Here is a 57,671-nt window from a genome sequence, read left to right on the forward strand (position 1 = left end):
TGGGCAACGGCGCGATGTTGCCGCCGAACCACAGCGTGAACAGATCCCTGACCTTTCCGTGGCGATCTTCGGGGGGCACGTATCCTATCGTGTGTTTTTCAATGAGCGGGGCGGACGTTGTTGCAGAGGTGGACATGACGAACTCCAAGGCAAGGATGAGTACGTGGACGTACTTCGGTAAGCGCCGACACGGACGGCGCATTTCTTGTTGAAGCGATCATGTGCAAAGGTTCGGGATAGATAAATTAGTAAGTTTGTTGCTACAGACCTTAAAAAAAGTATGCCGCGCGTGGCGGGGCTGTCCGGTATGTTCAAGTCTTGATCAAACAAGAATTTCAGGGCAACCCCGCTCTGTGGCGAGGGAGCTTGCTCCCGCTTGAGTGCGCAGCACTCACAAGATCGACGTCGCGCCCGATATTCCTGGGGCCGCTTCGCTGCCCAGCGGGAGCAAGCTCCCTCGCCACAATTGAGGTCGCCGCATTATCGGAGGTTTTCCATGGCCGCCTACAACCTGCGCCAGCTCAAATATTTCGTCACCACCGCCGATTGCGGCAGCGTTGCCGAGGCCTCGCGCAAGCTCTACATCGCCCAACCGTCGGTCTCCACCGCGATCAAGCATCTGGAAGAAAGCTTCGGCGTGCAGCTGTTTATCCGCCATCACGCCCAGGGCGTTTCCCTGACGCCGAGCGGTTCGCGGTTTTATCGCAAGGCGCTGGAGCTGTTGCGCGTTGCCCATGAGTTCGAGCAGAACGCCCTCGCCGATAACGACGTGGTGTCGGGACAGATCGATATCGGCTGTTTCGAAACGGTCGCGCCGCTGTACCTGCCACGGCTGATCGCCGGTTTCAAGGAGCGCTGGCCGGGAGTGGAAATCCGCATTCGCGACGGCGAGCAACAAGAGTTAGTGCAGGCGCTGACCGCTGGCAGCATCGACATGGCCATGCTGTTCGAACACGACCTCGACAGCACCATCGAAACCACGCCGCTGATGCCGCCGCAACAGCCTTACGCCTTGCTGCCGGCCAATCACCGCTTTGCGCAGCAAGCGAAAGTCTCGCTGCATGAGCTGGTGCTGGAACCGATGATTCTGCTCGACGTGGTGCCGAGTCGGACCTACTTCGTGAGCATCTTCGAAGAGCGCGGATTGACCCCGCACATCGTCTTCAGCTCTCCGTCGATCGAGATGGTGCGGGGCATGGTCGGGAGTGGCTTCGGTTTTTCGATTCTGGTGACCAAGCCGTTCAGCGACTACACCTACGACGGCCAGAAAGTCGTGTGTGTGCCGCTGGCGGAAAGCGTCACCGGTTCGGGATTGTCGGCCGCATGGCTGCGCCGGGTGCAGCTGACCAAACCGGTGCAGTTGTTTGTCGATCATTGTCGCGAGGAGCTGGCTCGGCTTTACCCCTGAGGAGTGCCGAGCCGGTCTTCAGCGGCTGATAGACGCCAGCATCCGTTGCAGCATTGCATCGCAGGCGTGCAGTTGATCGAGGCTGACGAACTCATCCGGTTTGTGGCCCTGATCCATACTGCCTGGGCCGCACACCACGGTGGGAATCCCCACCGCATCAAACAATCCGCCTTCAGTGCCGAACGCCACTGTGGTGAATTCCTTCGAGCCGCAGAACGCGGCAATCAGCTCGGCCGCCTGACTTTGCGCATCGGTGGCCAGGCCCGGATAGGCCGACAATTCGCTGAAGCGGATATCGGCGTGTTCACTGACCGCCCGCATGCGCGGCAGCAGCTGTTGTTCTGCGTAGGTTTTCAGCGTGGCGGCGACCAGAGCGGGGTCCTGTGAGGGCAGGGCGCGGATCTCGAAATCGAAGCGGCAGTCGGCGGGCACGATGTTCAAGGCCTTGCCGCCGCTGATCACGCCGGTTTGCACGGTGCTGTAAGGCGGATCGAAGCGCGGGTCGTGCTGCTCCGGCGCTTTCAGTTGTTGACCGAGACGGCCGAGTTCACCGATCAGTTCGGCGGCGTATTCGATGGCATTCACCCCCAGCGGCGCATAGGCGGAATGACACGGGTGGCCGTGCACATCGCAGCGCATCGCCAGTTTGCCCTTGTGGCCGAGCACCGGTTTCAGTTCGGTGGGTTCGCCAATGATGCACAGCAGCGGTTTGACCGGGCGTTGCTCCAGCACCTTGAGCAGCGAGCGCACACCTAGGCAGCCGACTTCTTCGTCGTAGGACAGGGCGATGTGCACCGGCATGCGCAATGCTGCGTTCACCAGCGCCGGTACCAGGGCGAGCACGCAAGCGATGTAGCCCTTCATGTCCGCCGTGCCGCGACCGAACAGTTTGCCGTCGCACTCGCTGAGTTCGAACGGCGGCAGTGTCCACGGCTGGCCATCGACCGGCACCACATCGGTGTGCCCGGACAGCACGATGCCCGCTTGATCCGCCGGGCCAATCGTGGCGAACAGGTTGGCCTTGCTGCGTTCATCGTTGTAGATCAGCGCGCACGGTACGTCGAAGCCGGCGAGGTAATCGCGCACAAATTCGATCAACTGCAAGTTGGATTCACGGCTGGTGGTATCAAAACCCACCAGCGCCTTGAGCAACTCGACGCTGCTGTTCATCGATCATCTCCGGCGACGCCGTAGCCCGGGGCCTTGGCCGGATCGAGGGCGCGATCGATGTAGTCCTGCAATTGCGGCTGGTAGGCATCCCAGAGTTTTTGCAACTGGCCGATCGGGTTCTCATCGGCCCAATCGACCCGCAGGTTGACGATCGGCCAGGTCTGCTCGCCGACCACCACCACGGCGGCCGAATGCACGGGACCGGCCTCACCACCGAGTGCCTGGGCCGCGTGCAGGGCTTTGAGCAGACGGTCGGTCAACTGACCTTCGCCGTCTTCAAAGGCACTGACCATGGCTTCGATCACCGAGCGCCCGGCGAGCATGTTGCCGGCCGCCACACATTGCTCGCCAGCCACCGCGTTGTGCACGCCGAGGGTTTGCGCGCCGCTGAAATGCGCGGTCTGGCCGAGGTGGTTGATGGCGGTGATCTGGCGGTACTGGCTGTAGCCGTTGCGGGTCAGCACCTTGTCCAGTGCATCGTCCGGCGCCAGGCCTTGCTCCATCAGCGCGAGTACTTCCGGGCCGAGCGACGGCAGGGTGATGTTCTGGCTCGATACTGCACCGACGCCGGGCAACAGCCACGGGCAGCGCGCACCGACGGCGATGCTGGAAGAACTGATGGCGACACCGAACTGGCCGGTTTCGGGGCAACGTGCGGCGATTGAAAAGGTCATTTACTTACTCCTTGTGTGTCTGAACTGGCCTCATCGCGAGCAGGCTCGCTCCCACATTTGAAATGCATTTCAAGCAGGGAAGATGAGGTGTCTATGCTGGCCTCATCGCTGGCAAGCCAGCTCCCACAGGTATTAGGGTGTTCACAAAGTCTGCGTCACACAGACCACTGTGGGAGCTGGCTTGCCAGCGATGGCCGCTACTCGGTCTGTCGACTTACTCGGGAATCACCGCAATCACATCAATCTCCATCAACCACTGCGGCTGGCCCAGCGCCGAGACCACCAGGCCGGTCGAAATCGGGAACACACCCTTGAGCCACTTGCCGACTTCGCCATACACCGCTTCGCGATAGCGCGGGTCGATCAGGTAAGTGGTGGTCTTGACTATGTGGCTCATGTCGCTGCCGGCTTCCTCCAGCAGTTGTTTGACGTTGCGCATGGCTTGTTCAGCCTGCGCACGCGGATCACCGAGGCCGATCAGGTTGCCGTCGAAATCGGTGCCGACCTGACCCCGCACATAAACGGTGTTGCCGGCGCGGACCGCCTGGCACAGGTCGTTATCCAGCGTCTGGTTCGGGTAGGTGTCTTTGGTGTTGAACATGCGGATACGAGTGTGGGTTGGCTTGCTCATGTGCAGCTCCTGAAGATGAGTTGCCCGGCGCAACCGGCGCCGGAGCGAAAGAGGGAAATCAAGCGTCGGCGGTGTCGGCGACTTTGCTGTGTGTCGGTGCATGCAACTCGGCTTCACGCTGCTCGGCATCTCGGTAGTCCAGGTACTTGCGCTGGGTGGCGATGTGATCAGCGACATGTTTGGCGTCATGCCACACGCCCCAGATAAACGACGAACCCCGGCGCGACTGCCACGGCAGACCGAGGAAATACACGCCCGGCTCACTCGACACACCGCGCTGATGGACAGGCTTGCCCTTGTCATCAAACGCCGCGACCTGCAGCCACGAATAGTCCACGGCAAACCCGGTGGCCCAGATGATCGAAGTGACACCGGCCTTGGCCAGATCCAGATCCACCAGCGGATTTTTCACGCATTCAGGATCCGGATAGGTCTCGCGCGCCTCCGGTTCTTCCGGCAGATCCAGACCATTACGCTCGATGTAGGCGTCGGCGGCATCCAGCAGCGCCAGATAGTTTTCGTCGCCGCGAGTGAGGTTGCCGAGCAGGTCCTGCTTGAACGTCACCACGCCGTTGTTGAACGACTCGGTCACGCCGACCAGGGTCATGCCGCGATGCGCCAGACCACGAAAATCGATGGTGCGCCCGCCGTGGGCACCGCTGACTGCAATGGTCACGTGCTCGCGGCCGGGTTTCATCGCCGCTTGATCCCACTCGCCAAGCACCCCCAGCCACCAGCAGAAATCACGGTTGCGATAGGCGCGAGGCGGGCGGTCATGGGCGCCCACGGAGAGGTAAACCTGCTTGCCGGAGCGTTGCAATTCATCGGCAATCTGCACGCCTGAAGAACCCGCACCGACCACCAGCACCGCGCCGTCAGGCAGTTGCTGCGGGTTGCGATAGTCAGCGGAGTGAATCTGCAGCAGACGCTGGTCTTTTGGTGCAATCGCCGGGATCACCGGTTTCTGAAACGGGCCGGTTGCAGCGACGACGCGGTTGGCCTCGATCACGCCTTCGGACGTCTCGACGGTGAAGCCCGGGCGACCGACATTGCGCACCACGCTTTTGACCTCGACGCCGGTGCGGATCGGTGCATTGAATTTCTTCGCATAGGCCTCGAAGTAATCAGCCACGCGTTCTTTCGCGGCGAAACCGTCGGGATCGACGTCATCGAATTCCAGCCCGGGAAAGCGGTCGTGCCACGCCGGGCCATTGGCGACCAGCGAGTCCCAACGGCCGGTGCGCCAGCGCTCGGCAATGCGATTGCGCTCCAGCACCAGGTGCGGCACACCCAGTTTGCTCAGGTGTTCGCTCATGGCCACGCCCGCTTGGCCGGCTCCCACGATCAGCGTGTCTGTTTTTATTATTTCAGTGGTCATCTCTACATCCTTCCTAGCAAGGCAGTTGGATTCGGGCGCTGTTGGCTTGTCCGTTTTGCTTGCGGTCAGACTAGGGAGGAGGGGGGTATCGGTAAAATATTATTAAGCTGGGATGTGAAGATAAAATTCTGATGCAGAGGGCTGAAAGCCTTTAAATACGGGGCTTTGATGAAAGCGTTGAGGCGCCGCCCCCTTTCATCAGACAACAATTTGTGGCGAGGGAGCTTGCTCCCGCTGGGGCGCGCAGCGGCCCCTTCTTAACAGATGGGGACTGCTGCGCAGTCCAGCGGGAGCAAGCTCCCTCGCCACAGAATCGCAGTCAGGTCTGGCTGGCTTGCTGTTACCGGTCAAGGAACGCCAACAGATCCTCATTCAACGCCTGCGCATGGGTCACCGCAAAACCATGCGGGGCGCCTGCGTAGACTTTAAGCTCGGCACCCTTGATCTGCGCCGCCGCCTGCTTGCCGGTGGTTTCAAACGGCACGATCTGGTCGCCGTCGCCATGGATCACCAGCGTCGGTACATCGATTTTGGCCAGGTCCGGACGGAAGTCGGTTTCCGAGAATGCGGTGACGCAATCCACCGTGCCTTTGAGCGAGGCCAGCAACGCGACATTCAGGGTTTGCGTGAGCACGCCGTCAGAGACGGTCTGGCCCTGATTGGTGCCATAGAACGGCGCCGCGAAATCGGCGATGAACTGCGCACGATCTTTCAGCAGGCCTGCCTTGATGCCGTCGAACACCGACGTGTCGACGCCCTCGGGGAAGTCGGCTTTCTTGCCGAACAGCGGTGTCACCGCGCCCAGCAATACCAGGCCGGCAACGCGCTCGCTGCCATGCCGGGCAATGTAGCGGCTGACATCGCCGCCACCCATGGAGAAGCCCACCAGTGTCACTTCACGCAGGTCCAGATGATTGATCAGTTGCGCGATGTCATCGGCGAAGGTGTCGTAGTCGTAACCGGTCCATGGCTGATCGGAACGGCCGAAACCACGGCGGTCGAAGGCAATGGTGCGGTAGCCACGGCTGCTCAGGTATTCCATCTGGTATTCCCACATGTCGGCATCCAGCGGCCAGCCGTGGCTGAACAGCACGGGCTTACCGCTGCCCCAGTCCTTGTAATAGATTTCGGTACCGTCTTGGGTCTTCAACGTGCTCATGGAAACTCCTGCGTTTGGGGTCATTCGTGGGCATAACAGCCGCCACTATCTGCGCAAAATCCGCTGACAACTTGTACGCAGGTGCTAAGTTTGCCCGCCCGCAGCGCAGCCAATTTTCATCAGGGGTTGTAAGATGCAACCGCACGAAACTGCCGTTTGCCGGAGACACCTGGAATGAAGCGTAAAAGTCTTGAGGGTAATGCCTGCCCCGTCGCCCGGACGCTGGATCTGATCGGCGACTGGTGGTCGTTGTTGATCGTGCGTGATGCGCTGGACGGCATTCGTCGGTTCAGTGATTTCCAGAAAAATCTGGATATCGCCAAGAACATGCTCAGCGCCCGCCTCAAAAGCTTGGTGGAGCAGGGGATCCTGCAAACGGTGCCTGCCGCCGACGGCGGAGCCTATAAGGAATATGTGCTGACGGAGCGCGGCAAAGCCTTGCAAACGGTGATCGTCGCGTTGTCGCAGTGGGGCGGCGAGTTCATGTACGCACCGGGCGAGCCGGGCTCGGTGATGGTCGATGCGAAGCATCGCCAGCCGATTCGCAAGCTGGAATTGATGGCTGCCGACGGCCGCTTGCTGGCACCGGAGGACGTCGCGACCCGCCTGGCTGTTGAGCACTGATTGGCAAAAGCAGAGCTAAGCGCAGCCGCGATGGCTGCGATTGTTCAATCCTCGATACAAACCCGACAAAAGGTTGAAACGATTGTTTGACGCCAAAATGATGGCCATCTAATATCGCGCCACTATTTTGATGTCACTTTCCGTCTCGAGGGATCGAACATGTACCCACCCGTCCTCGTGACGAGGTTGTGCGTAGCTTTGCTGTGCCTGTCTCCGCTCCAGAGTGCTTTCGCGGCACCCACCCCTGGTGAAACCGACCTCATTCGCGAACGACAGAATCGCTTGCTCGAAGAGCAGCAGCGACGCCTCGAAGAACTCAAGGATTTGCCCGGCAAGGAGGTCAAACCTGCGCAACCGGCAGCGCCGACCGATACCCGTTGCTTCCCGATCAAAGACATTGAGCTCAAGGGCGCCGACAGCCTTTCGGAGAGCGCCAGGACTCGTCTGCTCAAACCCTACATCGGTGAATGCCTCGGCGTGCCGCAGCTCAACGAGTTGCTTAAAGTCATCACCGACTACTACATCGAAAAAGGCCTGGTCACCAGCCGCGCCTATCTGCCGCAACAGGATTTGTCCGGCGGGCACCTGAAAGTGCTGGTGGTCGAAGGCAAACTCGAAGGCCTCAAGGGCGCCGAGAACAGCAAACTCTCGGATCGCGAACTGGCCATGGCGTTTCCCGGCAAGACTGGTGAACTGGTCAACCTGCGCGAGATCGAGCAAATGGTCGATCAGCTCAATCGCCTGCCGTCCAATCAGGCAAAAATGGAGCTGGCACCGGGGCAGAACGTCGGTGGCAGCGAAGTGCTGGTCACCAACACGCCACAGAAACCGTGGCGCGTTGGCCTGTCGCGCAACAACGATGGCCAGCGCAGCACTGGCGAACAGCAGTGGGGCACGACGTTCGATTGGGACAGCCCGTTGGGTCTGGCCGATCAGTTGAGCCTGCGCGGTGGTCACGATGCGATGACCGATCACCAGCACACCTCCAACAACGCCATGCTCAGCTACAACGTGCCGTGGGGCTGGTGGAACTTCAACTACACCTACAGCCAGAGCGAGTACCGCTCGCAAATCGCCGCCAACCTCTACAACTTCAAGCAGACCGGCGACAGCGAAAACCATCAGTTTCGCGCCGAACGCGTGATCCATCGCGACTCGGTCAGCAAGACGTCTCTCAGCGCCGGTCTGTCGTACCTGCGCACCAACAACTTCATCGAAGACAGCAAACTCAAACTGAGCAGCAACCGCATCAGCGAAGCGCAGTTCGGTTTCAACCACGGTCGCCGCGTCGGCAGTGCCTTCATCAACTTCGACGCCGGGATGCAGGAAGGCATCGGAGCCTTTGACGCGCAAGGCAGCCACGATCCGGGACCGGGCGAACCCGACGCACGCTACCGCAAATACACCGCGACCCTGAGCTACTTGCAGCCGTTCAAACTCTGGGGCGAATCGTTCAGCTTCAGCAGCCTGATGACCGGTCAGCGCAGTGAGGACGTGCTGTTCAGTTCGCAGCGCACCAGCCTCGGCGGCTCGTCGTCGATTCGTGGCTACAAGGACCAGTCACTGGCGGGCGACAGCGGTGGCTACTGGCGCAATGACTTGCGCTGGACGCGTCCGGTGACTGTCGAGTGGCTGCAACCGGTGTTCTCCGAATACGGCACCAGCCTGGGCTACGACCAGGGCGTGATACAGAACGGTCGCTACAACGGCGATCAGCACGGCCGCATGTCGAGCAACTCGCTGGACCTGTTCGCCCGTGGCCAGCACATGTCCGCCGGTGTGACATTTGCCCACTCTCTGGAACGACCGGATGCGCTCACCGAGCGCGAAGCACCGATCTATTTCCGCCTGGAATTCTTCCTCTAAAACTGCCCGCCCCGAGATTCTGACATGGACATTCGTCAACTGGCCTTTCTGGCTGGTCAGCCTGCTGCTGCCGAAAAAAACTGCGAGCACTTTCTGGGCATGCCCAAGCGCGGCCTGGCATTTCTCTTGGCGAACGTCATGTTCTGGCAACCGATGTGGGCGCAGGCCGACGGCATTGTCGTGGCCAACCCGAACACCTCGCTGGATCGCGCCGGCAATGGCGTGCCGATCATCAACATCGCCACGCCCAATGGCAGCGGGCTGTCGCACAACCAGTTCCACGATTACAACGTCGGTGCGCAGGGGCTGATCCTCAACAACGGCTCGACGCAGAATAATCTCACCCAGCTGGGCGGGCACATCATCGACAACCCGAACCTGAAAAACAGCGGTTCGGCGCAGACGATTCTCAACGAAGTCATCAGCGGCAATCCGAGCCAGCTACGCGGCTACACCGAAGTGGCGGGGCAGTCGGCACGCGTGATCGTCGCCAACCCTTATGGCATTACCTGCAACGGTTGCGGTTTCATCAACGCGCCACGGGTGACGTTGAGCACCGGCAAACCGGTGCTCGACAACGGTCGACTGGATCGTTTCCAGGTCGATCAGGGCAGCGTCGCCATCGAAGGTACCGGTCTTAACGCAACCAACGTCGACCGCTTCGAAATCATCACCCGCAGCGCAAAGATCAACGCACAGCTTCAGGCGCAGAATCTGACGATCGTCGCCGGGCGCAACGACGTAAACGCGCAGACTTTGAGCGCCACCGCCCGCGCCGATGACGGCAGCGCCAAACCGCAACTGGCCATCGACTCCTCGGCGCTGGGTGGCATGTACGCCGGGGCGATCAAACTGGTCGGCACCGAGGCCGGGGTCGGGGTGAAACTCGACGGCAAACTGATTGCCAGCGGCGGCGATATTCAGCTCGATGCCAATGGTCAACTGAGCCTGGCCGACACCTCGGCCACCGGCGCAGTCAACGTCAAAGCCGCCAGCCTCGAAACTCGCGGCCCGGTCTACGCCGGCACCGCACTGAACGTGCAGACCCAGGGCAACCTGAGCAACCGCCAGACCCTCGCCGCCCGCGACAGCATCAACCTCAGTGCCGGCGGCCAGTTGACGAACGCGGGTGCTATCGACGCGGGCGTCAATGCTGACGGCAGCCGCAACGCCAGCGGTGATCTGAGCCTGACTGCGCAGAGCCTCGACAACAGCGGAAAAAACCTGACCGCCAGCCGCAATCTGACGGTCAATACCGCGCAGACCCTGAACAACCAGAGCGGCGAAATTTCCAGCGGCGGCATGACTCATGTGACTGCCGGTACGGTGAATAACCGTAGCGGACAGATCCTCGGCGATCTGGGGCTGACCATCGACCTCCGTGGCGCTCTCGATAACCGTAACGGTGTGCTCGGTTCCGGCCAATCAGTCACTTTCAAAGGGGCCAGCCTGGATAACCGCGAGAGCGGTGTAGTGGTCAGCGACGGCGGTATGACTTTGCGCGTCAGCGGTTTGCTCGACAACCGCGACAAAGGTGAAATCACCGCCAAGGGTGCCATCGACGGGCAAATTGGCAGCCTTGACAATCGTGCCGGAAAAGTCATCGGCAAAAGCACTTTGGCACTGCGTGGCGATACCGCGGATAACCGTGGCGGCGTGATTCAGGCTGACCAGCAACTGGCGGTAAACGTCGACCGTGTGGACAACCGCGACAAAGGCGTGGTCAGCGGCAAGGCCGATATCGCCTATACAGGCACGCGTCTGGACAACCGCGGCGGTCTGGTCAGCGCAGTTGGCCCGGTCAGTTTGAACGCCAGTGAGGTACAAAACGCCGCGGGCCGAATCTCCAGTCAGAGTGACCTCAGCGCAACCATCGGCGTGTTGCAACAGCAGGGTGGTGCACTGGTCGCGCAGGGCAATCTGAACCTTACCGGCAAGGCTCTCGATAACCGCAATGGCGGTATGGTGGGCGCTAAAAAAGCGCTGACTTTGAATGTCGACGAAATCGACAATCGCAGCGGCGAAATCTCCAGCAGCCTGTTGCTGAACATTACGAGCCAGCGTCTGGATAACAGTGATGCAGGCAAAGTTCTCGCCGAGACTGACCTCGCTCTTGACGTTGCCAAATTGATCAACCAGAGCAAAGGCCTGATCAACGCCAAAGGCGTAGCGACTCTCACCGGTAGCATTCTGGACAATAGCGCGGGTCGTTTCGACAGCCTCAAAGGGCTGGTCATTACCCTCGACGATGCCTTGATCAACACGCAAGGGGTCATCAGCAGCGAAGGCACGCTGACGGCCAATGTCGGACGCATCGACAATAGCGCTGGCAGCCTGAGCAGCGCCGGCACTCTGAAGATCACCAGCCGTGGCGCCGTGATCAACCAGGCCGGTTCGATCAGCACCGACAGCACTTTGACCTTCAGCAGCGGTCGTCTGGACAACAGCCAGAAAGGCCTGCTGGTCGGCAAAGGCAACAGCCGGATCGATACCGCCGACCTCGACAACAGTCAGGGCGGGAAGATCACCAGTGAAGCTTCTCTGCAGCTCAAAGCCGCTCAGGTCAATAACGCCGCTGGCCGAATCGCCAGCCAGCAAGCGCTGGACGTGTCGGTCACCGGCCTCGATCAGCAAGGCGGCGAACTGTTCAGCAAGAGCAACCTGATTCTTGATCTGAACAACGGCCAGTTGAACAACCAGAAGGGGTTGATCAACGCTCCCGGCACGCTGTTGCTGAAAAATCTCAATGGCGTAAACAACCAGGGCGGTGAAATCTCCAGTCAGAAAGCGTTCGAGATTGCGGCTCATGACCTGGACAACAGCAACGGCAAGCTGATCAGTCAGCAGGGGCTGACGCTGCGTATTGCGCAGGCGTTGAACAACCTCAAAGGCAGTCTTTCCGGCACATCGCTGGACATCCATAGCGACAGCCTCGACAACCACGAAGGCCTGATCAGCAGTCGTGGCGATTTGCTGCTGACGACCGACAAGACCTTGGATAACCAGCTCGGTACAGTCATCGCCGACGCAAAACTCACGCTCACGGCAGACACGCTGGATAACCGTAGCGGCAGCATCGCCGGCAAGTCCGATGCCACGGTCAAGGCCGGAAAACTCGATAACCAGAAAGGTAAACTGGTCGCCACTGGCGCACTCCAGGTCGACGCGAATGTGCTCGATAACCGTCAGGCGGGTTTGCTCGGTGCGAGCAAAGACCTGACCTTGACGGTCGATGATCTGGACAACCGTGGCGGCGAAATCAGCACCAACGGCAATCTGCTGGTGACGGGCAAAAAGCTCGACAACAGCGACGCAGGCAAGATCTCCAGCGGCAGCGCGTTGACCCTGACCGTCAATGAACTGATCAATCGCAACAAAGGCCTGATCAACGCCAGCACACTACTGACTCTGCAAGGGCAGTCGTTGACCAACAGCGGCGGCGAATTGCTCAGCCAGCAAAACCTGCAACTGACCCTCAGTGGCGCATTCGATAACACCCAAGGCAAAGTCAGCAGCGAAGGCACTTTGGGCGTCAAGACAGCCCAACTGACCAACACTCAGGGCAGTCTTTCCAGTGCCGAGGATCTGACCCTCGGCAGCGCCGGCAGCGTCAATAACCAGGGCGGAAAAATCGTCACCGACGGTGCGCTCGTGCTCACCAGCGGCAGCCTCGATAACCGCCAGAAAGGCACGCTCAGTGGTAAAGGTGCGGTCACCGTCGTTACCGGTGCTTTCGATAACAGCACCGGTTCGCTGAGCAGCGCCAACACCCTCAACCTCGTCGCCGGTCAGGTCACCAACAACGATGCCGGCAGTATAGGCAGTCAGGCTGCGCTGACCGCATCGGTTGCGGGCCTCGATCAACAGGGCGGCAAGCTGTTCAGCAACTCCAGCCTGAGCCTCGATCTGAACAACGGCCAGTTGAACAACCAGAGCGGTCTGATCAACTCGCCAGGTGCGCTGCTGCTCAAGCAACTCAACGGCGTCAACAACCAGGGCGGCATCATTTCCAGCGGTGAAGCGTTCACCCTGGCCGCGCAATATCTGGACAACAGCAACGGCAAACTCTTGAGCAATCAGGGCCTGACCTTGCGCATCGCCAAGGCGCTGGACAACGTCAAAGGCCTGATCGGCGCTGAGTCGATCGATGTGCAGTCCGCGAGTCTTAATAACAGCGAGGGCAAACTGGTCAGCCGAGGTGATTTTGACCTGACTGTTGATGGCTTGCTGCGCAACGATGGCAAAGGCCTGATCAGCGCAGTGCAGTCGCTGCGCATGGGCAGCGCCGAACTGAACAACCGCGACGGTGGTTTGATCAACAGCCATGGCGACCTGGCGCTGACTGCCACGCACCTCGATTCCAGCAACGCTGGCGAAGTCTCCGCCAGTGGTGACTTCGATCTGAAATTGACCTCGCTGACCCAGAATGGCGGACGCCTGATGGGCGACAAATCCGTGACTGTAGATCTGGCCAATGGCGACCTCGACAATCAAAACGGTTTGCTCACCGCCAAAGGTCCACTGACCCTCAAGCGCCTGCGTGACCTCAACAACCAGAGCGGTGAAGTCTCCAGCAACCTCGGTTTTGACCTGATTGCTCAAGCGCTCAACAACACCTCCGGCAAAATCATCAGCGGTGAAAAACTGCTGGTGCGCGGCACCGGTCTGATTAACCAGAAAGGCCTGATCTCCGGCTGGCAAGGTCTGACGGTCAACGGTAATAGCCTGGACAACCGCGACGGCGGCACATTGTCCAGCAAGTCCTCTGACATAACGGTTGACCTTAAAGACGCGCTGCTCAATAGCGGCGCCGGTGCTGTAGTCGCTCAAGGCAATTTGAACATCAAGGCCGGCAGCCTCGACAACAGCAACAAAGGCAATCTCAGCAGTGGCGCGGGACAGACTTTGACCCTGAGCGGCACACTCAATAACAACCAAAACGGCCTGATTGCCAGTGGCGCGGCGCTGGATATCGTCAGCACGGCGTTGACCAATGCCGGCGGTGCCGTTAACGCCCAACAGGCAATCAATGTCACGGCTTCGCGCCTGGACAACAACGCTGGTCAGATTGCCGCTAACGGCGCGATCACCCTCGACCTGAGCGGCGACCTGAACAACAACGCGGGCAAACTGGCCGGTACTGGTGCGCTGCTGATCAAGGGCGTGACCGATCTGCGCAACCAGAATGGCCAGCTCGCCAGCCAGAGCACTCTGGACGTGCGCACCGGCTCGCTGGATAACAGCAACAAGGGCACTCTCGCCGCCAATGATCAGTTGCAAATCACCGCGACTGGCACTGTCAAAAACAATGCTGACGGCCTGATCTACAGCAAGAACGCCGATGTTCAGCTGAACGCGGCCAGCCTGCTCAACGGCAAAGGTTCGATCCAGAGCGATAAGGCACTGACGCTTGAAGTCACCGGCGACTTCGATAACCAGAGCGGTAAAGTCATCGCGCAAAACGGCAACGTCTTCATCAAGGCTGCCAACATCGACAACCGCGGCGGCACGCTCTCCAGCATCAAAGGTGCATTGGAGGCGCGCACGGTTGGCGTTCTGCGCAACGGTTTCGACCTGAACAACAACCGTCAGGGCGGCATCATTCAGGCACAGAGCCTGACGCTGTCGGCATTGGCGGGCATGAGCAACAACGGTGGACGGATCTCGGCACAAGCAGGCGACAGCAGCATTACCACTGCGGCGCTGGATAACGCCAATGGTGTGCTTTATGCGAAAGGACTGTTGGGCGTCATCGGCGCAAGTCTGGACAACACCAGCGGACAAATCGCCGCCAACCGCATTGACTTCGGCCTCAGTGGCGCGTTGAGCAACGGCGCGGGCGTGATCGAAAGCGATAGCCAACTGACCGTCAAAGCGGCCAGCGTCGACAACCAGAACGGTCGTCTGCGTTCGCTGGGCAATACCGGCAAGACTCTGTTCCAGATCGGTGGTTTGCTCGACAACCGCAATGGCGTGCTTGAAACCGCCAATACCGACATGACCCTTGCCGTTGGCGGTTTCCTCAACGCCGGCGGGCAACTCAACCACGTCGGACGCGGCAAGTTCGACATCTCCACCGCCAATGTCATCGGCGCTGGCGGCAGCATCGTCACGGGTGGGCTGCTGGAGCTCAACGCCGACAGCTGGAGCAACTCCAGCGTCATTCAGGCCGGTCGCCTGAACGTCAACGTCGGACAATTCAGCCAGACGTCCAGCGGCAAATTGTTGGCTTCCGACTCCTTGCAGATCCGTGGCGGCAACTGGACCAACGACGGCTTGATCGCCAGTGATGGCATCCTCGATATGCAGATCGGTGGAACCTATGCCGGCAGCGGCCGCTTGACCAGTCAGCGCGGCGCTTACCTTTCCGCCGCGCAGATGAACGTCGCGGCGGGCGGCAGTTTCGCGGTGGGCGCCGCGTCGACCGTCAATGTCGGCGGGCAGCTCACCAACGCCGGGCGCATGACCTCCAGCGAAGACCTGACGATCAACGCGGGCAGTGTTGCCAACTACGGCACCTTGGGCGCGGCGCAGAACCTCATCATCAATACGCCTTCGCTGCTCAATGATCGTGGGCTGATTTTCAGCGGCAACAACATGACCCTCGGCGTCAGCACGCTGACCAACCAGTACGGTGATTTCTACGGTCTGGGCGATGTGGTGATCGGCGGGTATGGCGGCGCGGCGCGAGCAGCGGGGGTGTACAACATTTCCGGCTCGATGGAGAGCGGGGGCGGGTTTACGCTCAGTGCCGACGTGTTTGAAAACCGCACCGAAGGGCCGACGGCGTCTGTTGAACGCAAACTCATTTCCGGGTTCATCGCGGCAACGTGTGGTGACTGCGTTGGCGGCACGTTTAACAACTTCCTTGCCAGCCGCGAGACTTATCAATTCTTCGACACCGATACCAGCGCCTCGGCGATGTTCAACGTCGGCAAGGATTTTACGTTCACCGGCGGCACGTTCCTCAACAGCAAAAGCACGGTAGCGGCGGGTGGCAACATCACCATCACCGCCGACAGCTTGAAGAACATTGGCGCCAAGAGCGGGACCGTCGAAGTCACGCGTCAGTACAACTTCGAAATGGGCACGGGCAGCACGGCGCAATTCATGGCCAACGTGATCATGCCGTACAACCAGCGCAACAACCCTGATTTCCCGTTTATGTACTACGTCATCGCGCCGGAGGGGCTGATCCGTAAAGCGATCGCCAAAACCGTGGGCAATGGCATCGTCATCGTCGACGCCGAGACCGGCGAAAACGTCGGTAGTCGCAAATATGGCCGGGCCATGTCTGGATTCAGCGCGGGCTTTGAGACGTCAACGCCGTCGATGTATGACCCGAATAATTTGCTGGCCTTACCGAGTGAACTGGCGCCTTACCAGAGCCGCGTTGCAGTCGAAAACGAGGTTAACAGCACCGGTGCAGTTGATACCAATAACTCGCGCAACGCTGTGATTCAGGCAGGCGGCAACGTCTCGATCAACGCAGCCAGGGAAGTAGTAAACAGTGTCGTCCGTGGGGACTACGCCCCAAGTGGCGGTACCAATAAAGTTGCTGATACCAAAGTCGGAAATACCGGCACCACAGTCGTTCACATTAACAGCCAACTGCCGCCTGACCTCGCTCAGCAACAAGTCAACCCGCTGAGCTTGCCGGGCTTCTCTCTGCCGACCGGTGAAAACGGTTTGTTCCGTTTGAGCAGCCAAGGCACCAGCAACGCTGCATCGTCTGGCAACACTCGCCCTGCGCCAACCTGGACTGTCGGCACTGAAGCGGTCAATGCTCAGGACCACATGGTCGTTGGCACCAGCGGCGGCCCGCGCAACTTGTTTATCGATTCTCCTGCTCAGGTATCCGACAGCACTCGCGCAGTGGATACGTTCCACCGGGACCCGAGTGTGGTCAAGGCTGTCGCCAGCACTGTCGATGTCAATGTGCTGCTGAGTTCCGCTGGCCCTGGCATGAAAGACCGAGGCAACGACGCCAAAGAGTCGATCGACACCCGTCCGGTCACGCGTGTCACTGGCCTGCCAGACACCACCGCGCCATCGAACCCGCACAAATACCTGATCGAAACCAACCCGGTACTCACCGACCTCAAGTCGTTCATGAGCTCCGACTACCTGCTGGAAAAACTCGGCTACAACCCCGACCAGAGCGCCAAGCGTCTGGGCGACGGTCTCTACGAACAGCGCCTGATCCAGCAAGCCGTGACCGCCCGCACCGGGCAGGCCTTCCTCGACGGCCAGACCTCCAACGAGGCCATGTTCAAGTATCTGATGAACAACGCCGTCGCCAGCAAGGACGCGCTCAACCTGTCGGTCGGTGTCGGACTGACATCGCAGCAAGTCGCCGCGCTGACCCACGACATCGTCTGGCTCGAAGAACACGAAGTGAACGGCGAAAAAGTCCTGGTGCCAGTGGTGTATCTGGCGCAAGCCAATGGCCGCCTCGGCCCGACCGGTGCGTTGATCGCCGGTAACGATGTGACGCTGATTGCCGGTGAAAACCTTGAGAACGTCGGCACGCTCAAGGCCACCAACAACCTGTCCGCCACGGCGGGCAAGGATCTGGTCAACAGCGGTTCGATCGAGGCGGGCAACCGTCTGGATCTGCTGGCGACCAACAGCATCGTCAACAAGGCCGGCGGCATCATTGCCGGCAAGGACGTGAGCCTGACCACGCGTACCGGCGATGTGATCAACGAGCGGACCATCACTTCGATGGACGACCAGTACGGCTCCGTCACCCGGCATCAGGACTTTGCCGACAACGCAGCGCGGATCGAGGCGGCCAATGACCTGACCGTCAAAGCGGCCAACGACATCAACATCGTCGGCGGCGTGCTGAAAAGTGGTCAGGACATGGTGTTGAACGCGGGGCGCGACGTCAACGTGTCGTCTGTGCAAGTCAACAACAGCGTTTCGTTGGGTTCAAGGTCGAGCAAAAGCGACATCACCCAACTGGCGGCTGAAATCGATGCCGGGCGTGATTTCAAGGTTGAGGCCAAGCGCGATATCAATGTGATTGCCAGTGAGATTGATGCCAAGCGTGATGTGGTGATGAAAGCTACCGAGAATCTGGTCATCACCTCGGCGGCGGATGAAGAACACTCCAAATCCAGGAACAAAAAAGAGAAGCGCCAAGAGGATCATGTCAGTCAGGTCATGTCCGGTATTACGGCGGGCGGCGACGTCAAGCTGGATGCGGGTAAAGACCTCAGTGTGATCTCCAGTCGGGTTACTGCTGGCGATGAAGCCTATCTCGTTGCGGGAGACCGTCTAGAACTCCTGGCCGCGCAAGATACGGACTACTCGCTCTATGACATGAAGAAAAAAGGCAGCTTCGGCAAGTTGAAGATGCAGCACGATGAGGTGACCGACACCAAGTACGTCGGCACGGAAATCAAGACCGGCGGCAATCTCTCGTTGGTCAGCAAAGGTGACCAGCTCTATCAAGTGGCGAAGCTCGACAGCGGCAAGGACATCGTTCTCGACAGTGGCGGCTCCATCACCTTTGAAGGGGTGAAGGATCTGCATGATGAGAACCATACCAAGACCAACAACAACGCTGGATGGGCATCCTCGAAAGGGCGCGGTAACACCGACGAAACCCTGCGTCAAACCCAGATGATCGCCAAGGGCAACATTGTTATCAAGGCAGTCGATGGCCTGAAAATCGACATTAAGGAAGTTAATCAGCAATCCGTAAGCCAGACCATCGACGCTATGGTCAAGGCTGATCCGCAACTGGCTTGGCTGAAGGATGCTGAGGCTCGCGGTGATGTCGATTGGCGGCGGGTGAAGGAAATCCATGAGTCGTTCAAGTATGAAAACTCAGGAGTCGGCCCTGCTGCGCAAATAGCAATCGCGATCATGATGTCTTTTGTCATGGGACCAGCTGGTCTGGGCTTGGTGGGCGGTGGCTTCGGTGGTGCAGTGGCCACAAGCCTGGCAACTACGGGTGTTACCAGTACGATTAGCAATAAGGGGGATTTGGGCGCTGCATTTAAGGAGACCTTCAGCGCCAACAGCCTGAAGAACGCTGCCATTGCAGGATTTACGGCGGACTTCCTCAATTACGCTGATGCGAATTGGTTTGCGGCTGGAGGCAGCAAAACTGCAAATATTCTGACCAGTAGCAACTTTACCGACGTCGCCATCCGTACGACTGGTCGCGCGATTATCTCCAGTGGTGTTTCCACCACTATTGGTGGCGGTAGCTTTGGCTCCAACTTTGGAGCGGCGTTAATGGGTGAGGCAAGCAGCGTCGCCATGGCAACCGGATTCAATTTTGTTGGCGATAACACAATCAAATTCCCGGAAGGCGGCGTAGTAAAAGTTGTAGCGCATGCGTTGATGGGTGGCTTGCTTTCCCAGGCAACGGGTGGGGATTTTGCGACAGGTGCGGCGGCAGCCGGTTTGAACGAAGCGGCGATGAAAGCGTTGGTGACGTTCGCCGGTGGCAACGACGAATTGCACTTGATGTTGTCGCAGTTGACAGGGCTCCTTGCCGCCGCGGCGGTGGATGGAGATCTCCAGCAGGGGGCAAATATTGCGAAGAACGCCACCCAATTCAACTGGCTGCTACATAAAGAGGTTGCAGAGGCGGATAGAGCTAGAGCAGCGTGTGGATCGGGAAATGGAGCGCAGGCGTGTCGGGACAATATTACCCGGGCAATAGCAGAATTGGATGCCGCTAGACTTCGTGATATGGAGGAGTTTGGGCGTAAGATTCAGCTACAAGCACTACAAGAAGGATGGACGCTCGAGCAATTCAAAGAAGCCAAGGCCAGTTATTTTTCAGGTATTGATCGAAAAGAGCTTACAACTGTTTACCCCCCATCGACGGACCCCGGGTTTCTGGCCAGAGAAGGGGGGATTGCCGTTCGTGACGGAGCGGTTGTTTTGCCAGATGAGGCAGTCAAGTCAGCGCAATCTTGGTGGAAGGCTGTCTCATCACCTTTCGACACGATTGGTGCAATCGCAAGTGGTATTGGTGGGTTAGCGTTGGGGTTTAAGGACTGGATTACCAGTCCGATCCCGTCGCATACGCTGGAAAAACAGTTCGATAAAGTAGCGACCGCCTCCGCCCAACAGTTGGGTGGCATAGTTTTTGACGCAGTGACCGGGTTTGCTACTGCTTATATTGGTGGGAAAGCTGTTCAGTGGATTGGTGGGAAGTGGGTTGACGCAAAAAGTGCACCGGGGACGGGAGGAACCAAGGCTGTAACCGAGCTGGAGAAGGAGGGGGCAGCCGGAACGCCAAATGCAGGTCAGTCAACCCTTCCATCGTGGTATCGCGAAGAGAGTTCGGCAGGCGCCTCCTTTGTTAAAAAAGGCGAACTGCCAGACGGGTACCGCTATGTACTGAATACCAGAACAGGTAATGCCGAAGTTTTAGCTCCAGACGGCCAGTTGTTTTTCAATACTGGGAATGGATTGAAGCCGAAGGTGGGCGGTAATCTTGCTGAATTGGCGGATGCTGAGCGGCGGATTGATGGTGCAAAAGCTAGCGTGGATGCGCCCAAGGGTGGGTTTGGGCCTACTTATCGGCCAGCAGATAGCGACCAATTTGAAAAGATTCTGACTTCGTATTACGGTAGGGATAAAACTGGCAGCAGGGTCGGTAACGGCGGATTGGCTGACGCTGTGCGTTATGAGAAAGCTACAGGCGACATGTTGTCTCCTGCTGGGCATGAGCAAAAAGCCATCGAGGTCAGTAATAGACTAAGTGATCTAGTTCGAAATGCTGACAATCAACCACCCGGCAAATACCCTTACAGTCAGCGGGATATTGATTTTGCTAAACTGCTAATAAAGGATATCGACAATGCTCTTAGCCGATGAGTGCTTCAGAAAGTTTGTACTGTGGTTGGTCTCTTTACCCTTCTTTTCTGCTGAGGCTCTGGAGGCTTCATTGAAAGAGTTAGGCGGGGTGGGTGGTATTATTGAGAACTCATACTACATATCCGCGTACGAGTTTTTAGGTTGCACTTTGGTGCAAAAAAATTCATTTGAACACATATTGGAGTTTCTTCGGGGTTTCGAGTTGGAATTGAGTGAGAATCCTGAGTATCGGTACTATTTTGTTGAGTCTATAGTCGACCATTCTCTGGTTCGTGGTGATGATCTCGAGACGTTAATAAGTGCGGCGCCTGACAACTACAAAACATTTTTGCGTAGACGGTTTTTGCCAAGGTAAGACTGGTTCGTTGGTGCAAAAGCAACTGGTGGCGCTGCCGGAAAGGTAGATGATCTAGCTGCTAGTGGCTTAAGTTCAGCGTCAAGCCTTCCAAGTGGAACAGGTCTTGTGGTTTCAAGGTCGGCTCAAGTGCAGACGACATCACTGCTATAAATTCACAGTTTGGCGGTTCGGTTTCATTCAGGATAAATGGGGACAGACCCTGAGGGATCCCCGATTTTTCTTACAGAAAATCAAGAAGTTGGAATATTGAAGAGACCTGCATGAGTCGGAAACTTGGTTTGCACCACACAAATACAAGAAACCGACCCCATGCAGGCCATCCGATTTTTACACAGAGCGCTCGCTCAAGCACTGCCCTCTATCCATTCTCGCCGCCTGACATCACTGATGAGTTGTGTCAGTTCGTTACTGCATGGACGTCGCCTGACGCTGACCGCTCTTGGTCGTTTCATGACGGGGCGCGCTTACCCCAAGCATTCGATCAAGCGCGTAGATCGGTTGCTGGGTAATCAACACTTGAGATCAGAGCGTCCATTGTTCTATTGGGTAATGCTTCGGGCATTGCTGGGTTCGTTGAAGCATCCTTTGATCCTGGTCGACTGGTCTCGAATTGACGCTTCAGGCACAGCCTTTTTGCTAAGAGCATCGATCCCTCTGGCGGGCCGCTCATTTCCTGTTTATGAAAGCGTTCACGAGCGCGAGAGCTGTCCCAAGTATCAAAACCGCCTACTCAAAACGCTGGCCGAATTTCTACCTGATAACTGCGTCCCGATTTTGGTCACCGACGCGGGTTTTCGGCGACCGTGGATGAAGGCTGTCGCCGCGCAGAGCTGGTTTTACGTCGCGCGGATAAGGAATCGCGAACTTTATCGTCGGGATCAAACTGACTGGCAACCGGTGAAGAAGCAAATTGGGACAGACCACGTTTAATCTAATTGGCTGAAATAATACGTAAAATTTTGTCGTCATTTTAGCCTTGCGACCCGCTAAGCTTTCAGTTCGATCAAGGTAAATGGGGACTAATCCAGAGCTGTATGAGGTGGACTTGGACGCAGTGAGGGCGCTTAAATGAGAGCGGTAATAGATAAAATTGTAACGGTTGTAGAACTAGATAATGGTGTCGTTTTTGAACGCTTTGTTAGTTGGGATGGAAGGCGCACTGGTTTTGAGGATGTCAAAAAATATATTCACGATTCAAAAGGGCGTGGCGTAGTAAGACGTCAGCAGTATTTGGTGCTGGATAACGGTGTGGAGGTTGATGTTTCAATACATGAAGCACTGCATATACTTCCTGATAGAACTGGGGTTTTAGGGGGATAAATGGGGACAGACCACGTTTAGAAAGCACTTTGAAACGTGGTCTGTCCCCGTATCCTCGTTCTGTCAATATTTTCGATAATGGTGGTGTAATTCGTCCAACCAAGAAAAAAGGAATCTGAGATGTTGCACGAAGAGCGCGTTACGTATGAAACCCTTAAATCATGGGCGCTGGAGTGCTATTACGAGGGATGCCGAGATCATGCGGTGACGAAGGGGTCGCCTCATGAGCAGATCCTGGGTTATGTCGATTATCAATTTGAAAACGTATTTGAACGCCCGGTAGAGAACTTCATGTGGCGGGTAATTTTGGTGGTTCTATCTGGTGGATGGCATCACGATTGGTGTTCCCGCACGCGCCAATTGCTTGAAGAGCAAATAACCAAAAATGGAATTGATAATATTTTGGCCGGAGTGCCTGCCGGTGAATTAGAGTCGTTTCGACATGACCTGAAAATTCTAAAGTTCATCTGAAGGGGTAAAAGGGCTGGGCTGGTAATTTTTAACAGTGCGTTGCCCCCTCCACCCCGCGTGGCGTTAGAGATTAGGGTGGAACTACGAAAACGCTATAGTTGACACCTGTGCAAACTGCAGTGTTACTTGGCGGGAGAAAAAGTGATGTCGCTGGATAGATACTGGCAGGCTGGTTTCGGACGAATGAATAAATGGGGGCAGACCACGTTTAGAAAGCACTCCGAAACCGTGGTCTGTCCCCGTTTTTCTATTGTCTGTCCCCGTTTTTCTAAAAATACTCGGGAGCGGGTTCAACAAGATGCGACGGATCTGTGCGGAGCAGTGTGCCGCGACACAAATGCACTGCGAGAAAATCTCAATAACCAAGGATATGACTCAAAACTCGTAGATGAGACAATTCAGAAAACCGTGGATCGAAATCGTGCAGCGGGAGTTATTAAATAATGAAGTTATGGTCTGACTGTATTCAATCTCTTGGGCAGGATGAGCATGGGCCGGTTGTTATAGATCTCTGGAGGAAAGTTCAAGAACCGCCAACTGTTTCCGAAACGCCGGACAGCTATAATGATCCGGATGGGAAAACAGTATTTTATAAGTTTATAAGATCCGGGTTGGAGTTTGGGTTTTGCTCAGGGAAATTAAATCATATCCATTTTTTTGTGCAGCCTCACGAGGGTTATTCGGCGTACAGTGCAGATGTGCTTGATCGCGTGGCTCAAGCTTGGGTAGCTCAAGATGTCGTGAGAGAATTAGGTCCTGCCGACAAGGGTGGGCCAGCCAAGGTCGATATGTTGATTGGCCTGATTCACCAGTGGAGTAAATATGAGCTACCTACGCATGACTTGCGGATGGAGTTTTCTGAAAATGGTCGATTGTGGAAAGTGACCTTGGTGGCGAAGTCTTAAAGTTGAATTTATGGAGCGAGGGCTGAAAAGGGGGGCGGGTTTATTTTTTATGGGAGATAAAGGAGACTGACCACGTTTAAAAGCACCCCGATAACGTGGCGAGGTGTGCTGACGGCATACGATAAGGTTTGGCCTGATGCTGATCTGTACAGATACTATGACGCGAGTAGTGATGCTTGGGAGAATAAATGGGGACAGACCACGTTTAGAAAGTACTCCGAAAACGTGGTCTGTCCCCGTTTTCCCCGAAAACGTAGTCTGTCCTCTTTCTACAAGTTAGAATACGTGCATGGGTGCCGAAATGAACGATGTTCTTAAAGAATTTGACATGCTTTGCGATAAATCTATGGCCGCGTTTGGCGAAGAGTTCGATATTTCGTATGAGATGTCAATGGTGAGAATTTTGGAATTTGTTAAGTCCAGCATTGAGCGGAGGGAGTTGTTTGTATCGCGATTTGAGGAGGTATTGATGTCTAATAACTCCCCGTTTGAAGTTGTGGCTTTCTGTATGCGGGAGTTGCAATGGCCTGAAATAAAAGAATTTGTAGTTTCGAAAATGAATCCCTCACAAGATCCGCGGAGTGAAGCACTGCGAGGTGTGCTGACGGCATACGATGAGGTTTGGCCTGATGCTGATCTGTACAGGTATTATGACGCGGGTAATGATGCTTGCGAACATTTGAGTATTAAAGTATTAGATCGTTAAAGTATTGTGTAAATGGGGGCAGGCCACGTTTAGATAAAGGGGGCGGGCCACGGATTTGAAGTTTATTCAAGAAAACGTGGCCTGTGCCCGTTTTCTTCACAAATGTTTATTCCAAATTTTGAGAATGTGTTGATTCCATTTTATTCAATTCCATTTAAGAGGTGGTGTCGTGACTAGGCAAGATATTAAAAGTGGGTGTATTTGTCTAGATAATCATATCGAGATTGGAAAAGATTTAACGTTAACTGCGCTTATTGAACAGGGTGTTAAGTTTGATGGTGAAATAGATATGGGTAATGGCTGGATGCTGTTTTCCAGTTGGAATCATTGCATTTTAGGTCGCCAAGTTAATGTGAACTTCAGTTTTTTCAAAGGTTGTCTGAAAAAATTTGGGTTCGCGTTGATAAGTGGTGATGGGCGTGATCTCGAAGGACTAAAGATCAAGCACGACGCCCTATTAAATGAATGGTTTGGTATTCCTCAGAAAAAAATGAAATTCTAATAGCTTATGATTTTGTATGGGGAGATGTATCGTCGCAATTGGATCCAAGAGGTGGGTCGTGTAGCGTTGAATTCTTTTGGAGTTGAGGGGGTGGCGCGAAAGGGGGGTGTGTTTTATTTCTTGATTGAAAAATAAATCTGCCGCGTTTTTATGTGTCGACTCTCTTTAAAATTTAGAATGCTAATGTTTTGAGGTTGTGAGAATGGTAAATCTTATCGAGCGTGTAAGGAAAGTGATAGTGCATGCTGATGGAAAAATCTCTGAGAGTTTTTATGACTGGCAGGGTCGTGGAACTGATTTTGAAGTTCGAAAAGCTCAAGTTCAACACGTTAGTGTGAGCAAGGTTGTAGAGATAAGAACATATTTAGTTTCGGATAGCGACTCGGAAGTTTTGTTCCGTGCTGCAGGTGTTCCTTGCATATTGCCGGATAGGACTGGCGTCTTGGTGGTATTTAACGATGAGCCATCAAAGTTTGATTGTCCTGATGCGCCTTGGTTCTTTGGCTTTCCTCATAATGCGGCAATTTATAATGTTGATGGCTCTTTACGTTATCAACTTGAAAATCCTCATGGCGAAGGCAGCTACATAGGTGCCGTCCATCAAGATGTAACGCAAGATGCCCAGCCCGCATTAGGGGTCTTGGTCAACGAAATAGGAAAAAATCCAGAGTTTTTATGTCTGGTTGATCCTGAAAGCTCGAAGTTGATTTCTACGTGGAAGTGGATTCGTTATTAACCGAAGGGGGCGAATTACATTCAGCCAGTATTGTAAAAAGCGCCCTTCGTTTAACCCATTTCATTTCGGCGCAAACAGTGACTTCAGCAACGAAATGTCGCAGTAACGCTACTCGCGCTCTTTGACGTCCCAACGGTGACCATTTATGATGCGCCATCATTTTGGCATCGCTTTGCCGTGGGTCGTTTAAACGTGCCTTCCTGCGTTCTCCGCACGTCAACCTAGCCTCAATAATTCCCGTTATCGGCCTACGCCGTCATTTCAGGTGCTCAACAACGTGTCTGTTCCGAAAATCTCCGTCGTCATTCCCACGTACAACGTTGAGTCCTACATCGCTGAAACGCTCGATTCGCTGATCAACCAGGCCGTGCCGTTGCATGAAATCATCCTGATCAACGACGGCTCGACCGACGGCACACTTGGCGTCATTGAGGAAGGCTTTGGTCATCGTGCGGAAGTCAAAGTGGTGACCCAGGATAATCAGGGTGTGGGTGCAGCACGGCGCAACGGCCTGGCGCTGGCGAGCGGGGAGTATGTGTTCTTCTGCGATCCGGACGATGTCGTCAGCCCTGAGCTGTTCAGTACGTTGGTGGAGCAGGTTCAGGCCAACGCGGCGCTGGAGTTGTTCTATTTTTCCAAGCGTTCGTACACTGAAGTGGACGGCAAGAAGCAGTTCTTGCGACGTAACACCGCCGCCAGTCGCAATGGCTGGTTCGATGCCGGACGCGACTTGCTGGAGGACCTGATTCTGTCCGGCAAGTATCACGCGGCGACGTGGCAGTACATTTTCAAGCGTTCGGTGTGCGAGCGTTTCGCGGTGCGGCTGGAAGGGCGCGCTCACGAAGATCATGTGTTCAGCATGAACATTTATCTGCACAGCCACGCCACGTTTGCCACCGCGGCGGACTATTACTTTCAACGGGTCAGGAGCGGCTCGCTGACGCAAAGCCATAAGGATGTCGAGTACGTGATGGGCAGTTATGCCGCGTATCGCGACACCCTGGCAGCGTTGAAGAAACATGTCGGCTCGTTCAATGCCGGACGTGAAGTGGCGCTTAATTTCATGGAGCGCAATGTCGATGCACTGATCACCAAGTGCATCAAGTACGGTGTGCCGTTGCCGCAGCAGATCACTTCGATGACTCGGCAAGACAGCCGCGATTGCGGGGTGGTGGTGCATCCTCGCTGGACACTGCTGTTTCCGCGCATTGCTCACGGGGTGCGCAAATTGCGTTTCACGTTGAAGCAGCTGCGCAGGAGTCGAAAAGGCTCCGTTCAGGGTTAGTTTTTCACTCGCTGAAAAGTGCAAAAAGGGGCGAATTCATATCGATGAATTCGCCCCTTTTTATTGCGCCTGTACACGGTTTTCAACGAAACGCCGGCACCACATGCTTGATAAACAACTCTAACGACTTCTTCTTTTCCTCATGCGGCAAGCTGTTATCACACCAAAAACTGAACTCATCCACCCCCAGTTCCTGGTAGTACTTGATCCGCGGAATAATCTCTTCCGGCGTGCCAATCATCGCCGTTTTGTGCAGGCTCTCCAGTTCAAACTCCGGACGCCCGGCAAACTTCTCTTCCGGGCTCGGCGCGAGGAAGCCGTTGACCGGCGTCTCCTTGTTACCAAACCACGCATCGAAGGTGCGGTAGAAACGGGAGATGGCTTTCGCGCCGATTTTCCAGCCATCCGGATCATCAGCCGTGTGCACATGCGTATGACGCAGCACCATCAATTGCGGGCGCGGCACGTCGGGGTTGTTGTCCAGCGCCGTCTGGAATTTGTTCTTCAGGTCGAGGACTTCTTCGTCGCCCTTCATCAGCGGCGTGACCATCACGTTGCAGCCGTTGGCCACGGCGAAGTTGTGCGAATCCGGGTCGCGGGCGGCGATCCACATTGGCGGATTCGGCTTCTGAATCGGCTTCGGCACACTGGTGGAAGTGGGGAATTTCCAGATATCGCCGTCGTGGGCGTAGTCGCCTTGCCACAGGGCGCGAACCACCGGGACCATTTCCCGCAGCGCCTGGCCGCCGGATGAGGCAGGCATGCCGCCGGCCATGCGATCGAATTCAACTTGGTAGGCGCCGCGGGCGAGGCCGACTTCCATGCGGCCGTTGCTGATGACGTCGAGCAACGCGCATTCGCCCGCGACCCGCAGCGGATGCCAGAACGGCGCGATGATGGTGCCGGCGCCGAGGTGGATGATGGTGGTTTTCGCGGCGAGGTAGGCGAGCAGCGGCATCGGGCTCGGCGAGATTGTGTATTCCATGGCGTGGTGTTCGCCGATCCACACGGTGCTGAAACCGCCGGCCTCGGCCATCAGGGTCAGTTCGGTGAGGTCTTCGAACAGTTGGCGGTGGCTGACGCTTTCGTCCCAGCGTTCCATGTGGATGAACAGGGAAAATTTCATGACGCTTCCTCGGATCTTTTGTTGTTGAGGCGAAACCTGTAAGGGCGACCTGCTTGTGATGGCGGCGTGTCAGAAAACACATCGGCGGCTGATACACCGTTTTCGCGAGCAGGCTCGCTCCTACATGGGATGTGTTTGCCTGAGGTCAGGCCAGGACGGGCAGGGCGCCCATCTTGCCGTGGCAGTACACCAGCGGCCCGGCGATCTGTTCGGGAACGATGAGGTTCTTCACCGCGCCGACCATGATGGCGTGGTCGCCGCCTTCATATTCGCGCCACAACTCACACTCGATGATAGCTGTTGCATTGGCCAGGATCGGATTGCCCAACTCGCTCAGCGTCCACTCGATACCTTGCGCCTTGTCCTTGCCTTTACGGGCGAAGGCGTAGGCTTCGCTCTGCTGGCTGCCGGACAGGACATGAATCGCAAAACGCTTGTTCTTGATCAGGACAGGATAGGAGTCGGAACTGTAATTGGGGCAGAACAGCACCAGGGCCGGGTCCATCGACAGCGAACTGAAAGCGCTGGCGGTCAGGCCGACGATCTGTCCGTCGTCATCCAGGGTGGTGATCACGGTGACGCCGGACGGGAACGAACCCATGACTTGTTTATAGATGGCCGCATCGATCATTGGACGATCCTCGGGTATTGTGACGCTGTTTTTATGTGTTTGTTGGTCTGATGGTATACCACTATTTTATCTTTGCAAGGGCTTTTAAGCTGAACCGATAAACGTACCGCGTTCGTCGGAAACTCAGTGTTTATGGGGCTTTCGGCTGGCAGGAACGCCGCGGCATCAGCGAGGATGGCGTATCAGATGGCGTCGTAAACTACGGATCAGTCTTGTGAAATGTTTGGAATACCATAATATGGTCGGCATCTAAGGGGCGGCCCGAAAGTCCCCCCGGTTTGGCTTCATACAACGATAAGAACAGACAAACTCGAGTTCATGCATATGTCCCAGATGTCCCGGCAAGATCCGTTGATCGAGAATCACACGGTCGACTACGTCCCACTCGCGGAACGCCACGGGAAGGCCCGCGACCTTTTCACTCTTTGGTTCAGCACCAACATTGCGCCACTGCCCATCGTCACCGGCGCCATGGTGGTTCAGGTGTTCCATCTCGATTTGTTCTGGGGGCTGCTGGCGATTGCGCTGGGGCACATGATCGGTGGTGTGGTGATCGCTCTGGCCTCGGCGCAAGGCCCGCGCATGGGCATTCCGCAAATGGTCCAGAGCCGTGGCCAGTTCGGGCGTTATGGCGCGCTGCTGATCGTGTTCTTTGCGGCGATCATCTATATCGGTTTCTTCATTTCCAACATCGTGCTGGCGGGTAAATCCATCGTCGGCATTGCGCCGTCGGTGCCCGCGCCGTTGAGCATCTTGATCGGCGCGCTGGCCGCTACGGCGATCGGCGTGATCGGCTACAACTTCATCCATACGCTGAATCGCATCGGCACCTGGGTGATGGGCAGTGCGTTGCTGGCCGGGTTCATCTACATCTTCGCCCATGACTTGCCGGCTGACTTTCTGACTCGCGGCAGTTTCAACCTGTCCGGCTGGCTGGAGACGGTGTCGTTGGGGATCATCTGGCAGATCAGCTTCTCGCCGTACGTGTCCGATTATTCGCGTTACCTGCCGGCGGATATCGGCATTGCCAAGCCGTTCTGGGCGACCTATCTGGGCGCGACGCTGGGGACGATTCTGTCGTTCAGCTTCGGCGCAGTGGCCGTGCTGGCCACTCCGGAAGGCACCGAAGCGATGGTTGCGGTCAAGCAGTCGACGGGGTGGTTGGGGCCGATTCTGATGGTGCTGTTCCTGCTGAATATCATCAGCCACAACGCGCTGAATCTGTATGGCGCGGTGCTGTCGATCATCACCTCGATCCAGACCTTCGCCAGCCAATGGACGCCGAGCATCAAGGTGCGCGTGATGCTGTCGAGCGTGGTGCTGGCCGGTTGCTGTGTGGTGGCGCTCGGGGCGTCGGCGGATTTCATTTCCGAGTTCATCGGATTGATTCTTGCGCTGTTGCTGGTCTTGGTGCCGTGGGCGTCGATCAACCTGATCGACTTTTACCTGATCAAGCGCGGCGACTACGACATCACCTCGATCTTCAGTGCCGACGGCGGGATTTACGGGCGCTTCAATCTGCACGCGATCGTTGCCTATTTCATCGGCATCATCGTGCAGCTGCCGTTCGCCAATACCTCGCTGTACGTCGGGCCTTACGCCAACCTGGTCGATGGTGCGGATCTGTCGTGGCTGGTCGGCCTGGTGGTGACCGTTCCGCTGTATTACTGCCTGGCAACTCGCGGCCAGACCGAGCAAAGCAGGGCTGCACGGTTGGGTTACACAGACTGAATCATTCAGCCAGTAAAACTGTGGCGAGGGAGCTTGCTCCCGCTGGGCCGCGAAGCGGACCTTGCTCTTCGCGCCCCAAAAGCAGGGGCCTGCTGCGCAGTCCAGCGGGAGCAAGCTCCCTCGCCACAATGAATCTTCGCTCACACTGTCACCTGGCTACACAGCATCAGAGCCATGCCGACCTCTCTTCCGCATTCCGGCGGTCATTCAAAATGGCCACATCGATCCCCTTTTGGCCAATCCCCCACTGTGATCCGTGTGCGCGGTCAGCAAGAATCAAAGCCATAACGAGATGCCAGACCTTTTTGCCCTCGGCTACCTTTAACGCCGCTGCCGTGTACAGAACATAAAAACCATCGAACTCACGCCGCTTTTTGGGGAAACAACCATGGTCACGATGAAACGTATTCTGGGTGCCACCGTGTGTGGGCTGACGCTGCTGGCCAGCGCCGTGCACGCCGAGCAACGCGAACTGCGGGTGTACAACTGGGCGGATTACATCCTGCCGTCCGTGCCCAAGGATTTCGCCGCGAAAACCAACATCAAAGTGACCTGGGATACCTTCGACACCAATGAATCCCTGGAAGCCAAACTGCTGACCGGCAACTCCGGTTACGACCTGGTGGTGCCGTCGAACCAATTCCTCGATACGCAGATCAAGGCCGGTGTGTTCCAGAAACTCGACAAGTCCAAGTTGCCGAACTGGAGTCACCAGGATCCGGAGCTGCTGAAGCTGCTGGACAAGAACGACCCCGGCAACCAGTACGGCGTGCCCTACATGGTCGGTACCGTGCTGATCGGCTTCAACCCGGCCAAGGTCAAGGCTGCACTGGGCGACAACGCGCCGGTGGACAGTTGGGATCTGGTGTTCAAACCGGAAAACATGGAGAAGCTCAAATCCTGCGGCGTGGCGATGCTCGATTCGCCATCGGAGATCTTGCCGCTGGCCCTGCATTATCTCGGCCTCGACCCGAACAGCCAAAACCCTGCCGACTATGAAAAAGCCAAGGCGTTGATGCTCAAGGTTCGTCCGTACGTGACCTACTTCAACTCGGCCAAATACATGACTGACATCGCCAATGGCGATATCTGCGTGGCCATCGGTTACTCCGGCAGCTTCTACCAGTTCGGCAACCGCGCCAAAGAAGCGGGCAACGGCGTGGTGGTCGACTGGCGCTTGCCGAAGGAAGGCGCGCCGATCTGGTTCGACACCTTCGCCATTCCGAAAAGCGCGAAGAACGTCGCCGAGGCCCATGAATTCCTCAACAACCTGCTCGATCCGAAAGTCATCGCGCCGATCAGCGACTTCCTCGGTTATCCGAATGCGAACAAGGATTCGATGCCGTTGATCAACAAGGAAATCACCGGCAATCCGAACCTGACACCGACGCCCGAAGCGCTGAAAAACCTTTACGTCGTCCAGCCTTTGCCGCAGAAGCTTGAGCGCGTACGCACCCGAGTCTGGACCAGTATCAAATCCGATAAATAGAGGCTCGGTCCTGCATGGGCAATCGCGGTTGCCCATGCGCAGGAGCATCTGGCGGTGATTCAGATTCTTTGCATCTGCCAGATGTGATTGACCGATTGGTAGTCTTGCAAAAGCGAGCGTTCAAGGAAACCGATCAGTTCGTCCCGACCATTCCAGATCACCATCAGATGTAAATTGGGATCGTAGTAATAAAGTTGCCCGTTAGATCCGAACAACCATGAGCTTTTAGTGCTGACAATGGCGATGGCATGAGAGGCGGTGGTTTTGGCTTTGACACCGAGCAAGTAATAACGAGGTGTGTCCTCGAGTTTTCTAAGCTCTGTGGTCAGCGTGTCCAGGGTGGCGGGAGTTTTCTCATCGATAACCTTCAATCGACGAAGCTCCTGCAGTTTGACCTTGTCCGTGGTTTTGTTGGCGAGTGACTCAGTGATTGGTTTCTGCTGCCGAAGAAAATCCACCTCTTCGGCCGCAAAGGTGGCAGCCATGATCTTGTAGGCTGAAAGGTCTTTTTTCAGCAGTTCAATATCCTGCTCTTCCGGTGGTAACCGCTTAAGGGCGTCGGTGCGCTCAGCGATACTTTGTCCGAATTGTTCGATTTCCTGCTTTCTTCTCACGCGTTGTGCTTGCTCATCCTTCAGTTGCTGCAGCAGCGCGCTACTGCTCAGAACCGCTTGCTCCTTGAGATGCCGGACATAAAATGCGCTTTTTTCTTCGGCCAGTGAAGCTTGCTGGCACCACTGTATTGCCGTCTCGGGACTGTCCATCATTTGCGTGAGCCATTCCGAGGTCAACGATAAACAGATGTCAGGTTGGTAGGTATTGGCCGGATGCTTTTTCATGTTTTCAACTTCCCTGTGCGTGAGCACGATCAGCAACCATGTCGGGGGAACAGCAGCGTTTAACTGTAGCTCACAGCCGGTACGCAGGGGCTTCATGCCTGATCATTTCGGGTTTTGTCGGACCCCGTCGGTTTTCTCGCCGTCCTTGCTGATAAACAAGCTCAGCAGCACCGACCCCAGAATCACCCCGCCCACCACCGCCAGCGACCACTCCACCGGCATGTGGAACCACGGCATCAGCGTCATCTTGCCGCCAATGAACACCAGCACAATCGCCAATCCGTACTTGAGCAAATGAAAGCGGTCAGCCATGTCCGCCAGCAGGAAGTACAGCGCCCGCAGGCCCATGATTGCGAAGATGTTCGAGGTGAACACGATAAACGGATCGGTGGTCACGGCGAAGATCGCCGGGATACTGTCAACCGCGAACATCAGGTCGCTGGCCTCGATCAGCACCAGCACCAGAAACATCGGCGTGGCCCAGCGCACGCCGTTCTGCATCACGAAAAACCGCTCGCCATGAAAGCCGCTGGTAATCCGTAAATGCCCGCGCACCCAGCGCAGTAACGGGTTGTTGTCCAGATCCGGTTGCTGATCGGCAAACACCAGCATCTTGATCCCGGTGATGATCAGGAACACGCCGAAGGCATACAGCAGCCATTCGAACTGCGACACCAGCCACACGCCGGCGAAAATCATCACCGCACGCATCGCGATTGCGCCGAGCACGCCGTACAGCAGAACTCGGCGCTGTAACTCCGGTGGCACGGCGAAGTAGCTGAAGATCATCACAAAGATGAACATGTTGTCGATCGACAGTGACTGCTCGATCAGATAGCCGGTGAGGAACTCCAGAGTCTTTTGCCGGGCAATTTCGCCGCCGAACTCGCCGTTCAGATACCACCAGAGCAGGCCCGCAAACGACAGTGCCAACAAGCACCAGGCAATGACCCAGGACAAGGCTTCGCGCACTGACACCCGATGCGCCTTGCGTCCTCCGAACACGAACAGGTCCAATGCCAGCATGGCCAGAACGAAAACGATGAAGGCGCCCCACATCCACGGTTCGCCGATATTGATGTGCGTGGCTGGCATGTTCGCGCTCCCTGTCTGGTTTGATGAGGGTCTGACGAAGCCATGCTAGCGACGGGTTTGCGTCAAAGAAAAATCGTTTATTTCTGGGGCAGAGTTCGTTAAAAACGAAGTGTCGGCCCCTGCAGTATTCCGACCCTTCCTCGATTACCGGTGCGCGCCCCTGGCGCAACCCTTACGGAGCGGTACTTTCAGCGATGACCGATGACACTCTGGAACCTCAAGCGGTGTGCAGTCCGATCACCAGCAGCGCGATTTTTATCGTCGCGACACTCAATGCCGGTACCGAAGCGAGCGACACCGTAAAAGGCTGGTGCGCTGATCTCGCCGGGCTGGTGCGATCGGTGGGCAAACGCGTACCGGCAGGCAATCTGTCCTGCGTTTGCGGTTTTTCCTCGAATGCCTGGGATCGTCTTTTCGGCAGCCCGCGTCCGGCGTCACTCCACGGATTTCGTGATTTTGGCGGGGCAGGGCGCCACGCCCCCGCGACCCCCGGTGACTTGCTGCTGCACATCCGTGCCGATCAAATGGATCTGTGTTTCGAACTGGCGACGCAGATCATGGCAGCGCTGGGCGATGCCGTGACCGTGGTCGATGAGGTTCAGGGATTCCGCTATTTCGACATGCGCAGCATCATCGGTTTTGTCGACGGCACGGAAAACCCGGTCGGGCGCAAAGCCGTGAATTTCACCATCGTCGGCGATGAGGATCCGGACTTCAGCGGCGGCAGTTACGTGCTGGTGCAGAAGTATCTGCACAACATGAACGCGTGGAACCAATTGAGCGTCGAGGCGCAGGAACGCGTGATCGGGCGCAAGAAATTGTCCGATATCGAACTGGACGATTCGGTCAAACCGAGCAACTCCCACAGTGCGCTGACGACGATCACCACAGCAGACGGCGAGGAGGTGAAAATCCTCCGTGACAACATGCCGTTCGGCCGGCCTGGGGCCGGGGAGTTCGGTACGTTCTTTATCGGCTATGCGCGTTCGCCAGAGCCGATGGAGCAGATGCTGGAAAACATGTTTGTCGGCAAACCGCCGGGCAACTACGACAAGCTGCTGGACTTCAGCACCGCGGTGACCGGTAGCCTGTACTTTGTGCCGTCCGCCGACTTGCTGGAAGCGCTGGCCGATCGCTGATCAGCGGAAAAACTCCCCCGGTGTCTCACCAAACTGCTGACGAAACGCCGCGATGAACGCCGACGTCGAGTCGTAACCGCAGCCCAGCGCGACGTCGGTGACGCGTTCGCCTTTCTCCAGTGGCGTCAGCGCACCGAGCAGGCGCAAACGCTGGCGCCAGGCGCGAAAGGTCAGGCCGGTATCGCGCAGAAACAGGCGCGTGAGGGTCTTTTCGGTGACACCGAATTTGTCGCTCCAGTGGCTCAGCGTGGTCTGTTGTTCCGGGTGTTGCTCCAGGCTCTGATAGATCTGCCGCAAACGGGCGTCCTGGGGCAGCGGCAGCATCAGGTCGATGTGTGGCGCGTCGGCCAGTTGATCGAGGATAACCTGGGCGAGGCGCCCGTGAGCACCGCGCTCATCGTATTCCACCGGCACCTGGCTGAAGGCGCGGATCAGTTCCCTGAGCAGATCGCTGACGCCGAGCACATGACAGCGCTCGATCTCCCGCGAGGCGACACTGCAATCGATGTACAGGCTGCGCATCTCGGTGTGCGGCGAACTGAATACGCGATGCGGTACGCCGGCCGGAATCCACACCGCACGCTCCGGCGGCGCGACGAAACGTCCGGCGCTGGTCTGCACCTCCAGTACGCCTTGAATCGCATAAGACAATTGCACCCACGGATGGCTGTGACGCCGGGTCAGTGCGCGATTGGGCAGCGATTCGGTACGACCGTACAGAGGACGCGGCAGGCTGGGCAGCCCGGGAATGCTGCGTCGAACGCTTTTGTCCTGTCCTTTAGGCGGCATCTGTCGGCTCTTCGGCGTTAGTCGGTAATTGCCTGTCACGTTAAAGTCGCTGGCACGCCCTGGCAACCCCGGATGAACAGATCATGACGCGCCCAAGATTCCTTCCCGATAATTTCACCCTGACGCTGATCGGCGTTGTGCTGCTGGCAAGCTTTCTGCCGGCCAGCGGTCAGGTCGCGGTCGGCTTTGGCTGGCTGACCAATATCGCCATCGCGCTGCTGTTTTTCCTGCACGGCGCCAAGCTTTCCCGCGAGTCGATCATCGCCGGTGCCGGCCACTGGCGCCTGCATCTGCTGGTGTTCAGCCTGACCTTCGTGCTGTTCCCGCTGCTGGGGCTGGCGCTGAAACCGCTGCTGTCGCCGCTGATCGGTGACAAGCTATACATGGGCATGCTTTACCTGTGCGCATTGCCCGCCACCGTGCAGTCGGCGATTGCCTTTACCTCGCTGGCGCGGGGTAATATTCCGGCGGCGATTTGCAGCGCAGCAGCGTCCAGCCTGTTCGGGATTTTCCTCACGCCGTTGCTGGTGACGTTGCTGCTCAACGTGCATGGCGACGGCGGCTCGACTCTCGATGCAATCCTGAAAATCAGCGTGCAACTGCTGCTGCCATTCATTGCCGGGCAAATCGCCCGGCGCTGGATCGGCGCGTGGGTAGGGCGCAACAAGAACTGGCTGAAGTTTGTCGATCAGGGCTCGATTCTGCTGGTGGTGTACGGCGCGTTCAGCGAAGCGGTCAACGAAGGCATCTGGCATCAGATTCCGCTCTTCGAACTGCTCGGGCTGGTGGTGGTCTGCTGCATCTTGCTCGCGCTGGTATTGCTGGCGTCGACGCTGTTGGGCAAAGCGTTCGGCTTCAGTCAGGAAGACCGCATCACCATATTGTTCTGCGGCTCGAAAAAGAGCCTGGCGACCGGCGTGCCGATGGCGCAGGTGTTGTTCGCCGGCAGCACCATTGGTGTGTTGATCCTGCCATTGATGCTGTTCCATCAGATTCAATTGATGGTCTGCGCGGTGCTTGCGCAGCGCTATGCGAAACGTCCGGAGTCGGTGCCTGAGTTGATGGCACAAGTCGATCCGTAACGCTAACCTGTTGGAACTGCCGCAGGCTGCTCAAGGTTTGTGAGGTGTCGGGTTTATGCATCCGTTTTCGATTCAACATATTGATCACATCGTGCTGCGCGTCGCCGACCTGCAGCGCAGCATCGACTTTTACGCCAAGGTGTTCGGCGCCGACGTGGTCAAACGCAATGATCCGCTGGGTCTGGTGCATTTGCGCGCCGGGTCGTCGCTGATCGATCTCGTCGACCTGGCGGGCGAACTTGGCCGCAAGGGCGGCGGGGCGGCCGGTGCCGAGCGACGCAATGTCGATCACTTCTGTCTGCGCATCGAACCTTTCGATGAAGCGGCGCTGACCGCGCACTTGCAGTCCCACGGTCTCAGTGTCGAAAAAGCCGCCACCCGCTTCGGTGCCGAGGGCAACGGCCTGTCGCTGTACTGCTTCGATCCGGACGGCAATCAGGTCGAGCTCAAAGGCCCGTCCGTGGCTTAGGCCCGTTTTGCCATCAACAGCACTGAAGCCGCCGCCGACAACAATCCCGCGCAGCAACGATTGAACAGGCGTTTGCCGCGCGGTTCGGCGAACCAGCGGCGCATGTGCAGGCCCATCCACGCGTAAGCGCTGATGGCGATCCATTCCAGCAGCAGAAACAGCACGCCGAGCACGGCGAATTGCGCCGGCACCGGCCGGGCAGGGTCAACGAACTGCGGCAGGAACGCGGTGAACAGCAGGATCGCTTTCGGATTACCCGCTGCGACGAGGAACTCCTGCCGGGCCAATGCGAAGAAGCCGACTGCCGCCCCCTTCTTCAATTGTTCAGCCTCAGGATTGGCCCGCCACAATTGCCAGGCCAGGTACAACAGATACGCCGCGCCAATGATCTTGATCGCATGGAACAGCCATTCCGAGGTTTGCAGCACCACCGACAACCCGGCGCCGGCGAGGGCGATCATCCCGGCGAACGCCAGAATCCGCCCGATCCCCGCCGAGCAGGCGCGACGAAAGCCATAGCGGGTCGCGTTGCTGACCGACAGCAGGTTGTTGGGGCCGGGGGCCATGTTCAGGGCGAAACAGGCCGGAAGAAACAACGAAAGCGTGGCGAGATCCATGTTGCGGGCTCCGGTGACGGGAAGCGCATTTTTATCACGGCCTCACGCTGGCCTGACCCATACAGTCATGCGCCGCTGTCGCGGTACAGCGGCTGGCAGCGTTGGTCTTCGGGTAGAACTTTCCGCATGCAAGACGACTCTGTATGGGGCAGAGGGGTTGGTCTGGGCGAATAAAGCTATCTATCCGGTCAACAAGGGCGTATGCCCTGTAAGATCCGCCCTTCTGTTGCGAACCCCGCATGGCCCCAGGCGGCCCCACCAAGAGCGATATACATGCAAGCAAAGGCCCGTGAAGTTTATGTGCCACCAGTGCTGCAAGACCTGCGAGCCGGCACCGCCGAGCTGCACATTGCGCTGGAAAAACGCCTTCCATTTTTCTCCGATACCCTCGATACACCGGCCTTCCTGCGCCTGATGCAAGCCTATTACGGTTTCTATTTGCCGCTGGAAAGCACCTTGCAGCGCAGTGGGGCAGTCCCCGACGATTTCGACCTGACGCCACGCCTCAAGAGTCAAACCCTGCGCAGCGACCTGCAAGCGCTGGGCGTTACCCCGCCAATCCTGGAAAATCTGCCGATCTGCGCGCAACTGCCGGTGATTGATTCGAGCGCGGCCTGCCTGGGTGTGCTGTACGTGCTCGAAGGTGCAACGCTCGGCGGGCAGATCCTGCGCCGGGAAATCTCCGCACGGCTCGGCCTGGAAGCCGACAACGGTGCGGCTTTTCTCGACATCTACGGCGCCGCCACCGGTCGCCGCTGGCGAGATTTCATCGAATACCTGGGCAATCGCCCGATGGCCGCCGTCGAGCGCGAAGCCGTCGTGCACGCTGCACAAACCACATTCAGCTGTTTCGAGCACTGGCTCGAACGCCGGGAGGTACTGGCATGACCCCGCAAGACAAAGAAGCGTTTGAAGAACTGCTGGCCAACTGTGCCGACGAGCCGATCCGTTTTCCCGGCGCGATCCAGCCGCATGGCTTGCTATTGACCCTGAGCGAGCCTGCACTTGAGATCATTCAGGTCAGCGCCAACGTCGACACCTTGCTGGGTCAGGCTCCGCAAGCGTTGATTGGCCAACCGCTGCAAAGCCTGCTTGGCGATGTGCATACCAGCCAGGTCCGCGAAGCTTTGCAGCAACCGGCCTTTTTCGATGCGCCGCCGCTGCATTTCCATCTCAACGGCACCGCGTTCGAAGGCTTGCTGCACCGGCATCAGGGTGTATTGATTCTGGAACTGGAGATCCACGTCGAGAACTTCCAGCCGCGTAATGTCGCCGGCAACCAGACGAATCTGGGGCGGATGCTCCAGCGTCTGCAAGCGGCCAAGTCGCTGCAGGCGCTGTACGACATCAGCGTCAAGGAAATCCAGGCCATGACCGGTTACGACCGGGTGCTGATCTATCGTTTCGAGGAGGAGGGCCACGGTCAGGTCATCGCCGAAGCGTCCGACCCGTCGATGGAAGTGTTCAATGGCTTGTTCTTCCCGGCCTCGGACATTCCCGAGCAGGCGCGCGAGTTGTACCGCACCAATTGGCTGCGGATCATCCCCAACGCCGACTACCAACCGGTGCCGCTAGTGCCGAAGCTGCGTCCGGACACGCAAACGCCGCTGGACCTGAGCTTCGCAACCCTGCGCAGCGTGTCGCCGATCCACTGCCAGTACATGAAGAACATGGGTGTGTTGTCGTCGATGAGCATTTCCCTGCTCAAGGGCGACAAGCTCTGGGGCCTGATCAGTTGCGGCAATCGTCAGCCGCTGCATGTGCCGCATGAACTGCGCACCGCGTGCCAAACCATCGGCCAGGTGCTGTCGCTGCAGATCAGCGCGATGGAGGCGCTGGAAGTCAGCCGTCAGCGCGAGGAAAAAGTCGAGGCACTGGCGCTGCTCAATCAGGCGATGATCGATTCGCCGCAGAACGTCTTCGATGGTTTGGCCAATCAGCCGCAAGTGCTCATGGCGCTGGCCAATGCCGGCGGTATCGCGATCATCGAAGACAAGCAGTTGCACCGTTACGGCAACTGCCCGGAACCGGATGAAATCCGTGCGTTGCACAAATGGTTGCAGGAAATCGGCGAGCCGGTTTTCGCCAGTCACCACTTGGCCAGTGTGTTTCCACCGGCCGCGCAGTATCAGCAAGTGGCCAGCGGTGTACTTGCCATGAGCCTGCCGAAACCGGTGGACAACGGCGTGCTGTGGTTCCGTCCGGAAGTGAAGGAAAACATCAACTGGAGCGGCGATCCGCGCAAGCCGCTGGATCTGGAAAATTCCGATGCCGGGCTGCGTCTGCGCCCGCGCACCTCGTTCGAAATCTGGAAAGTCGAGATGGCCGGGATCTCCACCAAGTGGAGCCATGGCGACTTGTTCGCGGCCAATGATTTGCGCCGCTCGGCGCTGGAAAACGACCTCGCGCGTCAGGTGCGTCGAGAGCAGGAAGCGGTGCGCGCCCGTGACGAACTGGTCGCCGTGGTATCCCACGATTTGCGCAATCCTATGACCGTCATCTCAATGCTCTGCGGCATGATGCAGAAGGCCTTCAGCTCCGATGGTCCGCACACTTCGCGGCGAATCTCCACGGCCATCGACACCATGCAACAGGCTGCCGGGCGCATGAATACGCTGCTGGAAGATTTGCTCGACACCTCGAAAATTGACGCCGGACGCTACAGCATCACGCCGCAGAAGCTCGACGTCAGCCAGATGTTCGAGGAGGCGCAGGCGCTGCTCGCACCACTGGCGGTGGATAAGGACATCAGCATTTCCTTCGCGGCTGATCCGGACCTGCGCATCCATGCCGACCCGGAACGGCTGTTTCAGGTGCTGTCGAATCTGGTCGGCAACGCCATCAAGTTCACTCCGCGCCTGGGCACGGTCGGTGTATCTGCCCAGTGCGTCGGCAACGAAATCGTCTTCACCGTGCGCGACAGTGGTGAAGGCATTTCCAAGGAAAACTTGCTACATGTGTTCGACCGTTACTGGACGATGAAGGAAGGCAACCCGACCGGCACTGGCCTCGGCCTATACATCACCCAAGGCATCGTTGAGGCCCATGGCGGACATATCGTCGCCGAAAGCGAGCTGGGGCAGGGCAGCGAATTCCGCTTTACCGTGCCGCGCCTGGACTGATCACCAGAACCACCACACCCCCTTGTGGAGCTGCCGGAGGCTGCGATCTTTTGATCTTGTTCTTAAAACAAAATCAAAAGATCGTCCGATCGCGGCCCGAGCCTTCGGCAGCTCCAAGGAAAGGGATTTATTGTCAGGGCGATTTTCTTCAATACCCGGGGGTGAGGCGCTGGTTAGGGTGAGCGCCTTGTTCCTGGTTTTGAAGAAGGTGTGCGATGAGTCTGATTGTTTCGATGGCGGCGTTTGCCCTGGCCGCGTCCATCACCCCCGGGCCGGTCAACATTGTGGCGCTGAGTTCCGGTGCGCAATTCGGTTTTCGTGCCAGTCAGCGGCATGTCGCCGGGGCGACGCTGGGGTTTGTGCTGCTGTTGGTGCTGATGGGACTGGGACTGCATGAAGTGCTCAAACTCTGGCCCTTCATGACACGGGTGGTGCAACTGGCGGGGGTGGCATTTCTGCTGTTCATGGCCTGGAAGCTCGCCAGCGATGACGGGCAACTGAACACCGGCGATTCGGCACGGGCGCCTTCGATGCTCTATGGCGCGGTGATGCAATGGCTGAACCCCAAAGCCTGGCTGGCCTGCGTGGCCGGAATGGGCGCGTTTGTCGCTGATGGCGAGGCGCGGCTGGTGTGGCAGTTTGCGGCGGTGTATCTGGTGATCTGCTACGTGTCGGTGGGTTGCTGGGTATATGCCGGGACGTTCTTGCGCGGGTATCTGGGGAATCCCGCAGGCATGCGCCTGTTCAATCGGAGCATGGCGCTGTTGTTGGCGTTGAGCGCAATCTACCTGTTATTCACTTGACCTTGTGGGATTGAGCCTGCTCGCGAATGCGTTGATTCAGTCGGTACATCCAGTGACTGACACACAGCATTCGCGAGCAGGCTCGCTCCCACAGGGGATGTTTTTTCAGCTTACGATTCAGTCGCCATCGCTACCGGGCGTTGCCGCCGCAAGTTAGTTGAACGGCTGCTGAAAAGCGCCACCCTCAATGTGATAGACCTTCGGTTCGTCCGAAAAATAGTTCTCCAGGCCCAGCATGAAGATTTGATGATCTTCACTCGCTTCGAAGCCCGGCGTGTGATCCTCGAGCGATTGCCAGCGCACGATCAGATTGAACACCTCGGGCGTTTCGATCCCCTGCGCGAGCAAGTGGCCGCCGTAACCCTTGGCGCGGCTGAGCAAGGGTTCGACCTTGGCAAATGCCTTCCGGAAAGCTTCAGTTTGCCCTTTGTGAACGGGTAGCAGCGCAATCTCGTAAATCATGGTGTTGTCCTCGAAGTGAGTTCAGCGATCGGCGAGCCGGGATGACGGCGCAACAGCAATCGCGATTTTCCCTTGAATCCCATTGTTGGGCGTTTCCAGCCGGGCATGGGCAAGCCCGATGTCGGCCAGCGAATACACCGCACCCACGTGCGGCCGTAACTGCCCGCGGTCGATCAAAGCGCTGAGCTCATCGAGCTTGCCGCGATTCTGCCGGGTGAATACGAAGTGGTAGCTGGCGTTTTTGCCCCAGGCTTGAATCAGATTCTGTGGCTGGGCAAGGTCCACGATCGAAACGACACGCCCCAGTTGAGCGAGCGCGTCGGGGCTGCGTGACAAGGTGTTGCCGCCGATGGTGTCGAACACCACATCGACGCCGCGACCGTCGGTTTCCCGCAGGATCGCGTCAACGTAATCCTCCTTTTCGTAGTCGATCAGCACATCGGCGCCCATCTGCCGTGCGAACTCGGCATTGGCTTCACGCACGGTGGTGAAGACCTTCGCGCCGATGGCTTTTGCCAACTGGATCGCGACATGACCGACGCCACCCGCACCGCCGTGCACCAGAATGCTTTCACCGACCCTGAGTGCCGCCCGCACGACGAGTGCTTCCCACGCCGTTCCGCCAACCAGACTCAGGCTTGCCGCTTCAAGGTGGCTCAGCGCAGCAGGTTTTTTCCCGACAATGCTTTCGGCCGCAACGTGGTATTCGGCGTAGCTGCCTGCCCCGTCAAATATTTGCGGGGTGTACCAGACCTCGTCGCCCGGCGCGAAAGCCGTCACCCCGGGGCCGATGGCTTCGACGACACCGGAGACGTCGTGCCCGGTGATGGCGGGGAGGGGCAACAGGTCGGCGTAGTCGCCTCGACGGACCTGATAATCCAGCGGATTGATGGAGGTGGCGTGAACCCGGACCAGCACTTCTCCCGCTTGTGGAACTGGTGTGGGGACGTCGCAAAGTTTGAACGATTCCGCGCCGCCAAATGATGTAAGGACCATCGCTTTCATTGCATTTCCTCGTTTCGGTAAAAAGGGATATCGGGAAATCTCGATATCATGGGGCAAAAAATTACAGCTCGCTGCCGATGATCTCGGCCAGCGCACTGATCGCTGCTTCGTTGCGTTTGTAGTAGGTCCACTGCCCGATGCGCCTGACTTCGACCAGGCCGGCGCGTTGCAGCGTCGCCAGATAATCGGACACCGTCGACTGCGACAGCCCGACGCCTTCCTGAATACTGCTGACGCAAACGCCCACTGTGTGCACGTCACCTTCATCCTGGGGAGGAAAGTGTTTCTCGGGGTCCTTCAAGCCTTTGAGGATTTCCAGGCGTGTACGGTTCGAGAGGGCTTTGAATATTTCGAGTAGTTCCATGCCGCGAAGATATCGAAATTTACCGATATGTCAATATTTCAATGCGAGGGTCATGCGCATTATGCTGTCATCTGACGCTGTGGGTTTCAGATGAAGTGTCAGCCGCGATACTGGCCCGGCGTCGCCGCGAGATGCTGTTTGAACGCTCGCTGAAAATGCGCCTGATCGGCAAACCCGGCTTCCAGCGCCACATCGGCGATCAACTGACCACTGCGCAAACGCCCACGGGCGAACTGGATGCGCTGGTTCACCAGAAACGCGTGCGGGGTCAAGCCGTAATGCTGTTTGAACGCACGAATCAGGTACGACGGCGACAGCTGCGCCGCGAGGCAGATGTCATCCAGGCTCAGCAGATCCGTGCAATGTTCGCGGATGTAATCGGCGGCGCGTTCAAGCTTGAAATTCGGCTCGCGCAACGGATGCTCTGCCGGGTTCAGGCGCAATTGCAGATCGCTGAAAAACTCCACTGCCGCGCTTTGTTTGCGCAAGACATCCTGTTGCTCATCGACCAATACGTCGTAAAGCGCGATCAGGTCGCGAAACAATCCAGGGTCCTGCAGATGCGTGGCGGAAAACCGGCGAAACTCAAGCTCGGCACTGAAGCCCAGTTGATGTTGCAGGTCCGTCAGCCATGGCGTTTCGACGTACAGCATCAGGTACGACCATGGCTGATCATTGATCGGATTGCACGCATGCACATCACCCGGATTCATCAGCACCACCGTGCCCGCCGCGACTTCGAACTGCGATTGTTCATGCACATAGGTGCTGCGCCCGGCGGTGATCGCGCCAATCGAAAAATGCGCATGGGAATGCCGGGCGTAACACACCTCGCGACCATCGGCGATCGCCCGCGCCTCGATGAAGGGCAGGGCGTCGTCGCGCCAGAAGCGCGGGGCTTTCTCAGGGTTTTTCGCGGCAGCGTGTTTCATCAACGTCATTCCCGGCAGGCCAGCGCCCGAGTGTATTAGCTCTGGCCGGCAAAGGCCCGCTCCAGTTCGGCAATGTCGAGTTTTTTCATCTGGAACATGGCCTGCATCGCGCGCTGGGATTTACTGGTGTCCGGGTCCTGCATCATCTGCATAAACGCCACCGGCACGATCTGCCACGACACCCCGAACTTGTCCTTGAGCCAGCCACATTGCTGGGCTTCGACGGGACCACCCTCGGACAGATTGCCCCAGAAGTGGTCAACCTCTTCCTGATTCTGGCAATTGACCTGAAACGAAATGGCCTCGCTGAACTTGAACATCGGCCCGCCATTGAGCCCGGTGAACGTCTGGCCGTCGAGTTCGAAACTGACGGTCATCACCGCACCTTCCGGCTTGCCGTGAAATTCCTGGCCAACCTTGCTGTAGTGGGTCAGGCCGGTGATTTTCGAATGGTCGAAGATCGCGCAGTAGAACTTCGCGGCGGCTTCGGCCTGATCGTCGAACCACAGGCACGGTGTGAGTTTTTGAAAGCGTTGCATGGCAGTCATCCTCGGCAGGTTAGACACGCAGGATTAACAGCGTAGTCAGTCCTTGGTCGACTGGCGGTGCCGTAGATCGACAAATTGGCGCGGCTCAGAAATCCCAGCGCGTGGTCAGTTGCAGGCTGCGCGGTTCGCCGTAGAACCCGGTGCCGAAGTTGCCGAGGCCGGTGTAGTAGGTTTTGTCGAACAGGTTCTTGATGTTGAGCGTGGTGCTCAGGTGGTCGTTGAAGCGATAGCGGGCCATCGCGTCGACCAGGTAGTAACTGTCCTGAGTGATGCGCACGTTCTCGCCAGCGTTGGGTTCGAACACGTTGCCGAAAAACTCTTTCTGCCAACTGACGCCGCCGCCCAGCGTCAGGTTCTGCCAGGCACCGGGCAGTCGATAGCTGCTGAATAGCCGGACCAATTGCTCTGGCGCGGTGGTTTGCAGGATCGAGGCGTACACCGGGTCGCCGTGGGCATCGCGGGTGTGGTTATAGGCGTAGCCGGCGGAGAGATTCCAGCCGTCGGCGAGTTCGCCGGCCAGTTCGAATTCGAAGCCTTTGGTGGTCGCGCCTTGCACGGCACGGTAAACGGCCTCGTTTTCGAAGCCGCTGACCTGTTCGGCGACGTTGTCTTGCTCGATGCGAAACACGGCGAAACCGGCATTGAGCCGACCGTCGAAATACTCGGCCTTGATGCCGGCTTCGTAGCTGTTGCCTTGCACCGGATCAAGTACCTGGCGCGAGGCGTCTTTGCTGAGCTGCGGTTGATAGATGCGCGTGTAACTGGTGTACAGCGAGTACGTGTCATCGAGGTCATAGACCATGCCCGCGTAGGGCGTGAACACGCCGGTCTGGCGGTAGCCGTCGCGGACATCCGCTGTGGCCGGATCGCGGTAGTCGAGGTGGTCGCTGGCGGTGAAATCACTGATCCGCCCGCCGAGGATCAGTGCCAGATCGTCGGTAGCTTTCAGGCGCGTCGAAAAGTACGCGCCGGTCTGGCGCTGGACGATGGCGTCCGTGCCAATCTGCGGGATGTCGGGTTTGGGGTACTCGCCACGCCAGTCGAAAATACTGCCGTTCAGCGGCGGGTAGACCGAGCCGTAGACCGGGTTGTCCTGCCGGGTGTTCATCGACATGAAACCAACGAGCAACTGATGCTCGCGACCGAACAGGCTGAACGGCCCGCCGAGGTTGATATCGACGTTGTCCTGCACCTCATCGCCCTTGAACTTGCCCATGTACAGAAACATGCCGTCGCCGGTTGCCGGGTCCGGATTACCGCCACTGGCCGAGCCGAGAAGGGTGTCGTGCTCGCGGTGTTTACGGTCGTATCTGAGTTTCAGCGTCCAGTCGTTTTGCAGTTGGCGGGTGAGGGCAGCGAACAGCGTCTGATTGGTGAAATCGCGGCGGCTCCAGTCGGTGGCTGGGTTGAACGAACGGGAGAAATTCGTCCGTGAGCCATCGCTGAAAAACATCGGGAAACCGGTCCAGCTCGCGCCGCGAGAGCGGGTGTTCTGCTGATCAAAACCGAGGGTCAACAGCGTCTCCGGAGTCAGGTCAGCTTCGACGATGCCATAGGCGATGTCCTTGGTGTTTTGATAGTGGTCGGCGTGCGCGCTGCGCTCCTGATGGACGCCGACAAAGCGTGCGCGCACGTTGCCGCTGGCGGTCAGCGGGCCGGCAATATCGGCTTCGCTGCGAACGTTGTCCCACGAACCGACGCTGCCACTCAGCGCTGCCTTGAAAACTGGCGTCGGGCGTTTACGGATCAGATTGACCGTGGCCGACGGATCGCCCGAACCGGTCATCAGGCCGGTGGCGCCCTTGATGATTTCGACGCGGTCGAAGGTCGCCATGTCGGTGCTGGTGGTGCCGTAATCGTAGACCCCATCGTAGTCGGTATTGACCCCGTCGTACTGGAAGTTGCTGATCGGCGCGCCCCGGCTGGAAAACTCCCAGCGCTCACTGTCGTAGTTCTGCACGCTGATGCCCGGTGCGCGGCGCAGGACGTCGGCAATCGCGGTGGCGCCCTGGTCGTCGAGTAGCTGGCGGGTGATCACCGTTACCGATTGCGGGGTTTCGCGCAGGGATAGCGGCAGGCCGGTGGCCGATGACGATTGGCCGGTGGTGTAGGCATGGCTGTCTTCGGTGATGGCGCCGAGCGGCTTGCCGGAAATCGTCGTGGCGTCCAGCTGCAAGGGGCTTGTGGCATCGCTGATACGCAAGACAAAACCGCCGCCGTTTTGCTGCTGCGCTTGCAGCCCGCTGCCATTGAGGAGGATTTGCAGGGCTTCGCGGACACTGTAATCGCCATTCAGGCCGTGGCTGCGCTTGTCGGCGGCGAGGTCGTTATGGCCGGCGAGGAACACGCCGCTCTGTTCGGCAAAGCGATTGAGCACCGTGACCAGTGGGCCGGCAGCGATGGAATAGTGATGCCTTGGCGCTTGATCGACCGTGGGCGCCGCCAGCGCAATCGACACGCACGCCCCCGGCACGGCACATGCCAAAGCCAGGGCGAAACGGCGGCGGGCGAGGGTGGCGCGCAACATGAAGTTCCCGTGGCGATCAACGAAAGAGGGGCTGCTGAGGGTTAACCGAACGAACCGGCGAAAAGGGAACTGTGCGTCGAAAGAATCACACGCTCGGCCCGACGCTGACCCACCAGTTGAAGGTTTTATCGATGCGGATCGGCAGCGCCGCTTCGAGCAGACGCAGGGCTTGATCGGTGTCCTTTAGCGGGAACGAGCCCATCACCGGCAGACTTGCCACGGCCGGATCGCAATGCAGATGTCCCGGGCGATAACGGCTCAACTCTTCAATCAGCTCGCCCAGCGGCAGGTTGTCTGCCAGCAACAGGCCCTGACGCCAGGCCTCGCGGGACGGGCTGGCCGCCGCTGTTTTGCCCAGGCGCCCGATGCTGAAGGCCAGTTGTTGACCGGCCTGCACCACTTGGCTCTCGCCTTGCTGATTACGCACTTCGACCGCGCCTTGATAGACATTGAGCAAGGTGTTGCGCTCGTTTTGGCGCACGCTGAACCGCGTGCCCAGTGCGCGCATCCGGCCGTGTTCGGTATCGACCAGAAAAGCGCGGCCCACTTCCTTGGCGGTGTCGATCAGTACTTCACCGGCATGCAATTGCAGCAGACGTTGCGTGGTGTCAAAACGCACGTTCACGGCGCTCAGGGCGTTCAGCCAGATGCGGCTGCCGTCGCTCAGGGTGGCCTCGCGGGTTTCTCCGGTGCCGGTCGACAGGTCCGCGCTGAGGCGTTCGACCAGCGGCGTACTGCGCCACGCGGCCCAACCGGTCAGCCCGGTGGCCGCCAGAATCAACAGGCCTTTGAGCGACTGTCGACGGCTGATCGAGTTGCGTGTGCTGTTGCGCAATGTGTGGCTGACGGCGTGGATTTCGTTATCACCCTGCAACGGCGCAAAGCGCTGGCCGACGCGTTCGACATAACGCCAGGCCGCTTGGTGCTCAGGGCTTTGCGCCATCCACGCCTGCCAGCCCAGGCGTTCGTGCTCGGCGACGTGATCGTCATGCAATTGCACGTACCAGTGCGCGGCCTGTTCAAGGCTGGCGTGGCTGAGTTTGTTCATCGGGCTACTCAATCAGCAAGCCATCGAGTTCGGCTTCGAGAATCGCGCAATGCATCATTGCCTGAGCCAGGTATCTCTTGATCATTCGTTCGCTGACCCCGAGCTGTTCGGCGATCAGTTTGTAGGGCATGTCATGCAATTGCGCGAGGATGAAGGCGTCGCTGACCCGCTGCGGCAGGCGCTGCAACATGGCGTCCACTTCGTGCAGGGTTTCGACGATGATCGCCTGTTGCTCCGGCGACGGCTGCAAGTCTGCTGGGCGGCTGGCGAGGGTTTCCAGCCAGGTCTGTTCCAGTTGCCGACGCCGCCAGTGATCGACGCACAGGCCCCGGGCGATGGTCGCCAGATAAGAGCGTTCGTGGACTTCGCCATTGAACGCTTGCGGGCGCTTGAGCACGCGGATGAAGGTGTCGTGCGCGAGATCCGCAGCATCCATCGCGTTGCTCAGACGTCGACGCAATAGCTCGTGCAACCAGCGGTGATGGCTGAGATAGAGATTCTGCACGAGAGAGGCGTCGGCGACCGTCATCAGAGCAAGCGTCCAGAGCGACCGTTACGGGTCTAAATAAGAATGGGTCGCGATTAAAGCAAAAGGACGGATAGTGTGCAAATGATATTGGTTTGCTTTTGGGCGATTGCAATTGCGGGTGTTGAGATCTGTAGTCTTATTGACAAATGTGGGAGTCAAAATGACTTCCATTGATCCAGGTCAAATTGACTCCTTGATTCGCAAGTATTTGATTTTACGGGGGTGAAAATCTGGCATGAGAATTGAATTGGCTTAGTTACCCACTCAGGAGTACCACGCCATGTTCACCTTCTTCGAAAGTCCGCTGAACGTTCTGCACCTGTCGAGCAAAGTGCTCGTCGCCGGCCTGGTGATCTTGCTGGCGGGTATCTACGGCGCTTATCTCTACCCAGGCAACATGCCGATTGCGCTGCTGGTGGCGATGCATTCGCTGACCATCCTCGGCCCGACCCTGATCAAGATCGGCTACGTCATGCGCCTGCTCGCGCAGTACCGCATCCATGACACGCAGATGATCCCGCAGACCGCGTAATTCCTGTAGGAGTGAGCCTGCTCGCGATGGCGTCAGCACGGTCGACATTTTTATTGCCTGACACACCGCTTTCGCGAGCAGGCTCACTCCTACAATGGATGGTGAAAATTCTGGAAGCTCAGCGGCGTTCAGCGGTCAGCAGCAACGACTGTGGCACCGGACTTTGCGGGTGCTGTGGCTCTTGTAAGCCAACCAATTGATAGCCAGCCATATCGAGCGCATTCAGCCAGCTCGACAAAGTGCGGAAATACCACGGCATCGGCTGCCACTGGCCTTTTAATCCCGCGAAGGTTTCTTCGCGCCAGCCATCCTGATAATCGCCTGCCGCGACAGCCCAAGGATGCAGCGTCTGAATCACCAGCGAGCCACCGGGCACCAGCAGCGCATTCATTGCGGCGAGCAACGGGATGATGTCCTGATGCAGCAGCGAGAAATTGGCGCAGATCAGGTCGTAGTCGCGGCCGATGTCGACCTTCGCTTCGACCAGCGCTTCATAACTGGCGACATGCGCCGTCGAGGTCTCGTCTACCCGCGCCGCTTCCACCAACGTCGCATCGCCATCCACGCCTGTCGCGTCGATGCCCCGATCCGCCAACGCCCGCAACAACCAGCCTTCGCCACAACCAAGGTCAAGCACGCGCGCGGGTTGCCGGCCCATGATCGCCAACAGAATCGCCTGATCGGTGACCTGCTGACGGCTTTCAATCGCGCCGCTGCGGATCACTTCGATCCAGGCGTGGGCGTTGTCGTGCCAGCTCTGCAAAAGGGTCGATTCGGGAGAGGGCATGTCGTTATCCGATGTAGTGCGCAGAAAATCAGTATGGACGCCGAATTGAAGATCGCCATGCAGGATGCACCGCCCTTTGGGTCTGAGTTGAGCCTACCTAGGAACGAGCAATGACATGTCGAACTCGCGTTGCATGCGTTTGACCATCTCGATGACTTGCCAGGCGAAACCAGTCTCCCCTCGATCATTCAGCATCAGCCAGGCATTTGGATCAGCAGCCCAGTCAGAGGCTATCGGGACCGAAGAATAGGCCCGGGCATCGAACGTCCACCATGGCCACCATTTTGTATTGCTACCGGAAGGTGCGCAGAGTGCATTCATATGCTCAGCTAAGCGCTGGATGTCCAAGTCGGCATTCTCGCCTTCATCCCATCTACATATTCCGAAATACAGCTTGCCATGATTGCCCTTGTCAAACGCCCAGCCCATGCCGAACACGTGCGTCGGATCAAAACGAATGCTGAAGCATCCCTGCGGCGATCCGTCGAGCAGAGCGTTATCCCAGAACAACTTAACGTTTAATTCGGTGAGTTCAATCTCCAGATAGGCCAGAAAATCTCGCCACATTTCGCGCTTGGCTTCCCGAAGATGCTGTGAGATCTGGAACGCAGCCTTGAGGTTTTTCTCGTTGCGGAGCATGAGCCGCGTAAGTTCCTGGGGGTTGTCCAAGTGGAGTTCTCCGTTGATGTGTTGATCCACGAACTGGGCGAGTGCCTCGATAAACAGCCGGACCGAGCCCGCCCGTGTATGGCGAGCGCAATCTTCCAGCCAATCCTTGAGGCGGAAAAAATCGAAAGCTACGATCCGTGAGGAGAGTGTTGTCGGAGTATTTTTGGGTAGGCTTCTCTCGGAAATATCGCCATTGCTTAAGTAGATCAACAACCAGTTGGCATGTTGTCTATCGAGATAGGTCGCATAATCGAGCAATTGTTCGTCTTGGTCGGTTGCCCATGGTTTGTTCTCTATAGCGAAGCCGCCAGAATCGAACCGCAAGTACATGTCTATGCGGCGACCACTTGGCAACCGGAATTCAGTGTGGCCGCTTTTATACTCCGCTGCCTTGGGGAGAAACTGTTGATTTTCGAACAGATTCAGGAATTTTCTGAGGTACAGGTCGCTTTGCCCGTGCGCACCTTTAGGGTCGAGCAATAAGCTCAGATACGTGGAAAGGGCATTTTCATCGTTTCGCAGAAACTCCAAGAGACGAAAGTCAGGCGCGAGTTGTGCCTGATAGCGGTGTTTCGCTTGCTGATCCAAGTCATGCCACAGTTGAAACTCGTTGAGTAGATTCTCAACGGCGGTGATATCCATTTCGATTTCTCGCACTGTTCTATGAGCTTCGGCTCGAGCTTTAATCAATGACTTTGCATGAGCAGTCTTTTCAACTGTTGGCGCCTCCATCTGGAAAGCATTCCAGCAGCAACTAGATTGTATCGTCAGGTAGCGTCAAAACTGTCGGTCAGCCAATAGAATCGTAGCGGCAGACGCAGAGCCCAAGCATCTGTTGATTGTTTATCGCGGCCATCTGAAGCAGACATACAAGAGAGGCACCCATGATCCCAGTCACCGGCGGTTGCCTGTGCGGCGACGTCCGTTTCGAAATCTCAGGCCAGCCCTATCGCGTCGGGATATGCCATTGTCTCGACTGCCGCAAACGCCATGGAGCACTGTTTCACGCCTCGGCGATTTTTCCCGAAAACGCAGTGACGATCACTGGCGAAACTCGCGACTACAACGGGCGGTTTTTCTGCCCGCGCTGCGGCTCACCGGTGTTCACGCGTTCGGCGGATGAAGTCGAAGTGAACGTCGGATCACTCGATCAACCCAATCAGTTCAAACCCAGTTACGAACTCTGGACCATCCGCCGCGAGTCATGGCTGCCGGCGCTTCCTCTGGCTCACCACTATGAGCGTGATCGTGAAAGCACAGGGCATAGCGAGGATTAGTGGGAATGAAGCCGGTTGCAGTCCGCCTTGGTGGGGGGCTCGCAATGGGTGGATTAACACAAAATCCTGTAGGAGTGAGCCTGCTCGCGATGGCGTCGGCACAGCCTGAGTCTTTGGTGACAGACACACCGCTATCGCGAGCAGGCTCACTCCTACAGGGGGATGCATGGCTACCGGGATGTCAGCCGCGAATAAAGGCCAGCAAGTCAGCGTTGATTGTTTCAGCCTCCGTCGTCGGCATCCCGTGCGGAAACCCCGGGTACGACTTCAGTGTGCCATTTGGCAGCAGTTTCGCCGACAAAGGCCCGGAGTTCGCGTACGGCACAATCTGGTCATCCTCGCCATGCATCACCAACACCGGCACGGTGACCTTCTTCAAATCCTCGGTGAAATCCGTCTGCGAGAACGCCACGATCCCATCGTAATGCGCCTTCGCCCCGCCAATCATGCCCTGACGCCACCAGTTGGAAATGATCCCTTCCGAAGGTGTGGCGCCCGGCCGGTTGTAGCCATAAAAAGGCCCGGTCGGAATATCCCGGTAAAACTGCGCACGATTCGCCGCAAGCTGTGCCTGAAAATCATCGAACACTGATTTTGGCAAACCACCCGGATTGCTCTCGGTTTTCACCATCAGCGGTGGCACGGCGCTGATCAGCACGCCTTTGGCAACGTTGTCCTGGCCATGCCGGGCGATGTAATGGATGACTTCGCCGCCACCGGTGGAGTGTCCGACATGCACCACGTTCTTCAAGCCCAGATGTTTGACCACCGCCAGGGCATCATCGGCGTAGTGATCCATGTCATGCCCGTCCCAGACCTGACTCGAGCGCCCATGCCCACGGCGATCATGGGCGATCACCCGAAAGCCCTGCGCCAGAAAGAACAGCATCTGCGCGTCCCAGTCGTCGGAGCTCAGCGGCCAGCCGTGGTGAAAATGAATCACCGGGGCGTCTTTCGGCCCCCAGTCTTTGTAAAAGATGTCGACGCCGTCTTGGGTGGTGACAAATCCCATGTTCGCTACTCCAGACCAATGTGATGGATACCCGCACGGTAAGCGCGGACCGGTTTCGCTGGTGATGAGTGTTGTGCGCAGGCTCAGTGCGAGCCGCTATCAACTGTAGGATTAAAGTCAGCCTATGCATGACCGGTGGTCGCAACGTCTGACCTGTCGCGCAAATTACGCTTAGCTGAAAGGGATAAGCCGAGGCGCGCGCAGGCTGTTATGGCCGCAGCGACGCCCCTTCAGAACACCGTGAGTCTGAGGAAATCCCCCGATGCTGACCTTGAATATCAATGGCAAGGATCAGGAGCTCGATGTCCCCGCGGACATGCCGTTGCTCTGGGTCCTGCGCGATGTCGCGCACCTGACCGGTACCAAATTCGGTTGTGGCATGGCCCAGTGCGGCGCCTGCACCGTGCATGTCGACGGGGCACCGTTGCGTGCCTGTATCACCCCGGCCACCGCCGTCGCCCACGGGCAGAAAATCCTCACCATCGAAGGCTTGTCGACGGACGGCTCGCACCCGGTGCAACGAGCCTGGGCGGAACTCGACGTGGTGCAGTGCGGTTACTGCCAGTCGGGGCAGATCATGTCGGCCGCCGCGTTGTTGGCGAAAATCCCCAAACCCACTGACAGCGATATCGATCAGGCGCTCTCCGGCAATATCTGCCGCTGCGGCACTTATCCAAGAATTCGCGCAGCGGTGAAACGTGCGTCCGAAATTGGTTGATGGGGGGATAGACGATGAACAGTCCCGTATCGCGTCGGGGTTTTCTCAAGGGCAGCGCCGTATTGGGCGGCGGTCTGGTGGTGGCGTTTGTCGTGCCCGGCGCTCATCGGTTTGCCTTTGCCGCAGAGAATGAAGGCAAGGTTTTTGCGCCGAATGCCTTCCTGCGGATTGCCGCAGACAACAGCGTCACCGTGCTGCTCGGCCATTCGGAAATGGGGCAGGGCATCTGGACCGGCCTGACCATGCTGATCGCCGAAGAACTGGACGCCGACTGGTCGACAATCCGCGTTGAACATTCCCCGGCGTCGGCGGCCGATTACGGCATGCCCGGTTTTGGCGGCATGCAGATTACCGGTGGCTCGACGTCGACCTGGATGGAGTTCGACCGCTATCGACTGGCGGGTGCAACGGCGCGGCAGATGCTGGTGGAGGCGGCGGCCAAACGTTTTGACGTGGCGCCTTCGACGATTCGCACCGAATCGGGGGTGGTGATTGCTGGTGATAAACGGGCGACCTACGGCGAACTGGCGGACGCCGCCGGGCAACTGCCGGTTCCGGATCCGAAATCCATTACGTTCAAGGAAGCCAAGGACTGGAAAGTCATCGGCAAACCGACCAGGCGCCTCGACACCCCGGAAAAAATCACCGGCCGCGCCAGGTTCGGCATGGACGTGCAGTTCGACGGTTTGATGACGGCCATGGTCGCCCGTGCGCCAGTGTTCGGGGCGACGGTCAAATCTTTCGAAGGCGCTGAAGCGCTGGCGGTGCCTGGGGTGCACAAAGTGCTGCAGGTGCCGACCGGTGTGGCGGTGATTGCCGATCACTATTGGGCCGCGAAACTCGGTCGCGATGCGCTGAAAGTCGATTGGGACCTGGGGCCGAATGCGGATCTGAGCAGTGAAAAATTGCTGGAAAGCTTTCGCAAGTTAGCCACCACGCAAGGTACATCGGCCAGTCAGGCCGGCGATGCCAAGGGCAGTTTCAGCAAAGCCGCGAAGAAGATCGACGTCGAGTACAGCGTGCCGTTTCTGGCGCATGCACCGATGGAACCACTCAATTGCACGGTGAAAATCGGCGCCGAGAAATGTGAGATCTGGACGGGGACGCAATTTCAGACGCTGGATCAGATGGTCGCCGGCAAGATCACCGGGCTCAAACCTGAGCAGGTGGAGATTCACACCGAGTTCCTCGGCGGCGGCTTCGGCCGGCGCGCCAACCCGACCTCGGACTTTGTCGCCGAAGCGGTGCAAGTGGCGAAAGCGGCGGGCCTGCCGGTGAAAACCGTGTGGTCCCGCGAGGACGATATTCGCGGCGGTTATTACCGCTCGATGTTCCTGCATCAGGCGCGCATCGGCCTGGGTGCCGACGGCATGCCGCTGAGTTGGCAGCATGTGCTGGTCGGCCAGTCGATCATGACCGGCACGCTGATGGAAGCGACCATGGTCAAGAACGGCATCGATCCGACGTCGGTCGAAGGTGTTGCCGATAGCCCGTATATCAAAGGTATGGCGAACCATCAGGTCGACCTGCATTCACCACAGACCGGGATCAATGTGCTGTGGCTGCGTTCGGTGGGGCACAGCCACACGGCATTCGTCATGGAGTCGCTGATCGATGAAATGGCCACGGCGGCGGGCAAGGACCCGGTCGAATACCGACGCACATTACTCAAGGAGCATCCGCGACATTTGGGTGTACTGAATCTGGCGGTGGAAAAGGCCAACTGGAAAGCGCCATTGCCGGACGGACATGCGCTCGGCGTGGCAGTGCATGAGTCGTTCGGCAGTTATGTCGCGCAGGTCGCGGAGGTGTCCCAAGACAATCTAGCGATCCGTGTACATCGCGTGGTGTGCGCCGTGGATTGCGGGATCGCGGTCAATCCGCAAAGCATCGCCGCGCAGATGGAATCGTGCATCACCTTTGGCTTGGGCATGGCGCTGCACAGCAAACTCACGCTCAAGGACGGCATGGTCAAGCAGTCCAACTATCACGATTATCAGGTGCTGCGGCTCAACGAGATGCCCGTGGTCGAGGTGCACATCGTCCCCAGCAGCGACAAACCCGGCGGCATCGGCGAGGCCGGCGTGCCGCCGACGGCTCCCGCGGTGGCCAATGCGGTGTTCGCCCTGACCGGGCAACGCCTGCGTGAATTGCCGCTGCAACTGTCGGGGGTGTGAGATGAAACGACATCTGTTGTTGGGCGCGGTGGTTTTGCTGGGGTTGGGCGGCTATGCCTCGGACCTGTTTGCCGATGATCAGGAAGCCTTGAAGGCTTTCGGCACGATTCAAAAGGTCTTCCAGAGCCCGCGTTGCCAGAACTGCCACATCCCCGGGGATTCGCCGCTGCAGTTTGACGCCGGCATCCCTCACGCGATGAACGTGGTGCGCGGCATGGATGGCAAGGGCGCCGCCGGTTTGCCTTGTGCGACTTGTCACGCCGAAAGCAACCCGCCCGCCAGTTACGGCCCCCATTCGCCACCGGGGGCGCCGCACTGGAGCCTGCCGCCCGCCGCGCACAAAATGGCCTGGATCGGCCTGCCGCCGGACAAGCTCTGCGCGATGATCAAGGATCGTTCGAGCAACGGTGACCGCGATTTTGCCGCGCTGCTCAAACACGTCAACGAGGACAAACTGGTGCTCTGGGGCTGGAACCCCGGGGCAGGGCGTGCGCCGGTGCCGGTGCCGCACGACATTTTTGTCGGGCAATTCAAACTCTGGGCCGATGCCGGTGGGCCGTGCCCGGTGGCTGGCGGTTGAGAATATGAAGCATCGCCAAATCGGGTCTACGCTAAAGCTCATTGCTGACAATGGAGTGTGCGAATGCTGGTGCCAGGAAAACCCGCCAATGAAGCGGCGCGAATTCAAGTGCTGCATGGCCTTGATCTACTCGATTCAGCGCCTGAAGAGCGCTTCGACCGACTGACGCGTCTGGCCAGGCGCCTGTTCAATGTGCCAATCGCGTTGGTGACGCTGGTCGACAAGGATCGACAGTGGTTCAAGTCGTGTGTTGGGCTGGACGCCAGCGAAACCCCGCGAGACGTGTCCTTCTGTGGTCACGCAATTCTCAATGACGACGTGCTGCTGGTGCGCGATGCTCGCGAGGACGAGCGCTTTCATGACAACCCGTTGGTGACGGGCGCACCGAACATTCGCTTCTACGCCGGTTATCCGCTGACCGTGCCCAATGGCAACAAGATGGGCACGTTGTGCCTGATCGACACCAAGCCCCGCGACCTCGATGAAGAGGAGCGTGCGCTGTTGCGTGATCTGGCGCAGATGGCCG

49 protein-coding genes and 1 pseudogene (2 of these 50 cut by a window edge) are annotated in these 57,671 nt (G+C 57.9%); 27 read left to right on the forward strand and 23 right to left on the reverse strand.

From position 1 onward, the window contains the following. On the reverse strand, positions 1-136 hold the beginning of the coding sequence (locus ACIOWE_RS04900; protein WP_401388042.1) for a purine-cytosine permease family protein. It extends 1,280 nt beyond the left edge of the window; 136 of the gene's 1,416 nt are visible here — the first part of the coding sequence; its start codon is at positions 134-136; its stop codon lies off the left edge, out of view. A 360-nt stretch (positions 137-496) separates the two neighbouring features. On the opposite strand from ACIOWE_RS04900, the gene ACIOWE_RS04905 reads away from it, so the two are divergent. Then, on the forward strand, positions 497-1,408 hold the full coding sequence (locus ACIOWE_RS04905; RefSeq protein ID WP_201238852.1) for a LysR family transcriptional regulator: 912 nt from the start codon (positions 497-499) through the stop codon (positions 1,406-1,408). 18 nt (positions 1,409-1,426) lie between these two features. On the opposite strand, the gene argE is transcribed toward ACIOWE_RS04905, so the two are convergent. From argE to ACIOWE_RS04930, 5 genes are all read right to left on the reverse strand, one after another. After that, the gene (gene argE / locus ACIOWE_RS04910) at positions 1,427-2,578 is read right to left on the reverse strand and encodes an acetylornithine deacetylase (RefSeq protein ID WP_401388045.1); all 1,152 of its coding nucleotides are present in this window, start codon (positions 2,576-2,578) and stop codon (positions 1,427-1,429) included. Beyond that, a complete protein-coding gene (locus tag ACIOWE_RS04915; RefSeq protein ID WP_401388048.1) occupies positions 2,575-3,252 on the reverse strand; it encodes a DUF1028 domain-containing protein in 678 nt (225 codons plus the stop codon). The genes argE and ACIOWE_RS04915 overlap by 4 nt, the downstream gene beginning before the upstream one ends. 214 nt (positions 3,253-3,466) lie before the next feature. Then, entirely contained in the window at positions 3,467-3,883 is a 417-nt protein-coding gene (locus ACIOWE_RS04920) for a RidA family protein (protein WP_127926852.1), read from the reverse strand. 58 nt (positions 3,884-3,941) lie between these two features. Next, a complete protein-coding gene (locus ACIOWE_RS04925; protein WP_401388053.1) occupies positions 3,942-5,261 on the reverse strand; it encodes a flavin-containing monooxygenase in 1,320 nt (439 codons plus the stop codon). 340 nt (positions 5,262-5,601) lie between these two features. Next, positions 5,602-6,420 carry an alpha/beta fold hydrolase gene (locus ACIOWE_RS04930; protein WP_201238848.1) on the reverse strand — a complete coding sequence of 273 codons (819 nt, stop codon included), beginning with the start codon at positions 6,418-6,420 and terminating at the stop codon, positions 5,602-5,604. Between the two features lie 174 nt (positions 6,421-6,594). On the opposite strand from ACIOWE_RS04930, the gene ACIOWE_RS04935 reads away from it, so the two are divergent. From ACIOWE_RS04935 to ACIOWE_RS04990, 12 genes and pseudogenes are all read left to right on the forward strand, one after another. Then, the gene (locus ACIOWE_RS04935; protein ID WP_401388056.1) at positions 6,595-7,044 is read left to right on the forward strand and encodes a winged helix-turn-helix transcriptional regulator; all 450 of its coding nucleotides are present in this window, start codon (positions 6,595-6,597) and stop codon (positions 7,042-7,044) included. Between the two features lie 159 nt (positions 7,045-7,203). Further along, positions 7,204-8,910 carry a ShlB/FhaC/HecB family hemolysin secretion/activation protein gene (locus ACIOWE_RS04940; RefSeq protein ID WP_401388059.1) on the forward strand — a complete coding sequence of 569 codons (1,707 nt, stop codon included), beginning with the start codon at positions 7,204-7,206 and terminating at the stop codon, positions 8,908-8,910. 24 nt (positions 8,911-8,934) lie between these two features. Continuing rightward, the gene (locus ACIOWE_RS04945; protein WP_401388062.1) at positions 8,935-20,763 is read left to right on the forward strand and encodes a filamentous hemagglutinin N-terminal domain-containing protein; all 11,829 of its coding nucleotides are present in this window, start codon (positions 8,935-8,937) and stop codon (positions 20,761-20,763) included. Positions 20,764-21,430: 667 nt separating this feature from the next. Then, a pseudogene (locus ACIOWE_RS04950) lies at positions 21,431-22,024 on the forward strand (IS4 family transposase); the annotation flags it as partial. Between the two features lie 165 nt (positions 22,025-22,189). Further along, positions 22,190-22,441, forward strand: coding sequence for a hypothetical protein (locus ACIOWE_RS04955; RefSeq protein WP_401388065.1), 252 nt, complete (start codon positions 22,190-22,192; stop codon positions 22,439-22,441). 120 nt (positions 22,442-22,561) lie between these two features. Next, positions 22,562-22,912, forward strand: coding sequence for a hypothetical protein (locus ACIOWE_RS04960; RefSeq protein WP_401388068.1), 351 nt, complete (start codon positions 22,562-22,564; stop codon positions 22,910-22,912). Positions 22,913-23,056: 144 nt separating this feature from the next. Further along, entirely contained in the window at positions 23,057-23,356 is a 300-nt protein-coding gene (locus ACIOWE_RS04965) for a hypothetical protein (RefSeq protein ID WP_401388071.1), read from the forward strand. Further along, positions 23,356-23,817 (forward strand): hypothetical protein, encoded by a 462-nt coding sequence (locus ACIOWE_RS04970; RefSeq protein WP_401388074.1) that lies wholly within the window; start codon positions 23,356-23,358, stop codon positions 23,815-23,817. The genes ACIOWE_RS04965 and ACIOWE_RS04970 overlap by 1 nt, the downstream gene beginning before the upstream one ends. A 301-nt stretch (positions 23,818-24,118) precedes the next feature. Continuing rightward, on the forward strand, positions 24,119-24,523 hold the full coding sequence (locus ACIOWE_RS04975) for a hypothetical protein (RefSeq protein ID WP_401388077.1): 405 nt from the start codon (positions 24,119-24,121) through the stop codon (positions 24,521-24,523). A gap of 169 nt (positions 24,524-24,692) precedes the next feature. Beyond that, entirely contained in the window at positions 24,693-25,025 is a 333-nt protein-coding gene (locus ACIOWE_RS04980; RefSeq protein ID WP_401388080.1) for a hypothetical protein, read from the forward strand. Positions 25,026-25,227: 202 nt separating this feature from the next. Next, a complete protein-coding gene (locus ACIOWE_RS04985; RefSeq protein WP_401388083.1) occupies positions 25,228-25,761 on the forward strand; it encodes a hypothetical protein in 534 nt (177 codons plus the stop codon). 277 nt (positions 25,762-26,038) lie between these two features. Then, positions 26,039-27,046, forward strand: a complete 1,008-nt coding sequence (locus tag ACIOWE_RS04990) for a glycosyltransferase family 2 protein (RefSeq protein WP_401388086.1) — start codon at positions 26,039-26,041, stop codon at positions 27,044-27,046. An 82-nt stretch (positions 27,047-27,128) separates the two neighbouring features. On the opposite strand, the gene ACIOWE_RS04995 is transcribed toward ACIOWE_RS04990, so the two are convergent. Beyond that, the gene (locus tag ACIOWE_RS04995; protein WP_401388089.1) at positions 27,129-28,172 is read right to left on the reverse strand and encodes an LLM class flavin-dependent oxidoreductase; all 1,044 of its coding nucleotides are present in this window, start codon (positions 28,170-28,172) and stop codon (positions 27,129-27,131) included. Between the two features lie 145 nt (positions 28,173-28,317). Then, on the reverse strand, positions 28,318-28,803 hold the full coding sequence (locus tag ACIOWE_RS05000; protein ID WP_401388092.1) for a flavin reductase family protein: 486 nt from the start codon (positions 28,801-28,803) through the stop codon (positions 28,318-28,320). Between the two features lie 324 nt (positions 28,804-29,127). Between ACIOWE_RS05000 and ACIOWE_RS05005 the strand changes: the two genes are divergently transcribed. Continuing rightward, on the forward strand, positions 29,128-30,534 hold the full coding sequence (locus ACIOWE_RS05005; protein ID WP_401388095.1) for a purine-cytosine permease family protein: 1,407 nt from the start codon (positions 29,128-29,130) through the stop codon (positions 30,532-30,534). A gap of 388 nt (positions 30,535-30,922) precedes the next feature. Next, on the forward strand, positions 30,923-32,023 hold the full coding sequence (locus tag ACIOWE_RS05010) for a polyamine ABC transporter substrate-binding protein (protein ID WP_401388098.1): 1,101 nt from the start codon (positions 30,923-30,925) through the stop codon (positions 32,021-32,023). Between the two features lie 59 nt (positions 32,024-32,082). On the opposite strand, the gene ACIOWE_RS05015 is transcribed toward ACIOWE_RS05010, so the two are convergent. Continuing rightward, positions 32,083-32,958 carry a hypothetical protein gene (locus tag ACIOWE_RS05015; RefSeq protein WP_401388101.1) on the reverse strand — a complete coding sequence of 292 codons (876 nt, stop codon included), beginning with the start codon at positions 32,956-32,958 and terminating at the stop codon, positions 32,083-32,085. Positions 32,959-32,964: 6 nt separating this feature from the next. Further along, positions 32,965-33,957: a TerC family protein gene (locus tag ACIOWE_RS05020; RefSeq protein ID WP_401388104.1), complete on the reverse strand. Its 993-nt coding sequence runs from the start codon at positions 33,955-33,957 to the stop codon at positions 32,965-32,967. Positions 33,958-34,151: 194 nt separating this feature from the next. Here ACIOWE_RS05020 and ACIOWE_RS05025 point away from each other — a divergent pair, with 194 nt between their 5' ends. Continuing rightward, a complete protein-coding gene (locus tag ACIOWE_RS05025; protein WP_401388107.1) occupies positions 34,152-35,096 on the forward strand; it encodes a Dyp-type peroxidase in 945 nt (314 codons plus the stop codon). Here the strand turns inward: ACIOWE_RS05025 and ACIOWE_RS05030 are convergent, their stop codons facing one another. Next, complete coding sequence (locus tag ACIOWE_RS05030; protein ID WP_201237861.1) at positions 35,097-35,885, reverse strand: helix-turn-helix domain-containing protein; 789 nt, start codon at positions 35,883-35,885, stop codon at positions 35,097-35,099. Positions 35,886-35,968: 83 nt separating this feature from the next. Between ACIOWE_RS05030 and ACIOWE_RS05035 the strand changes: the two genes are divergently transcribed. Both ACIOWE_RS05035 and ACIOWE_RS05040 read left to right on the forward strand, forming a co-directional pair. Further along, complete coding sequence (locus ACIOWE_RS05035) at positions 35,969-36,967, forward strand: bile acid:sodium symporter family protein (protein WP_401388111.1); 999 nt, start codon at positions 35,969-35,971, stop codon at positions 36,965-36,967. A gap of 55 nt (positions 36,968-37,022) precedes the next feature. Beyond that, entirely contained in the window at positions 37,023-37,436 is a 414-nt protein-coding gene (locus ACIOWE_RS05040) for a VOC family protein (RefSeq protein ID WP_401388114.1), read from the forward strand. On the opposite strand, the gene ACIOWE_RS05045 is transcribed toward ACIOWE_RS05040, so the two are convergent. Then, entirely contained in the window at positions 37,433-38,053 is a 621-nt protein-coding gene (locus tag ACIOWE_RS05045) for a LysE family translocator (RefSeq protein WP_401388117.1), read from the reverse strand. The two genes, ACIOWE_RS05040 and ACIOWE_RS05045, sit on opposite strands and share 4 nt — an antisense overlap. Positions 38,054-38,326: 273 nt before the next feature. Here ACIOWE_RS05045 and ACIOWE_RS05050 point away from each other — a divergent pair, with 273 nt between their 5' ends. The 3 genes from ACIOWE_RS05050 (at position 38,327) to ACIOWE_RS05060 (ending at position 41,978) form a co-directional block, all read left to right on the forward strand. Beyond that, positions 38,327-38,941 carry a biliverdin-producing heme oxygenase gene (locus tag ACIOWE_RS05050; RefSeq protein ID WP_401388120.1) on the forward strand — a complete coding sequence of 205 codons (615 nt, stop codon included), beginning with the start codon at positions 38,327-38,329 and terminating at the stop codon, positions 38,939-38,941. Further along, a complete protein-coding gene (locus ACIOWE_RS05055; protein WP_401388123.1) occupies positions 38,938-41,175 on the forward strand; it encodes an ATP-binding protein in 2,238 nt (745 codons plus the stop codon). The genes ACIOWE_RS05050 and ACIOWE_RS05055 overlap by 4 nt, the downstream gene beginning before the upstream one ends. A gap of 215 nt (positions 41,176-41,390) precedes the next feature. Then, the gene (locus tag ACIOWE_RS05060) at positions 41,391-41,978 is read left to right on the forward strand and encodes a LysE family translocator (RefSeq protein ID WP_401388126.1); all 588 of its coding nucleotides are present in this window, start codon (positions 41,391-41,393) and stop codon (positions 41,976-41,978) included. A 153-nt stretch (positions 41,979-42,131) separates the two neighbouring features. On the opposite strand, the gene ACIOWE_RS05065 is transcribed toward ACIOWE_RS05060, so the two are convergent. The 8 genes from ACIOWE_RS05065 to ACIOWE_RS05100 all read right to left on the reverse strand — a co-directional run bounded on the left by ACIOWE_RS05065 (position 42,132) and on the right by ACIOWE_RS05100 (position 49,393). Further along, complete coding sequence (locus tag ACIOWE_RS05065; protein ID WP_401388129.1) at positions 42,132-42,440, reverse strand: antibiotic biosynthesis monooxygenase family protein; 309 nt, start codon at positions 42,438-42,440, stop codon at positions 42,132-42,134. A 21-nt stretch (positions 42,441-42,461) separates the two neighbouring features. Then, positions 42,462-43,445 (reverse strand): zinc-dependent alcohol dehydrogenase family protein, encoded by a 984-nt coding sequence (locus tag ACIOWE_RS05070; RefSeq protein ID WP_401388132.1) that lies wholly within the window; start codon positions 43,443-43,445, stop codon positions 42,462-42,464. A 61-nt stretch (positions 43,446-43,506) separates the two neighbouring features. After that, the gene (locus ACIOWE_RS05075; protein WP_077572353.1) at positions 43,507-43,809 is read right to left on the reverse strand and encodes a helix-turn-helix transcriptional regulator; all 303 of its coding nucleotides are present in this window, start codon (positions 43,807-43,809) and stop codon (positions 43,507-43,509) included. Between the two features lie 98 nt (positions 43,810-43,907). Further along, the gene (locus ACIOWE_RS05080) at positions 43,908-44,741 is read right to left on the reverse strand and encodes a helix-turn-helix domain-containing protein (RefSeq protein ID WP_401388135.1); all 834 of its coding nucleotides are present in this window, start codon (positions 44,739-44,741) and stop codon (positions 43,908-43,910) included. A gap of 35 nt (positions 44,742-44,776) precedes the next feature. Further along, positions 44,777-45,280 carry a VOC family protein gene (locus tag ACIOWE_RS05085; RefSeq protein WP_401388138.1) on the reverse strand — a complete coding sequence of 168 codons (504 nt, stop codon included), beginning with the start codon at positions 45,278-45,280 and terminating at the stop codon, positions 44,777-44,779. A gap of 94 nt (positions 45,281-45,374) precedes the next feature. Next, positions 45,375-47,816: a TonB-dependent siderophore receptor gene (locus ACIOWE_RS05090; protein ID WP_401388141.1), complete on the reverse strand. Its 2,442-nt coding sequence runs from the start codon at positions 47,814-47,816 to the stop codon at positions 45,375-45,377. Positions 47,817-47,901: 85 nt separating this feature from the next. Beyond that, positions 47,902-48,864 carry a FecR domain-containing protein gene (locus ACIOWE_RS05095; RefSeq protein WP_401388144.1) on the reverse strand — a complete coding sequence of 321 codons (963 nt, stop codon included), beginning with the start codon at positions 48,862-48,864 and terminating at the stop codon, positions 47,902-47,904. Positions 48,865-48,868: 4 nt separating this feature from the next. Further along, the gene (locus ACIOWE_RS05100; RefSeq protein WP_401388147.1) at positions 48,869-49,393 is read right to left on the reverse strand and encodes a sigma-70 family RNA polymerase sigma factor; all 525 of its coding nucleotides are present in this window, start codon (positions 49,391-49,393) and stop codon (positions 48,869-48,871) included. Positions 49,394-49,673: 280 nt separating this feature from the next. On the opposite strand from ACIOWE_RS05100, the gene ACIOWE_RS05105 reads away from it, so the two are divergent. Beyond that, on the forward strand, positions 49,674-49,925 hold the full coding sequence (locus tag ACIOWE_RS05105) for a transmembrane sensor/regulator PpyR (RefSeq protein ID WP_401388149.1): 252 nt from the start codon (positions 49,674-49,676) through the stop codon (positions 49,923-49,925). A 118-nt stretch (positions 49,926-50,043) separates the two neighbouring features. On the opposite strand, the gene ACIOWE_RS05110 is transcribed toward ACIOWE_RS05105, so the two are convergent. Then, the gene (locus ACIOWE_RS05110; protein WP_401388151.1) at positions 50,044-50,712 is read right to left on the reverse strand and encodes a class I SAM-dependent methyltransferase; all 669 of its coding nucleotides are present in this window, start codon (positions 50,710-50,712) and stop codon (positions 50,044-50,046) included. A 93-nt stretch (positions 50,713-50,805) separates the two neighbouring features. Then, positions 50,806-52,023: a PD-(D/E)XK nuclease family protein gene (locus ACIOWE_RS05115; RefSeq protein ID WP_401388154.1), complete on the reverse strand. Its 1,218-nt coding sequence runs from the start codon at positions 52,021-52,023 to the stop codon at positions 50,806-50,808. Between the two features lie 242 nt (positions 52,024-52,265). Between ACIOWE_RS05115 and ACIOWE_RS05120 the strand changes: the two genes are divergently transcribed. Beyond that, complete coding sequence (locus ACIOWE_RS05120; RefSeq protein WP_401388157.1) at positions 52,266-52,658, forward strand: GFA family protein; 393 nt, start codon at positions 52,266-52,268, stop codon at positions 52,656-52,658. 181 nt (positions 52,659-52,839) lie between these two features. Here the strand turns inward: ACIOWE_RS05120 and ACIOWE_RS05125 are convergent, their stop codons facing one another. Beyond that, positions 52,840-53,670, reverse strand: a complete 831-nt coding sequence (locus ACIOWE_RS05125) for an alpha/beta fold hydrolase (RefSeq protein ID WP_401388160.1) — start codon at positions 53,668-53,670, stop codon at positions 52,840-52,842. Positions 53,671-53,932: 262 nt separating this feature from the next. On the opposite strand from ACIOWE_RS05125, the gene ACIOWE_RS05130 reads away from it, so the two are divergent. From ACIOWE_RS05130 to ACIOWE_RS05145, 4 genes are all read left to right on the forward strand, one after another. Beyond that, positions 53,933-54,388, forward strand: coding sequence for a (2Fe-2S)-binding protein (locus ACIOWE_RS05130; protein ID WP_401388163.1), 456 nt, complete (start codon positions 53,933-53,935; stop codon positions 54,386-54,388). Positions 54,389-54,402: 14 nt separating this feature from the next. Further along, a complete protein-coding gene (locus ACIOWE_RS05135) occupies positions 54,403-56,565 on the forward strand; it encodes a molybdopterin cofactor-binding domain-containing protein (protein WP_401388165.1) in 2,163 nt (720 codons plus the stop codon). Position 56,566: 1 nt separating this feature from the next. Beyond that, positions 56,567-57,145, forward strand: a complete 579-nt coding sequence (locus tag ACIOWE_RS05140) for a hypothetical protein (RefSeq protein WP_401388168.1) — start codon at positions 56,567-56,569, stop codon at positions 57,143-57,145. A 63-nt stretch (positions 57,146-57,208) separates the two neighbouring features. Further along, a protein-coding gene (locus ACIOWE_RS05145; RefSeq protein ID WP_401388171.1) for a diguanylate cyclase domain-containing protein crosses the window boundary here: on the forward strand, positions 57,209-57,671 show its beginning. It continues 506 nt past the right edge of the window; 463 of the gene's 969 nt are visible here — the first part of the coding sequence; the start codon lies at positions 57,209-57,211; its stop codon lies off the right edge, out of view.

Origin of the sequence: Pseudomonas sp. NPDC087598, from assembly GCF_044743525.1 — a bacterium.
GTDB lineage: Bacteria > Pseudomonadota > Gammaproteobacteria > Pseudomonadales > Pseudomonadaceae > Aquipseudomonas.

Bases quoted from the DNA above. Each gene is read 5' to 3' on its own strand.
- ACIOWE_RS05095 (WP_401388144.1), bottom strand. From the start codon at position 48,864: ATGAACAAACTCAGCCACGCCAGCCTTGAACAGGCCGCGCACTGGTAC.
- ACIOWE_RS05075 (WP_077572353.1), bottom strand. From the start codon at position 43,809: ATGGAACTACTCGAAATATTCAAAGCCCTCTCGAACCGTACACGCCTG.
- ACIOWE_RS05000 (WP_401388092.1), bottom strand. From the start codon at position 28,803: ATGATCGATGCGGCCATCTATAAACAAGTCATGGGTTCGTTCCCGTCC.
- argE (WP_401388045.1), bottom strand. From the start codon at position 2,578: ATGAACAGCAGCGTCGAGTTGCTCAAGGCGCTGGTGGGTTTTGATACC.
- ACIOWE_RS04960 (WP_401388068.1), top strand. From the start codon at position 22,562: ATGTTGCACGAAGAGCGCGTTACGTATGAAACCCTTAAATCATGGGCG.
- ACIOWE_RS04930 (WP_201238848.1), bottom strand. From the start codon at position 6,420: ATGAGCACGTTGAAGACCCAAGACGGTACCGAAATCTATTACAAGGAC.
- ACIOWE_RS05050 (WP_401388120.1), top strand. From the start codon at position 38,327: ATGCAAGCAAAGGCCCGTGAAGTTTATGTGCCACCAGTGCTGCAAGAC.
- ACIOWE_RS04970 (WP_401388074.1), top strand. From the start codon at position 23,356: ATGAAGTTATGGTCTGACTGTATTCAATCTCTTGGGCAGGATGAGCAT.
- ACIOWE_RS05140 (WP_401388168.1), top strand. From the start codon at position 56,567: ATGAAACGACATCTGTTGTTGGGCGCGGTGGTTTTGCTGGGGTTGGGC.
- ACIOWE_RS05090 (WP_401388141.1), bottom strand. From the start codon at position 47,816: ATGTTGCGCGCCACCCTCGCCCGCCGCCGTTTCGCCCTGGCTTTGGCA.
- ACIOWE_RS04945 (WP_401388062.1), top strand. From the start codon at position 8,935: ATGGACATTCGTCAACTGGCCTTTCTGGCTGGTCAGCCTGCTGCTGCC.
- ACIOWE_RS04955 (WP_401388065.1), top strand. From the start codon at position 22,190: ATGAGAGCGGTAATAGATAAAATTGTAACGGTTGTAGAACTAGATAAT.
- ACIOWE_RS05020 (WP_401388104.1), bottom strand. From the start codon at position 33,957: ATGCCAGCCACGCACATCAATATCGGCGAACCGTGGATGTGGGGCGCC.
- ACIOWE_RS05025 (WP_401388107.1), top strand. From the start codon at position 34,152: ATGACCGATGACACTCTGGAACCTCAAGCGGTGTGCAGTCCGATCACC.
- ACIOWE_RS05080 (WP_401388135.1), bottom strand. From the start codon at position 44,741: ATGAAACACGCTGCCGCGAAAAACCCTGAGAAAGCCCCGCGCTTCTGG.
- ACIOWE_RS04935 (WP_401388056.1), top strand. From the start codon at position 6,595: ATGAAGCGTAAAAGTCTTGAGGGTAATGCCTGCCCCGTCGCCCGGACG.
- ACIOWE_RS05100 (WP_401388147.1), bottom strand. From the start codon at position 49,393: ATGACGGTCGCCGACGCCTCTCTCGTGCAGAATCTCTATCTCAGCCAT.
- ACIOWE_RS04985 (WP_401388083.1), top strand. From the start codon at position 25,228: ATGGTAAATCTTATCGAGCGTGTAAGGAAAGTGATAGTGCATGCTGAT.
- ACIOWE_RS04925 (WP_401388053.1), bottom strand. From the start codon at position 5,261: ATGACCACTGAAATAATAAAAACAGACACGCTGATCGTGGGAGCCGGC.
- ACIOWE_RS05055 (WP_401388123.1), top strand. From the start codon at position 38,938: ATGACCCCGCAAGACAAAGAAGCGTTTGAAGAACTGCTGGCCAACTGT.
- ACIOWE_RS05130 (WP_401388163.1), top strand. From the start codon at position 53,933: ATGCTGACCTTGAATATCAATGGCAAGGATCAGGAGCTCGATGTCCCC.
- ACIOWE_RS05105 (WP_401388149.1), top strand. From the start codon at position 49,674: ATGTTCACCTTCTTCGAAAGTCCGCTGAACGTTCTGCACCTGTCGAGC.
- ACIOWE_RS05115 (WP_401388154.1), bottom strand. From the start codon at position 52,023: ATGGATATCACCGCCGTTGAGAATCTACTCAACGAGTTTCAACTGTGG.
- ACIOWE_RS04915 (WP_401388048.1), bottom strand. From the start codon at position 3,252: ATGACCTTTTCAATCGCCGCACGTTGCCCCGAAACCGGCCAGTTCGGT.
- ACIOWE_RS05085 (WP_401388138.1), bottom strand. From the start codon at position 45,280: ATGCAACGCTTTCAAAAACTCACACCGTGCCTGTGGTTCGACGATCAG.
- ACIOWE_RS05040 (WP_401388114.1), top strand. From the start codon at position 37,023: ATGCATCCGTTTTCGATTCAACATATTGATCACATCGTGCTGCGCGTC.
- ACIOWE_RS05110 (WP_401388151.1), bottom strand. From the start codon at position 50,712: ATGCCCTCTCCCGAATCGACCCTTTTGCAGAGCTGGCACGACAACGCC.
- ACIOWE_RS04905 (WP_201238852.1), top strand. From the start codon at position 497: ATGGCCGCCTACAACCTGCGCCAGCTCAAATATTTCGTCACCACCGCC.
- ACIOWE_RS05135 (WP_401388165.1), top strand. From the start codon at position 54,403: ATGAACAGTCCCGTATCGCGTCGGGGTTTTCTCAAGGGCAGCGCCGTA.
- ACIOWE_RS05030 (WP_201237861.1), bottom strand. From the start codon at position 35,885: ATGCCGCCTAAAGGACAGGACAAAAGCGTTCGACGCAGCATTCCCGGG.
- ACIOWE_RS05005 (WP_401388095.1), top strand. From the start codon at position 29,128: ATGTCCCAGATGTCCCGGCAAGATCCGTTGATCGAGAATCACACGGTC.
- ACIOWE_RS05125 (WP_401388160.1), bottom strand. From the start codon at position 53,670: ATGGGATTTGTCACCACCCAAGACGGCGTCGACATCTTTTACAAAGAC.
- ACIOWE_RS05035 (WP_401388111.1), top strand. From the start codon at position 35,969: ATGACGCGCCCAAGATTCCTTCCCGATAATTTCACCCTGACGCTGATC.
- ACIOWE_RS05015 (WP_401388101.1), bottom strand. From the start codon at position 32,958: ATGAAGCCCCTGCGTACCGGCTGTGAGCTACAGTTAAACGCTGCTGTT.
- ACIOWE_RS05045 (WP_401388117.1), bottom strand. From the start codon at position 38,053: ATGGATCTCGCCACGCTTTCGTTGTTTCTTCCGGCCTGTTTCGCCCTG.
- ACIOWE_RS04965 (WP_401388071.1), top strand. From the start codon at position 23,057: ATGTCGCTGGATAGATACTGGCAGGCTGGTTTCGGACGAATGAATAAA.
- ACIOWE_RS05065 (WP_401388129.1), bottom strand. From the start codon at position 42,440: ATGATTTACGAGATTGCGCTGCTACCCGTTCACAAAGGGCAAACTGAA.
- ACIOWE_RS05070 (WP_401388132.1), bottom strand. From the start codon at position 43,445: ATGAAAGCGATGGTCCTTACATCATTTGGCGGCGCGGAATCGTTCAAA.
- ACIOWE_RS04940 (WP_401388059.1), top strand. From the start codon at position 7,204: ATGTACCCACCCGTCCTCGTGACGAGGTTGTGCGTAGCTTTGCTGTGC.
- ACIOWE_RS04975 (WP_401388077.1), top strand. From the start codon at position 24,119: ATGAACGATGTTCTTAAAGAATTTGACATGCTTTGCGATAAATCTATG.
- ACIOWE_RS04995 (WP_401388089.1), bottom strand. From the start codon at position 28,172: ATGAAATTTTCCCTGTTCATCCACATGGAACGCTGGGACGAAAGCGTC.
- ACIOWE_RS05010 (WP_401388098.1), top strand. From the start codon at position 30,923: ATGGTCACGATGAAACGTATTCTGGGTGCCACCGTGTGTGGGCTGACG.
- ACIOWE_RS05060 (WP_401388126.1), top strand. From the start codon at position 41,391: ATGAGTCTGATTGTTTCGATGGCGGCGTTTGCCCTGGCCGCGTCCATC.
- ACIOWE_RS05120 (WP_401388157.1), top strand. From the start codon at position 52,266: ATGATCCCAGTCACCGGCGGTTGCCTGTGCGGCGACGTCCGTTTCGAA.
- ACIOWE_RS04920 (WP_127926852.1), bottom strand. From the start codon at position 3,883: ATGAGCAAGCCAACCCACACTCGTATCCGCATGTTCAACACCAAAGAC.